General features: G+C 27.1%; 56 protein-coding genes, 1 pseudogene and 3 riboswitches. Of the genes and pseudogenes, 8 read left to right on the forward strand and 49 right to left on the reverse strand.

The window, feature by feature from the left end; translation table 11 throughout:
- The first annotated feature begins 14 nt into the window (after positions 1–14).
- Positions 15–1751 carry an ATP-dependent metallopeptidase FtsH/Yme1/Tma family protein gene (locus H9660_RS05610; protein ID WP_191749382.1) on the forward strand — a complete coding sequence of 579 codons (1737 nt, stop codon included), beginning with the start codon at positions 15–17 and terminating at the stop codon, positions 1749–1751.
- A 140-nt stretch (positions 1752–1891) separates the two neighbouring features.
- On the opposite strand, the gene H9660_RS05615 is transcribed toward H9660_RS05610, so the two are convergent.
- Positions 1892–2266: an HsmA family protein gene (locus tag H9660_RS05615; RefSeq protein ID WP_191749383.1), complete on the reverse strand. Its 375-nt coding sequence runs from the start codon at positions 2264–2266 to the stop codon at positions 1892–1894.
- Between the two features lie 221 nt (positions 2267–2487).
- Here H9660_RS05615 and H9660_RS05620 point away from each other — a divergent pair, with 221 nt between their 5' ends.
- Positions 2488–2907 (forward strand): hypothetical protein, encoded by a 420-nt coding sequence (locus H9660_RS05620; RefSeq protein WP_191749384.1) that lies wholly within the window; start codon positions 2488–2490, stop codon positions 2905–2907.
- A gap of 48 nt (positions 2908–2955) precedes the next feature.
- On the opposite strand, the gene H9660_RS16590 is transcribed toward H9660_RS05620, so the two are convergent.
- The 21 genes from H9660_RS16590 to H9660_RS05725 all read right to left on the reverse strand — a co-directional run bounded on the left by H9660_RS16590 (position 2956) and on the right by H9660_RS05725 (position 21869).
- Positions 2956–4668: a methyl-accepting chemotaxis protein gene (locus tag H9660_RS16590; RefSeq protein WP_191749385.1), complete on the reverse strand. Its 1713-nt coding sequence runs from the start codon at positions 4666–4668 to the stop codon at positions 2956–2958.
- 358 nt (positions 4669–5026) lie between these two features.
- Positions 5027–5710, reverse strand: a complete 684-nt coding sequence (locus H9660_RS05630) for a DUF4179 domain-containing protein (protein ID WP_191749386.1) — start codon at positions 5708–5710, stop codon at positions 5027–5029.
- Positions 5710–6228, reverse strand: a complete 519-nt coding sequence (locus tag H9660_RS05635) for an RNA polymerase sigma factor (RefSeq protein WP_191749387.1) — start codon at positions 6226–6228, stop codon at positions 5710–5712. Before H9660_RS05635 ends, H9660_RS05630 begins: the two co-directional genes overlap by 1 nt.
- Positions 6229–6451: 223 nt before the next feature.
- Positions 6452–7006 carry a hypothetical protein gene (locus H9660_RS05640; protein WP_191749388.1) on the reverse strand — a complete coding sequence of 185 codons (555 nt, stop codon included), beginning with the start codon at positions 7004–7006 and terminating at the stop codon, positions 6452–6454.
- Positions 7007–7178: 172 nt separating this feature from the next.
- A complete protein-coding gene (locus H9660_RS05645) occupies positions 7179–7442 on the reverse strand; it encodes a metal-sensing transcriptional repressor (RefSeq protein ID WP_191749389.1) in 264 nt (87 codons plus the stop codon).
- Positions 7443–7475: 33 nt separating this feature from the next.
- Positions 7476–10010 carry a heavy metal translocating P-type ATPase gene (locus H9660_RS05650; protein ID WP_191749390.1) on the reverse strand — a complete coding sequence of 845 codons (2535 nt, stop codon included), beginning with the start codon at positions 10008–10010 and terminating at the stop codon, positions 7476–7478.
- Between the two features lie 246 nt (positions 10011–10256).
- Positions 10257–10946 (reverse strand): N-acetylmuramoyl-L-alanine amidase, encoded by a 690-nt coding sequence (locus tag H9660_RS05655; protein ID WP_191749391.1) that lies wholly within the window; start codon positions 10944–10946, stop codon positions 10257–10259.
- A 115-nt stretch (positions 10947–11061) separates the two neighbouring features.
- Positions 11062–12252, reverse strand: a complete 1191-nt coding sequence (locus H9660_RS05660; protein WP_191749392.1) for an alanyl-tRNA editing protein — start codon at positions 12250–12252, stop codon at positions 11062–11064.
- A gap of 9 nt (positions 12253–12261) precedes the next feature.
- Entirely contained in the window at positions 12262–13239 is a 978-nt protein-coding gene (locus H9660_RS05665; protein WP_191749393.1) for a serine hydrolase, read from the reverse strand.
- A 131-nt stretch (positions 13240–13370) separates the two neighbouring features.
- Positions 13371–14207 carry a MetQ/NlpA family ABC transporter substrate-binding protein gene (locus H9660_RS05670; protein ID WP_191749394.1) on the reverse strand — a complete coding sequence of 279 codons (837 nt, stop codon included), beginning with the start codon at positions 14205–14207 and terminating at the stop codon, positions 13371–13373.
- Between the two features lie 214 nt (positions 14208–14421).
- On the reverse strand, positions 14422–15057 hold the full coding sequence (locus tag H9660_RS05675; protein WP_191749395.1) for a methionine ABC transporter permease: 636 nt from the start codon (positions 15055–15057) through the stop codon (positions 14422–14424).
- Positions 15057–16085, reverse strand: coding sequence for a methionine ABC transporter ATP-binding protein (locus tag H9660_RS05680; RefSeq protein WP_191749396.1), 1029 nt, complete (start codon positions 16083–16085; stop codon positions 15057–15059). The genes H9660_RS05675 and H9660_RS05680 overlap by 1 nt, the downstream gene beginning before the upstream one ends.
- A gap of 107 nt (positions 16086–16192) precedes the next feature.
- Positions 16193–16334: riboswitch (SAM riboswitch) on the reverse strand.
- A 70-nt stretch (positions 16335–16404) separates the two neighbouring features.
- Positions 16405–16698 (reverse strand): DUF503 domain-containing protein, encoded by a 294-nt coding sequence (locus H9660_RS05685; protein ID WP_191749397.1) that lies wholly within the window; start codon positions 16696–16698, stop codon positions 16405–16407.
- Positions 16699–16887: 189 nt separating this feature from the next.
- Entirely contained in the window at positions 16888–17544 is a 657-nt protein-coding gene (locus H9660_RS05690; RefSeq protein WP_191749398.1) for an HD domain-containing protein, read from the reverse strand.
- A gap of 280 nt (positions 17545–17824) precedes the next feature.
- Positions 17825–18049 carry a DUF6718 family protein gene (locus H9660_RS05695; protein WP_191749399.1) on the reverse strand — a complete coding sequence of 75 codons (225 nt, stop codon included), beginning with the start codon at positions 18047–18049 and terminating at the stop codon, positions 17825–17827.
- Positions 18050–18217: 168 nt separating this feature from the next.
- Positions 18218–18658 carry an ASCH domain-containing protein gene (locus tag H9660_RS05700; protein WP_191749400.1) on the reverse strand — a complete coding sequence of 147 codons (441 nt, stop codon included), beginning with the start codon at positions 18656–18658 and terminating at the stop codon, positions 18218–18220.
- Positions 18659–19119: 461 nt separating this feature from the next.
- Positions 19120–19542, reverse strand: a complete 423-nt coding sequence (locus H9660_RS05705) for a VOC family protein (RefSeq protein ID WP_191749401.1) — start codon at positions 19540–19542, stop codon at positions 19120–19122.
- Between the two features lie 209 nt (positions 19543–19751).
- Positions 19752–20093, reverse strand: a complete 342-nt coding sequence (locus H9660_RS05710) for a hypothetical protein (protein WP_191749402.1) — start codon at positions 20091–20093, stop codon at positions 19752–19754.
- Positions 20094–20479: 386 nt separating this feature from the next.
- Positions 20480–20806, reverse strand: a complete 327-nt coding sequence (locus tag H9660_RS05715) for a hypothetical protein (RefSeq protein WP_191749403.1) — start codon at positions 20804–20806, stop codon at positions 20480–20482.
- A gap of 202 nt (positions 20807–21008) precedes the next feature.
- A complete protein-coding gene (locus H9660_RS05720) occupies positions 21009–21509 on the reverse strand; it encodes a hypothetical protein (RefSeq protein WP_191749404.1) in 501 nt (166 codons plus the stop codon).
- Positions 21510–21572: 63 nt separating this feature from the next.
- On the reverse strand, positions 21573–21869 hold the full coding sequence (locus tag H9660_RS05725) for a hypothetical protein (RefSeq protein WP_191749405.1): 297 nt from the start codon (positions 21867–21869) through the stop codon (positions 21573–21575).
- 231 nt (positions 21870–22100) lie between these two features.
- Here H9660_RS05725 and H9660_RS05730 point away from each other — a divergent pair, with 231 nt between their 5' ends.
- Together H9660_RS05730 and H9660_RS05735 are read left to right on the forward strand one after the other, a co-directional pair.
- A complete protein-coding gene (locus H9660_RS05730) occupies positions 22101–22343 on the forward strand; it encodes a hypothetical protein (protein WP_191749406.1) in 243 nt (80 codons plus the stop codon).
- 538 nt (positions 22344–22881) lie between these two features.
- Positions 22882–23847 carry a dimethylarginine dimethylaminohydrolase family protein gene (locus tag H9660_RS05735; RefSeq protein ID WP_191749407.1) on the forward strand — a complete coding sequence of 322 codons (966 nt, stop codon included), beginning with the start codon at positions 22882–22884 and terminating at the stop codon, positions 23845–23847.
- Between the two features lie 94 nt (positions 23848–23941).
- Here the strand turns inward: H9660_RS05735 and fic are convergent, their stop codons facing one another.
- The 12 genes from fic to H9660_RS05795 all read right to left on the reverse strand — a co-directional run bounded on the left by fic (position 23942) and on the right by H9660_RS05795 (position 37091).
- The gene (fic, locus tag H9660_RS05740) at positions 23942–24547 is read right to left on the reverse strand and encodes a protein adenylyltransferase Fic (RefSeq protein WP_191749408.1); all 606 of its coding nucleotides are present in this window, start codon (positions 24545–24547) and stop codon (positions 23942–23944) included.
- Between the two features lie 213 nt (positions 24548–24760).
- Positions 24761–26239 carry a 4-alpha-glucanotransferase gene (gene malQ / locus H9660_RS05745; protein ID WP_191749409.1) on the reverse strand — a complete coding sequence of 493 codons (1479 nt, stop codon included), beginning with the start codon at positions 26237–26239 and terminating at the stop codon, positions 24761–24763.
- 35 nt (positions 26240–26274) lie between these two features.
- On the reverse strand, positions 26275–27294 hold the full coding sequence (locus H9660_RS05750; protein WP_191749442.1) for a substrate-binding domain-containing protein: 1020 nt from the start codon (positions 27292–27294) through the stop codon (positions 26275–26277).
- 80 nt (positions 27295–27374) lie between these two features.
- Positions 27375–28268 carry a sugar ABC transporter permease gene (locus H9660_RS05755; RefSeq protein ID WP_207729422.1) on the reverse strand — a complete coding sequence of 298 codons (894 nt, stop codon included), beginning with the start codon at positions 28266–28268 and terminating at the stop codon, positions 27375–27377.
- A gap of 1 nt (position 28269) precedes the next feature.
- The gene (locus H9660_RS05760; RefSeq protein WP_191749410.1) at positions 28270–29187 is read right to left on the reverse strand and encodes a carbohydrate ABC transporter permease; all 918 of its coding nucleotides are present in this window, start codon (positions 29185–29187) and stop codon (positions 28270–28272) included.
- Positions 29188–29253: 66 nt separating this feature from the next.
- Positions 29254–30462, reverse strand: a complete 1209-nt coding sequence (locus tag H9660_RS05765) for a sugar ABC transporter substrate-binding protein (RefSeq protein WP_191749411.1) — start codon at positions 30460–30462, stop codon at positions 29254–29256.
- 109 nt (positions 30463–30571) lie between these two features.
- Positions 30572–31525 (reverse strand): PucR family transcriptional regulator, encoded by a 954-nt coding sequence (locus H9660_RS05770; RefSeq protein WP_191749412.1) that lies wholly within the window; start codon positions 31523–31525, stop codon positions 30572–30574.
- Between the two features lie 395 nt (positions 31526–31920).
- Positions 31921–32112, reverse strand: coding sequence for a hypothetical protein (locus tag H9660_RS05775; RefSeq protein ID WP_191749413.1), 192 nt, complete (start codon positions 32110–32112; stop codon positions 31921–31923).
- An 80-nt stretch (positions 32113–32192) separates the two neighbouring features.
- Entirely contained in the window at positions 32193–32738 is a 546-nt protein-coding gene (locus H9660_RS05780; protein WP_191749414.1) for a phosphatase PAP2 family protein, read from the reverse strand.
- A 154-nt stretch (positions 32739–32892) separates the two neighbouring features.
- Positions 32893–33732: a PRD domain-containing protein gene (locus tag H9660_RS05785; protein WP_191749415.1), complete on the reverse strand. Its 840-nt coding sequence runs from the start codon at positions 33730–33732 to the stop codon at positions 32893–32895.
- Between the two features lie 37 nt (positions 33733–33769).
- A complete protein-coding gene (locus H9660_RS05790; RefSeq protein WP_191749416.1) occupies positions 33770–35239 on the reverse strand; it encodes a glycoside hydrolase family 1 protein in 1470 nt (489 codons plus the stop codon).
- Between the two features lie 4 nt (positions 35240–35243).
- Positions 35244–37091 carry a beta-glucoside-specific PTS transporter subunit IIABC gene (locus tag H9660_RS05795; RefSeq protein ID WP_191749417.1) on the reverse strand — a complete coding sequence of 616 codons (1848 nt, stop codon included), beginning with the start codon at positions 37089–37091 and terminating at the stop codon, positions 35244–35246.
- Between the two features lie 365 nt (positions 37092–37456).
- A riboswitch (PreQ1 riboswitch) is annotated at positions 37457–37501 on the forward strand.
- A gap of 245 nt (positions 37502–37746) precedes the next feature.
- On the opposite strand from H9660_RS05795, the gene H9660_RS05800 reads away from it, so the two are divergent.
- The 3 genes from H9660_RS05800 to H9660_RS05810 all read left to right on the forward strand — a co-directional run bounded on the left by H9660_RS05800 (position 37747) and on the right by H9660_RS05810 (position 40042).
- Positions 37747–38709: a nucleoside hydrolase gene (locus tag H9660_RS05800; protein ID WP_191749418.1), complete on the forward strand. Its 963-nt coding sequence runs from the start codon at positions 37747–37749 to the stop codon at positions 38707–38709.
- Positions 38710–38797: 88 nt separating this feature from the next.
- Positions 38798–39352 (forward strand): ECF transporter S component, encoded by a 555-nt coding sequence (locus H9660_RS05805; protein ID WP_191749419.1) that lies wholly within the window; start codon positions 38798–38800, stop codon positions 39350–39352.
- The gene (locus H9660_RS05810; RefSeq protein WP_191749420.1) at positions 39353–40042 is read left to right on the forward strand and encodes a radical SAM protein; all 690 of its coding nucleotides are present in this window, start codon (positions 39353–39355) and stop codon (positions 40040–40042) included.
- Positions 40043–40176: 134 nt separating this feature from the next.
- Here the strand turns inward: H9660_RS05810 and H9660_RS05815 are convergent, their stop codons facing one another.
- The 6 genes from H9660_RS05815 to H9660_RS05840 all read right to left on the reverse strand — a co-directional run bounded on the left by H9660_RS05815 (position 40177) and on the right by H9660_RS05840 (position 47918).
- Positions 40177–40560, reverse strand: a complete 384-nt coding sequence (locus H9660_RS05815) for a VOC family protein (protein ID WP_191749421.1) — start codon at positions 40558–40560, stop codon at positions 40177–40179.
- Positions 40561–40796: 236 nt separating this feature from the next.
- Entirely contained in the window at positions 40797–41603 is an 807-nt protein-coding gene (locus H9660_RS05820; RefSeq protein WP_191749422.1) for a MurR/RpiR family transcriptional regulator, read from the reverse strand.
- Between the two features lie 112 nt (positions 41604–41715).
- The gene (locus H9660_RS05825; protein WP_191749423.1) at positions 41716–43275 is read right to left on the reverse strand and encodes a PTS transporter subunit EIIC; all 1560 of its coding nucleotides are present in this window, start codon (positions 43273–43275) and stop codon (positions 41716–41718) included.
- Positions 43276–43303: 28 nt separating this feature from the next.
- Positions 43304–44632 carry a family 4 glycosyl hydrolase gene (locus H9660_RS05830; protein ID WP_191749424.1) on the reverse strand — a complete coding sequence of 443 codons (1329 nt, stop codon included), beginning with the start codon at positions 44630–44632 and terminating at the stop codon, positions 43304–43306.
- 258 nt (positions 44633–44890) lie between these two features.
- Positions 44891–46450, reverse strand: coding sequence for a PTS transporter subunit EIIC (locus tag H9660_RS05835; protein ID WP_191749425.1), 1560 nt, complete (start codon positions 46448–46450; stop codon positions 44891–44893).
- Positions 46451–46595: 145 nt separating this feature from the next.
- Entirely contained in the window at positions 46596–47918 is a 1323-nt protein-coding gene (locus H9660_RS05840) for a 6-phospho-alpha-glucosidase (RefSeq protein WP_191749426.1), read from the reverse strand.
- 185 nt (positions 47919–48103) lie between these two features.
- On the opposite strand from H9660_RS05840, the gene H9660_RS05845 reads away from it, so the two are divergent.
- A complete protein-coding gene (locus tag H9660_RS05845) occupies positions 48104–48856 on the forward strand; it encodes a MurR/RpiR family transcriptional regulator (protein ID WP_191749427.1) in 753 nt (250 codons plus the stop codon).
- A 393-nt stretch (positions 48857–49249) separates the two neighbouring features.
- Here the strand turns inward: H9660_RS05845 and H9660_RS05850 are convergent, their stop codons facing one another.
- The 9 genes and pseudogenes from H9660_RS05850 to H9660_RS16300 all read right to left on the reverse strand — a co-directional run bounded on the left by H9660_RS05850 (position 49250) and on the right by H9660_RS16300 (position 57312).
- Entirely contained in the window at positions 49250–49921 is a 672-nt protein-coding gene (locus tag H9660_RS05850) for a CPBP family intramembrane glutamic endopeptidase (RefSeq protein WP_341479575.1), read from the reverse strand.
- Positions 49922–49995: 74 nt separating this feature from the next.
- A complete protein-coding gene (locus H9660_RS05855) occupies positions 49996–50514 on the reverse strand; it encodes a GNAT family N-acetyltransferase (protein WP_191749429.1) in 519 nt (172 codons plus the stop codon).
- Positions 50515–50575: 61 nt separating this feature from the next.
- A riboswitch (guanidine-I (ykkC/yxkD leader) is annotated at positions 50576–50672 on the reverse strand.
- Positions 50673–50723: 51 nt separating this feature from the next.
- Positions 50724–54068 carry a DEAD/DEAH box helicase family protein gene (locus H9660_RS05860; protein ID WP_191749430.1) on the reverse strand — a complete coding sequence of 1115 codons (3345 nt, stop codon included), beginning with the start codon at positions 54066–54068 and terminating at the stop codon, positions 50724–50726.
- Between the two features lie 59 nt (positions 54069–54127).
- Positions 54128–54442 (reverse strand): hypothetical protein, encoded by a 315-nt coding sequence (locus H9660_RS05865; protein ID WP_191749431.1) that lies wholly within the window; start codon positions 54440–54442, stop codon positions 54128–54130.
- A gap of 210 nt (positions 54443–54652) precedes the next feature.
- A pseudogene (locus H9660_RS05870) lies at positions 54653–55292 on the reverse strand (tyrosine-type recombinase/integrase); the annotation flags it as partial.
- Between the two features lie 280 nt (positions 55293–55572).
- Entirely contained in the window at positions 55573–56454 is an 882-nt protein-coding gene (locus H9660_RS05875; protein ID WP_191749432.1) for an Rpn family recombination-promoting nuclease/putative transposase, read from the reverse strand.
- A gap of 86 nt (positions 56455–56540) precedes the next feature.
- Complete coding sequence (locus H9660_RS16290) at positions 56541–56855, reverse strand: hypothetical protein (RefSeq protein WP_243190603.1); 315 nt, start codon at positions 56853–56855, stop codon at positions 56541–56543.
- Positions 56856–56976: 121 nt separating this feature from the next.
- Positions 56977–57162, reverse strand: a complete 186-nt coding sequence (locus tag H9660_RS16295; protein ID WP_243190604.1) for a hypothetical protein — start codon at positions 57160–57162, stop codon at positions 56977–56979.
- On the reverse strand, positions 57163–57312 hold the full coding sequence (locus tag H9660_RS16300) for a hypothetical protein (RefSeq protein ID WP_243190606.1): 150 nt from the start codon (positions 57310–57312) through the stop codon (positions 57163–57165).
- Positions 57313–57671 lie beyond the last annotated feature (359 nt).

A 57671-nucleotide genomic window follows, 5' to 3' on the forward strand; every position in this document is an offset into this window, starting at 1 on the left:
TTTAGGAGGTAATGATGAATAAATTAAAGAAAAATATAATTTTTATTCCAATAGTAACTACTATTATTTCAACATTAGTTTTATTTTATTTAAACTTTGGACAAACAGCTAACTACAATAAAGAATATTCATCTTTTTTACAAGATATAACTAATAATAATGTATCTAAAGTAACTATTAATAATAGCTCAAAACTAACTGTAATTTTAAAAGATGGTAGTAAATATTCTACAGAAAATCCTAATAGTCCAACTTTAAAAGAAGAATTATTAAAGAATAATATAGAAATCTCTGATGAAAATATAAGTAGTCCATCAAAAACTTTAACTTCTATGGCACTTTTAATATCAGTTATATCTATTGTTTTTATAACAATAAATAAAAGAAGCTCTAGTACATCTAAAATTTCAAATTTAGATATTCAAGATTTTTCTAAAGGAGAGAATACCTTAAATTTTAATGATGTTGCTGGAAATGAAGAAGCTAAAGAAAGTCTTATGGATATAGTAGATTTTTTAAAAAACCCTGAAAAATACAAAGAATATGGAGCAAGAATGCCAAAGGGAGTTATACTTTATGGTTCTCCTGGTACTGGTAAAACTCTACTTGCAAAAGCAGTTGCTGGAGAAGCAAAGGTTCCATTTTACGCATTAAGTGGATCTGATTTCGTACAAGTATATGTAGGGGTTGGGGCTGCTAGAATTAGAAGTTTATTTAAAAAAGCAAAATCTCATGGCAGTGCAGTTATTTTTATAGATGAGATAGATGCTATAGGTAAAAAAAGAGGTGGCTCAAATTCATCAAATGGAAATGATGAAAGAGATCAAACTTTAAATGCCCTTTTAACTGAAATGTCAGGCTTTGGTGAAAAGGAAGGTATAGTAGTTATTGCTGCTACTAATAGATTAGATACCCTTGATTCAGCACTTTTAAGACCTGGAAGATTCGATAGACATATAGAGGTTTCATTACCTGATTTACCTGCAAGAGAAAAGATAATTTCTCTTCACTTAGAAAATAAGCCTCATAATGAAATAAACATAAAAGATATTGCTAGAAAAACTGCTTATTTTTCAGGAGCAAAAATAGAAAGCTTAATTAATGAAGCTGCTATAATAGCTGCTAAAGAAAACTCTGTTTCATTAACACAAACTCATATTAATAAAGCTTATTCAATTGTTCTTGCAGGCTATGAAAAAAAAGAAAGAAGTCATCATTTAGACGAAGATAGATTATTAACATCTTATCACGAAGCTGGACATGCTCTTCTTTCACTTATAAAGCTACCTGAAGATAAAGTTTCAAAAATAACTATTATTCCAACTACCAAAGGTGCTGGCGGATATACTCTAACTATCCCTAAAGACACTTCATACCAAAGATTAGATTATCTAAAAAATAGAATCATGGTATTACTAGGTGGTAGAGCTGCTGAAGAAATAATCTTTGGAAAAGAAAAAATATCAACAGGTGCAGAAGGAGATTTAAAACAAACAACTGAAATGGCTATGGCTATGATTTCAGAATACGGTATGGGAAACACCCTAGGACTATTAAAACTATCAAGCCTAGGACAACTTGCTACTACCTATGGAAATCCTGTAGTTGAAGAATGTAGAGAATTAGTTAATTCACTATATGAAGAAACAATAAATGTTTTAAAAGAAAATAAAGAAACATTAGATAAAATAGCTATGGAACTAATGGATAAAGAAACCTTAGACGAAAAAGAAATATACACACTTTTGTAATTAAAAATTAAAAATTAAGAATGAAGAATTAAGGAAAAAATCCTTTGGATTTTAACAAAAGGTGCTTCGCACAAACTTAAATTAAGTTTTGCTGTGCAAAACAACCTTAATTCTTCATTTTTCCTTCTTCATTCTTAATTTTAAGCCATTCCTATTATTAATCCTATTATATAAGGAACTAACCATATTAACCAAACTACAATACTGAATTTATGAAAGTTTTGTAGTTTTTTTGTATCTTTTTTAAAAAACACAATAGTAGCCCAAACTGCATGGAATAGCATTAAAACTATAGCTAATGCTCCAGTTATACCATGTGGACTTAATAAACTTCCTTCAGTTGCAAGTGTAGACATTATGGTTGTCCCAGTTGTATCAAATATTAATCCAATCCAAAAAATAATTACATGAAACTTTTTTAATGTTCCACTTTTTCTTTCTGAAAATACACCTATTGTATAAAAAATAAGTGCTAATGTTATGGTGATAATCGCCATAATTAATTTACTGCTCATATTATACCTCCAAAATTTAAATTTATTTCAGAAAAATTAACCCCTTTTAACTTTTCTGAACACTGTTCATTATAATTTTCTATATTTTATTTGTCAATGTTTTTTTACTTTATTTTCTATTTTTATACAGTTGACAAATTAATTTCTTAATTTTATAATGAACATTGTTCATATAGTTTTTTATATTATAAATATTAATTATTAAAAGAAGGTTGATTGGTATGGTAGATAAAAAATTACTATTATTTTTAGCTGGATTTGTATGGAGTATTGCTGGCTACAATGTATTACATATAGGCTGTCAATCATATATTGGCAATATATCATTAAAGCTTATTACTCTATCAATAATTATATTTTTATTTTTTAAATATTTAATTTTTAATAAAATGGTAAAAAAACATACTAAAAGAATTATTGAATACAAAAATTCAAAACAATGGTTTTGGAAATTTTTTGATATAAAATCTTTTATAATTATGGCATTTATGATGTCCTTTGGAATAATTGTGCGTGTAAATAATCTGGCTTCAGAATCATTTATTGCATTCTTTTATACAGGCTTAGGTTTTGCATTATTATTATCTGGATTTAAATTTTTTTATATTTATATAAAGGTTAACTTCATTAATAATCTCTAAAAAATAAACCCAGTAAGAGTTATATTTTCTTACTGGGTAATTCTAAATTTATATTTTAAAAATACTAATCATTTCATTTAATTTTTCTGCAATGTGAGCTTGATTTTCTGTTGCCTTTGATATATCTTCCATCGAAACTCCAACTTCGTCTAATCTTGTTAAAATTTCTTCTGAATTATATGATGTTTGCTCTACATTAGAAGCAATTGATTTTGTTACATTTGTTATTTCATTAGTTGACGCATTTAACTCTTCAGTCATTGCTGCAATACTTGTAGATAAATCACTTACATATTCAGAATCTTTTTCATAACTTAATCCTGTATCTATTAATAACTGATAATCTTCCTTTACATTACTATTGATAAATTTTAGTAAATCTTCTGAATGTAAAGTTAGATTATTAACTGATTTTCTAACATTCACTATAATATTTTGTATTTCCTTAACATCCTTAGATGATTTTTCTGCTAATTCTCTTATTTCATCTGCTACTACTGCAAATCCTTTTCCATGCTCTCCTGCTCTTGCTGCTTCAATAGCTGCATTAAGTGCAAGTAGATTTGTTTGTTGTGCAATAGATGCAATTGATTCTGCAAATTTCATAATTTCTCCAACAACTTTACTTTCTTCTATAGCTTCTAAAATTCTTTGATTTTTTTCTTCGCTTAATTTATCAGCTATTGATTTAGATTCATTACCTTTATTCCTTATCTCTATTGCTCTTTCCTTTATATTATTAGCTTCATTATTACTTTCCATAGAATCTGAAGATAATTGATTTATTCCTGAATCTACTTGTACTACTGTTGCTGATAATTCTTCAGTTGTAGCATTTATTTCTTGAATACTTGTTACAATTAAAGTTGTATTTTCTATAATTTGTGTAAAGTTATTTGTTATTTCTCCTATATTAGCTGATAACTCTTCACTAGAAGCTGATACTTCTTGACTTTGATCAATAATATCTTTTACTAAATTTCTTAACTTTTCTTTAGCATTATTAAGAGCAATAGAAAGTTTTGCAAATTCATCTTGTCCAGTTATTGAGGTTTCGTATGTAAAATCTCCTTCACCAAGAGCTTCTGCAAATAAAAGCATATTCTTGATTTTTCTAGCAATAGCAAGTGATATTATTCCACCTATTATTAATGAAATTACAGCTCCAATTAAACTCGTAACTATTATACTTTTTAATTTAAATTTATATGTATCTCTATTATTATTATTTTTAATTGTCAAACTATTTTGAGTATCCCCAATTAAATTATCTATAATTGTCCCTACTTCTGTTCTTACTTCAGTTATCTTAGGTAGAATTTTTTCTGCTTCTTCATATCTACCTTCCTTAGCTAAATATAAAGCTTTATCTCTAATAACTTCATACTCATTAAATGCTATTAATAATTTTTCATACTTTTCCTTAATTTCAGTTGGATGATCAAGCTTTGCATAATCTTCCAGTTCACTATCTATTTGATCATCTAATGTATTTATATTCTGTATAGAATTTTCAGTTTTTTTAGAATCCTTATAAAGAACACCATTATCAATTTCTGCTCTTATTAACAATAGTTTTTCTTTAATAACTCGTAGATTTTTTATGCTTGTAAAATCATAATTAAATATTTCCTTTGAATTATTATTAATAGTTTTCATTCCAGTAATACCAATAAATCCTACAATATTTAGCATGATTACACAAAGTAAAAAACTAAATAATAACTTTGCCTTAACAGACGTTTTTTCAAAAATTTTCACTTGTTCTTCCCCCTAATCGTAAAGAACACTACATAAGAAATCATAACTAAATATTGCAATTAGAAATAAATATTTTTTATGTACTTCTACACCTCAAAATTTAAATTCTCCATTCTTCGATAGTCCCTTTAAATAATATTATTTAATTTATAGTATAATAATTGTATTAATTACATATTACAACAATATTATAATAATATGCAATTAATATATATTAAGAACTCAAATTTATATAAATATAACTGATTTTTAATTATTATTTTATATAAATTCGAGTTATATTTTTAGGTTTATATAATTATTCAAATATATTTTTAAATTAACATAATATATATATAATTTTTTTACCTATACTTCTCTATCTATAATTTTTATTTTTTATTGTTAGGTTTATTTCTCGAGAATCATAAATTTCTTCTATAACTTCTTCATCATTTTTGAAATAGCTTATTGACTTTGGAAAAATACTCACAGTTAGTTCCTCCTTTTTATCTCTTCCTTTTTCAAAAATTAATTCTCTTATGGAATAACCATAATATACTCCATCTTCATCTGGTCCACCTGTATCTAATCCAATTCCTTCTTTATTTATAAAATCTTCTCCTCTTATATCTATACTAACTGAATACATAATTGGATCATCAATTTCAATTTTACTCTCAACTTTATATACTATTAATAAATTCTCTCCATTAAAATCTACAGCTTCAATATTAATAGTAAGATTTTCTGTATGAAACTCTTCTTTAACTGATAGTCCATTTTCTGTATACTTAATTCCTAATCCCCATTTGTTATTTAATACCTTAAGAACTGGACCAAATATAGGTAGTTCTTCTGCCAAGGAAGGCTTTACAAAGTTAGTTCCTATCAATATAGCAATAAATACTCCAGCAACCTTCAATATATTTTTTCTAACCTTCTTTTTATTCCCTGACTCTATATCTTCATATATTTTATTAACCTTTTCTCTTAAAGAATTTGGTATCTTAATGTCATCTTTATTAGAAAGACTCCTTAACTTTTTATCTAAATCCATCATTACACTATCTCCTTTCCATTCATACTTTCAGCAATTTTAGACTTTGCTCTAGATAATCTTGATTTAACTGTACCTTCTGGAATTCCTATAATATCTGAAATTTCACTTATTCTTAAATCTTCAAAATAGAACAAAGTAATAACTAGCTTAAGATCTTCTGGTAAGGAGTCAACAGCAATCTTTAAATCAAAATCTTCATATTTATCCTTGTACTGTTCTTCAACAACCTTATCTAAACTTATACATTTTTTATTAAAGTTATAAATTTTATTACATTCATTTATAAGAATTTTTATAAGCCAAGTTTTAAACAACTCATCATTCTTTAAACTTTTAATATTAGAATATGCCTTAAGTATGGTGTTTTGTATGGCATCTTCTATATCATCTTCTTCCTTTAATATTTCTTTCCCTACCCTGTACATACTTTTAAGATTTTCATCTATTAATTTAGTAAAAGCTTTTCCATTTCCCTTCTTAGCCTTATATACTAAATCCAACTTTTTTAATCTAAACATTTATTCCCCTCCCCTTCATTCTTACCTATTAGATATATCTACCCATTAAAAAGTTCACACCATATTAAAAATATTTTCCAAAGAATAAAAAAGAGATACACATTATATTCCTTGTTCCGTCGCATGCGCTCCAAGTCAACCTCATACAATGCTTATCTCTTTGCAAATTTAAGAAATTAAATTATAAAAATATTGTTCACAGAATAAAATTTTTATAGTTGATCTAAATAATATTTTTTAATTCATTATATAATTCTACTTTATTATCAATATCTATTTTATATAAATTATTATTTGGTATTCTAATATATCCAGAACTCCATACTTCTATTATTCCTGGCTTGCCATCTATACTTTCAAATAAAATAAATTCTACTTCTCCAGTAACATCACTAAAATTAAATATTCTTTTATATTTGTATTTTTCTAATAAATTAAATACATTTTCACCTTGTTCTGAGGATAAATTAATACTATCTTCATTAGTAATATTTCCATATATGTTTATGGTATCATAATTTATTTCACTCCTTATATCTATAGCTTTATATATATTTACTGGACTTGAATAATAAAAAATATAACCAATACAAATTACTAATACAATTGCAAAAATACCAAGATTATTTTTATATCCTCTTATTATATCTTCTTTTTTATTCTCATCTATACTATCAGCTTTTTTCTTTTTAACTAATAAAATAAAATTGTAAATTATAAATATTATAGTTACAAAAGCTATTCCTATAGAAAATAAGTATAAATAATTACTTATCATCCTATCCCTTCCCTTCTTATATTAATTAATAATTGCTAAGTATATATTCTCTCAATTTTAATATATTTTATAAAAATACTGATTAACCTTTCAAGTAAAAAGTTAGTCCAACACTTTTAATGGCGTTGGACTATAATTATCATTTATTTTTTATCTACTTGATACTAACAAATTACTTTGTTAACTTATCAATAATAGACATTATTTCCTTAATTTTTTCTTTCTGATCTCCTGTCTCGAAAGAGTCCTGTACACAACTTCCCAGATGAGCATAAAGTACATCTCTGTTAATATTTCTTAATATAGCTTGTGTTGCCATAAGTTGATTAGAAATATCTATACAATATCTATCATCCTCAACCATTTTTAAAATACCTTCGATTTGACCTCTTGCAGTTTTTAAAAGTCGGATTGCTTTTTCTTTATCTGATTTCATATCTATTCCTCTTTCTAAGATAAATTTACTTTTTTAGCCAAATAGCCCTTTCTTTTCTTTAATAGAAGTAACTTTAAAGCCAACTTCATTTAAAGCATCTACAAATACTTTATCATCAATATCCTTTGATAGAGTAACATTTGCAATTTTATTTTCAAGATCTACTTTAGCTTCTACACTATCAATTTTATTTAATGCTTTTGTAGCTTTAGCTACGCATTTTTGACAACTCATACCTTCAATTCCTATTATCTTTTTGGTTACTTTCGCATCTTTTTCAATGTATTTTTCTTTATCATGTTTTGGTTTAAATAGTTTCAATCTTAATGCATTTGATACAACAAATACAGAACTCATACTCATTGCTGCTGCTCCAAACATTGGATTAAGCTTCCATCCGAAAGCTGTGAAAAATACTCCAGCTGCTAATGGTATTCCTAAACTGTTATAGAAGAATGCCCAGAATAAGTTTTCTTTAATATTTTTAATTGTAGCCTTACTAAGTTGAACAGCTGTTACAGCATCTAATAAATCACTCTTCATTAAAACTATATCTGCTGATTCAATAGCAACATCTGTACCTGCTCCAATGGCAATACCTACATCTGCTCTTGCAAGTGCAGGTGCATCATTAATTCCATCACCAACCATTGCAACCTTTTTACCGCTTTCTTGTATAGTACGGATTTCTTTTTCTTTATCTTGTGGTAATACCTCTGCAACAACTCTATCAATGTGTAGTTGTTTTCTAATTGCTTCTGCAGTTTTCTTATTATCACCTGTAAGCATTACTACATCTATTCCCATAGCTTTAAACTGTTCTATAGCTTCACGACTTGTAGCTTTAACTACATCTGCCACAGCAATAATTCCTAAAAGTTTTTTATCATCTGCAAAGTATAGTGGTGTTTTACCATCCATAGCAAAAGCATCTGAAGTTTCCTTATAAGATCCTATATTAATTTTTTTATCTTGCATTAAAGCTAAATTACCTGCAATATATTGTTTTCCATCTATTTTAGCAACTATACCTCTACCTGAAATAGCATTAAATTCCTCAACCTCTTTAAAGCTTATTCCCTTCTCCTTTGCATTTTCAACAATAGCTTCTGCCAAAGGATGCTCTGAAGGTTTTTCTAGTGATGCAGCAATTTCTAAAAGATTTTCTTCACTTTCTCCATTTGCAATAATTATATCTGTAACTACTGGTTTTCCCTCTGTAATTGTACCAGTTTTATCTAGAACAACAGTATTAATTGTATGCAAACTTTCTAAAGCTTCTGCTGATTTAATTAATATTCCATTAGATGCACCCTTACCAGTTCCAACCATAATAGCAACTGGAGTAGCTAATCCTAATGCACAAGGACAAGAAATTACTAGTATTGCAATTCCTATAGATAGTGCAAATTCAAAAGGCTGACCTAATATTAACCATACAATTGTAGCTACTACTGCTATAGTAATTACAATAGGAACAAAGATTCCACTAATTTTATCTGCCATTTTAGCAATAGGTGCTTTAGATGAACTAGCATCTTCTACAAGCTGAATAATTTGTGCAAGAGTTGTATCATCTCCAACCTTCTCTGCTCTAAATTTAAAGAATCCTGTTTTATTTATTGTAGCTGCTATTACTTTATCACCTACATTTTTTTCAACTGGTATACTCTCACCTGTTAAAGCTGCTTGGTCAACGGATGAGCTTCCTTCAATAATAACTCCATCTACAGGTATGCTTTGCCCTGGTCTTACAATTATTATATCATCCTTAACTACATCCTCAACTGGGATTTCAATTTCCCCACCATCACGAAGAACTGATGCTGTTTTTGGTGCAAGATCCATTAATTTAGATATTGCCTCAGAAGTTCTACCTTTTGCTCTTGTTTCTAACATCTTACCAAATGTAATTAATGCTAAAATCATTGCTGCAGATTCAAAATATAAATCCTTTGAATATTGATTGACAATATTTAGATCATTATGACCTAACCCATATCCAATTCTAAAAATTGCAAATATCCCATATACTAAGGCTGCTGATGAACCTATAGCTATAAGCGAATCCATATTAGGTGAGCCATGGAATAAAGTTTTGAAACCAACTTCATAATACTTACGATTTACATAAATAATTGGTATCGTAAGTAATAATTGTATAAAAGCAAAGCTTATTGCATTTTCTGCTCCCATTAACCAACTTGGATGTGGAAGATTAAACATATGCCCCATTGATACATACATTAAAGGAATTAAGAATGCAAATGAAATTATTGTACGCTTCTTCATTTCCTTTATTTCTGTTTCTACTGGATTAACTTCCTTTTCTTTTGTACTATTAGCATTTGCTCCACGTACAAATTCAGATGCTCCATACCCTGCATCTACTACCGCCTTAATAATTTCTGATTTATCTATATTATTTTCGTCATAATCAACAGTCATACTATTTGAAAGTAAATTTACATTTACAGATTCAATACCTGATAGTTTTTTAACTGCCTTTTCAACGCTAGATGAACAAGCTGAACAAGTCATACCTGTTACATTAAACTTTTGATTCATACTATCACCTCACTATTATTATATCACTGCACCCCCTGGGGGGTGTCTAAATTAATATTATATCTTATTTTATTATTTGTCAATAGTTGTAATTTTATTTATAATATGAATACTAAAAATATCTAATACTACTAATACTACTGATTATATACTGGAGCTTTTCTTTATAAAAAAGAACCTATAGATAGACTCACTTTTATAAGTGTCTATCTTATAGGTTCCTTTTTTATTGAACAGTCCAAGCTTTTAATTATCCTCTGGATAAGGAATTACATATGCATCTTTAAGTCCTTCTTTTTGTAGTCTAAGTACTTCCTCTTCTGCTTCTTCGTAGTCTCTATAGTATCCTATACAAATTCTCCAGCCTTCTCTTGTAGGTGTTTTGGGTTTCTTAATTGGAGTATCTATTAAAACTTTATTTACCATTGTTAAGCAAGCTTTAGCAACCATGTGTCCATATTTTATACTATCAAAGCTTTTTTCTACCTCTTCATTGGATATAAATTCTGCTTCAATTATAACTGCTGACATTTTAGTTTGTCTTAAAATAGTATAACTTGCTTCCTTTATTCCTCTATCCTTAGATTTTAAATTAGCCAGTATTTCATCTTTTAAAAATCTCGCTAATTCTTCTGATTTATCTCCTTTTTCAAATACAACAATTTCAGTTCCAGTAACAGAATTATCTATAAAGGAGTTCATGTGGAAGCTAACAAAATAATCTGCACCCCAGTTATTTGCAATATCTACTCTATCCTTTACATCTAAATACACATCAGATGCTCTTGTAAGTAATACTATCTCGCCATTTCTTTCTAGTAATCTTTTAGTTTCATAAACAGCTTCTAATACAATATCAGCTTCTCTTCTACCATTTTTCCCTATAGCTCCTGAGTCACTTCCACCATGTCCTGCATCCAATACCCATTTTGCCAACTTTTTCCCTCCTGTTATTTATATAGTAATCATATAAATATTGTATTACTTTATAATTCATTATACTTTCAGGTTATCTAGTTGGTTACAAAATTTATTTTTATATGTTATATTTTTACATTCTATTACAACAGAATTCATATATTTTGTTTAAAAACTCTTCTATATTATTTTCTTTAGCAATTCCCTGTGCTAAATTTTTACTTCCTCCACCTTTTCCATTAACAATATTAGAAAACTCTCTAAATATTTCTCCCATATTTAAATTATCAATATTCTTTGATGAAGCAAGTATTATATTAGATTTTTCTTTATTATTTATTGCAAATAAACATACAATATTTTCTCTCTCGCATAATCTATTAGCAAGTTTTGTTACATACTCTACAGATTTATCCTTAAATATATTTTTTATAATTATTTTATTACTATTATTATTTTCTAATAATGACCTAGCTTCATAATTTAAAAGTTCCTCTTCTAACTTTTTCTTTTCTATCTTTACTTCTTCTAATAAGGCTTTTATATTCTTTATTCCACTTAAAGCTTCTTCTTCATTACTACTTAAATAACTACATATTTCTCTTAATATATTGTCTTTATTTAATGAATCCTTAATAGCTCTATTTCCTGCTAAAAATTCAATTCTAGTGTTTCCTTTATTTTTTTCAAACTTTTTTATCTTAATCATTTTTAAGTCTGAAGTTTTACTTGGATGCACACCACAACAAGCATTTATATCTAAATTTCCTATTTTAACAACTCTAATTTCATCTTCAGTATTAGGTAAATCTCTTCTTAAATTAATACTACTCAACTCTTCATTAGATGGAACTAGAAATTCCACATCAATATTATTTCTTATAACTTCATTTGCAAAGCTTTCAGCTTCTCTTATTTTTTCTTCATTTAATACTCCAACAATATCTACAGTGCTTATTTCTTTTCCTAAATGTATGCTTACAGTATTGGCATTAAATAATTTATAAAAACATCCTGATAAAATATGCTGTCCTAAATGTTGATGCATTCCATCTTCTCTTCTATCCCAATCTATACTGCATAAAACATTAGATCCAGTATTAACTTCACCATCTAAAACATGATATATTGTTTTATTATTTTCATATACCTTTAAAACTTTTTTATTATCTATGTATCCTAAATCACATAGTTGTCCTCCTCCCCCTGGGAAAAAGGCTGTTTTATCTAAAACTACATGATATTCATCATTAACTTTTTCTACTTTTAGCACCCTAGCACTAAACTCTTTTAAATATTGATTCTTATAATATAACTTTTCCATGTTGTTCACCTACTCTTTACTTATATCTACTAGCCTATAAATTTCTTTAGATACTTCTGCTATTAATTCACAAGCCTGTTCTCCCCAATCTAAGACAAATCTTTCATCTTCTCCACCATCTTCATAGGATTCATAACTTAATTCACCTACATCCTTAGTTAAAACAACTAATATATATGGATCATCACCATATATTATACCTACATCATGATAATATCTATAATAATTTCCAATCTTATGAGCAACCTTATCGTACTCTATATACTTATCTAGCCTATCATGATAATTTGTTTCAGTCATATAATTTATAAGATTATTATAATAAGGATTATTCTCTGGATTTTCATATAGTCTTTCTAAAACTTTTCCAAATTGATTTGCTGTAGTGTAATTCCCATATGGAATATTATTATCTCCTGAAATATTTCTCATATAATCTGTAATACTTAAAGTTGTTACTCTACTTAACATATTTTTAGCTATATTATCAGAATCAACAATAGATAAATATATAGCTTCATCTATAGTTAAATTCGGAATTTGATCTAAATAATATAAGGAGCCACTTCCCCCTTCTCTATCTGATTCTATAAAATAAAGTATATCATTTATTGATTTAGTACCATTATTAACATCATCTAATATAGACATACATAAAGGTACCTTTGTAGTACTTGCTGCAACATAATAGGTATCTCCATTTAAACTATACTCTTCATTTGTATTTAAGTTTTTAAAATAAATTGCAACATTATCTTTATATTCTCCTAATATTTCATTTACTTTTTCATCAATTAATTCTATTAAAGGCTTTTCATTTGTTTTATCTATTTCTTTTTTCTCATATAATTCTTTTATTTCATTCTCATTAATAACTAAATCTTTTTCATTTATTATATTATTATTTTCTTTATATACACTTTTATCTTTACATCCTACTGTTATTGATATTAATAATGAAAGAAGTATTACATATATTTTTTTCATGCCATTCCACCTTTGTAGTAATAATGATTTCATTATATCATATGAAGTCATTATAAAAAAAAGACAAAATATCTACTAATAAAGTAAGATATTTCATCTTTTATTTTAAGTATTTTTATTAAATTATCTTTCTAGAAAGTTGGAACTACTGAGCCATCAGAATATTTTTCTTCTATATACTTTCTAACTGTTTCTGATGTTAATGCTTCTGTTAAGTCTTTTATTTTTTGACTATCTTCATTTCCTTCTTTTACTGCTATTACATTTTGATATTTCTTTGAAGCTTCTGTTTTTGCGTCTTCTATATACACAGCATTTTCAGATGGTTTTAATCCTGCTTCAAGAGCATAATTACCAGGTATAACTGCTAAATCAACTTCATCTAAAACTCTTGGAAGTTGTGCCGCTTCTAGCTCTTCAATCTTTATATTCTTAGGATTATCTGTTATATCATTTGGAGTTACTAATTCTCCATCCTTTATTTTTATAATCCCTGCACTTTCTAAAACCCTTAAAGCTCTTGCTTCATTAGATGGATCATTTGAAACTGCAATAGTTGCTCCATCAGCTAAATCCTTTATGTCCTTAACCTTACTTGAGTAAACTGCTAATGGCTCTAAATGAATTGCCTTTGCATTAATTAAATGTAATCCCTTACCTTCATTGCTTTCCTCTAAATAAGCTATAGTTTGGAAATAGTTTGCATCTAATTCCCCTTCTTCTAAAGCTGTATTAGGTATTACATAATCAGCAAACTCTACTATTTTAACTGTATAACCCTTTGCTTCAAGTTCAGGTACAGCTTGCTCTACTATTTCCTTATGAGGAACTGGACTTACCCCTATTGTTATTGTCTTATCTTCAGCTGCAGAACCAGTATCTTCATTTGATTTACTTCCTCCACAACCTACTAAACTTATTGCTAAAGCCCCTGTTAATAAAATTGATAAAATTGATTTTCTTTTCATATTTAAACCCCCTGTTTAATTAAAAATTTAAAATTAAGAATTAAGAATTTTGGATGAAACTCCTACGGGAGTTTCTTTATTTTTTATAATTTAAAGTGATTAATGATAAATTAACTAATGTATTTATACCTTTGCTCTACTAATCAAATTTTAAGTTTTACGGAGTAAAACATCCTTAATTTTTCATTCTTCACTCTTCATTTTTCATTTATTTTTATGCTAGTTTTTTGTATAAGTAATTTCCTAGTGTTTGTAATGCTTGTACTATTATTATTAATATCACGACTGTAACTATCATTATATCTGTTTGATATCTTTGATATCCGTATCTTACAGCTAAATCTCCAAGGCCTCCAGCTCCTACAGTTCCTGCCATTGCTGAGTATCCTATTATACTTATTACTGTTAATGTTAATCCTGATGTTATTGCTGGTACTGCTTCTTTAAGCATAACCTTAAATATTATTTGTGTATTTGAGGCTCCAAAGGATTTTGCAGCTTCAATTACTCCTGGATCTACTTCCTTTAAAGCTGATTCTATAACTCTTGCTACAAATGGTGCTGCTGCTATAGTAAGTGGAACTATTGCTGCTGTTGTTCCTATAGATTTTCCAACTAACAATTTTGTAATTGGCATTATTGCCACCATCAATATTAAAAATGGAAAACCTCTTAGAATATTTATTATAGTATCTAATATTTTATAAACTACTCTATTTGGCTTTAATCCATTTGGAGCTGTAGTTATTGATATAATTGCTAAAATAAATCCTAGTATTACTGAAAATACTGTTGAAAAAAACACCATTATTATTGTTTTATTTAGTTCTGGTAGTAATAAATCTAACATTAATTAAGCACCTCCAATACTATATCTTTTTCTTTTAAGTAATTTATAACTTTTTCTTTATCTTCATCTTCAATATTAATAACTAAGTTTCCTAAGATTTCTTCTCTAAACTTTTCAAGCTTACCCCAAACTATTGAGAAGTCCACATTTAAATCTCTTGCCATCTTTGTAATAAGTGCATTTTCTGAAGATGTACTTGGGAAAAATAATTTAATATTAACTCCTTTTTCTGGTAAAAGTTCATCATCTTCTCCTAAGAACTTCTTTAATGATACCCCAGGTCTTAAGAATAGTTCTTCTGAGTTTCCTTCTGCCTTTAAAACTCCCCCTTCTATTAATGCTACCTTTTGACAAACCTCTTTAACAACTTCCATTTGATGAGTTACTATGACAATTGTAATTCCTAGTTCATTATTTATCTTAGATAAAAGAGATAGTATATCCTTTGTTATCTTAGGATCTAATGCTGAAGTTGCTTCATCACATAATAAAATCTTTGGTTCAAGAGCTAGTGCTCTTGCAATTGCTACTCTTTGTTTTTGTCCACCACTTAAACTTGATGGCTTTACATTTGCTTTTTCTGAAAGGCCAACTAAATCTAAAAGATAATTAACTCTATCATTTATTTTATTTTTTCTATATTTTCTATAGCTAATAGCCTTACTTCCCTTTAAATTTTCTTTGTAATTCTTATATTCCTCTTCAAGTCCCCATACTTCTAATGGTAAAGCTATATTTTCAAATACAGTTTTTCTATTTAATAAGTTAAAGCCTTGAAATATCATACCTAACTTTTTTCTAAACTCTCTTAGTTCATAGCCATTTAACTTATTAACTTCCTTTCCCATAACTGTTATAGAACCTTCATCATAACCTTCAAGACCATTTATACATCTTAGTAAAGTTGATTTACCTGCTCCACTATGTCCAATTATTCCATATATTTCTCCATCTTCTATTTTTAAAGAAACTCCTTTTATAACTTCAGTATTATTAAACTTTTTTCTTAAATTTTTAATTTCTATCATTTCTGTCCCCCCTAAGAACTTAATTTAGAAGTATATAATTTAAAAATAAAAAAACGCACTTGAGAATAAATCCTCTAGTGCGCGTAAAATTCACCTATTAATTTATTCTCTCATCTATCAGCTAAAAAGCTGCAGGATTTAGCACCAAACTTAATAAGATTATTTTTAAGCATATAAAATAAGCCTATATATCTTATTACAGGTTGCCGGGTTTCACAGGGCCAGTCCCTCCACCACTCTTGATAAGAAGTTTAAAATTTATTAAATTTTCTATTGATATTAATATACAGTTGTTAGATAAATTTGTCAATAAGTATTTTTAAAATTTGTAAGATATAACTTCTTTTTCTATATTTATTAGTACTGCATCAGTATTTCCTTCAACAAAATTTATTATATTCTCAGCTGTAGAATCAACCTGAGCATTATTTGCACATATACAACTTATCCCAATTGTAATACTTTGGTGTATATCTTGATTATTAACTTCATTTACAGATATATTAAACTTATTCTTAAGCTTTTGAGTAATACTTCTAACAACCATCCTTTTTTCTTTCAAAGAATGAACCCATTCAGCTCTTAAATCTATAGTCATAACTAATACCTTCATAATATCACCCTTTTTAATTATATTATAATACTAAAAGCAATAAAAAACAGGGGGGGATTTATAATTAAGAATGAAAAATTAAAAATGAAGAATTAAGGAAAAAAATCCTTCGGATTTTATAATTTAATGTGCTTCGCACTAATTTAAGTTTTGCTGTGCAAAACATCCTTAATTATGCATTATGCATTATCAATTATCCATTATATTGTTCCATTCACTGTAGAATTCTTCTAAGAACTCTTCCATAAATTTATGTCTTTTTTCTGCTATTTTCTTTGCTGTTTCTGTATTCATTAAGTCCTTTAATTTTAATAGTTTTTCATAGAAGTGGTTTATTGTGTGGTTTTCTGCATTCTTAACTTCTTCTAGAGAAGTAAAATCCATTGGTTTTATAGCTGGATCGTACATTAGTCTATTTTTACTACCACCATATGCAAAAGTTCTTGCTATTCCAATTGCTCCTATGGCATCTAATCTATCTGCATCTTGAACAATTTTACCTTCAATTGTATGTTGTGTTGAATCTACTACTCCACCTTTGTAAGACATAGTTTTTATTATTTTTATTATTGCTTCTAAGGAATTTTCATCTACTTCTATTGATTTTAAAAAGTTTTCTGTAACTTTCGTATTAGTGTCATTACCTTTTGAGAACTTCCAATCATCAATATCATGTAATAATGCAGTCATTTCAACTATGAAAAAATCTGCATTTTCTTTTTCTGCTATATACTTAGCTAAATTATAAACTCTTTCTATATGAAACCAATCATGGCCACTGCCTTCTCCATATAACTTATTCTTAACAAACTCTTTAGTTTTTTCTATCATTAACGCTTTATCCATTTTCTCTCCTTTAGTTATTAAAGTATGTTTTTATTATATTTCTAATTTAAATTAATATAGATAATCTCCAAATATATTCACTTAATTTTACCACTTTTTTCTTATGTATATTATATAACTAAATATGGTATAATTTCAAAGTCATATTTTGAAATACTGTAGAGGATGGCTACGGTGGTTGTACGTATTAAATGTTTTAAATTAAGTTTTAAAACATATGAAAAAAGCACCCTATCCAACCAAGATTAGTAGTGCTTTTTCATAAGATTTCATTTATTTTTTAATTTAACATTGCTTTATCAATAAATTCACCAACACTATTTACAATATTAAATGGTTCATATTCTTTCCACATCTCTAAATTAGATAGTAGTACAACTTGCTTATCCTTACCATCTAATTTATAGTTTAGCAACTCATCTATTATATCTACTTCTTTAGAATCATTTGATCCATATACAACTGATCCTACTGAGTTAAAATTCTTAACTAATATATAATACACTCCTCTAATTCCTCCTTAAAATTATCTTCACTCTTTATTATTCCATTATCATATAACGCCTTTAATTTAATACCTAAGTATTATCTTTATATCTATAAACATATTTATGTAACCAATTATTAAAAATATATTCCTTATTTATAATCAAATCAACATCATCACAATTATTTAAACTTTATATACTACTTTAAATTCTTCACATACAACTTTCATATCTTCATTAAACTCCTTTCCAACTTCATTCATGCACATTCTAAAAAATTCTTCATGACATTTTCTCCAATAAGATAGGGACTTATCTCCCTCCCCTTCCTTAAAGGCATGTTCCTTACTTATTTTTTTAAATTCTTCTATATAAACTTTTGTTGTTTGAATAATACAAATAGCTTCATTTTTTGAATTTAAAATAATACTGTATTCTTCTACCTTAGGCAATGGTTCATTTTCTATTTCATATAATGGATAAGCAGAAGCTGTTGCTGTTTTTTCCCCTCTTACAACTAAGTCTGCCAATAGATCTGCTTCAACACCAAATGCCCAAGCTTCATATTTATCTTTAATATTTTTATTTATCTTTTTATATTCATTCCACATCTGTTCTGCGTTCATATAAACCTCTCCCCCTATAATTCAATTACTAATTAATAAAAAAGTGTTAAAGTATCATATCCTGGTTCCGTCGCAAGCTCCAAGTCACCTTGCTATGATATTTTAACACTTCCAAACTGAAAGAATGAAATTATAATAACTCTAATTCTTACACTACGCATTTTACTATTCTGATAAAATTATCTACAATTTGTACATAGATATAATTTCCTAAGTAATAAAAAATTTTCAATATACAAATTGTACCATATTAACCTACTTTAATATTTACTTTTTTAAATAAATCTTTCTTTAGCATATAAAAAATCAATTATATTAATTTTTCAATTTATCTCTGTTTTAAATTTATATTGATAATGAAAATATAAAAGTATTCAATCAACATATTGAATATTTTGATTGAATACTTCTAAATTTTAAATATATAACATATTGTAAAAAGCTCAGCTCAAAATTTGAATTTATTTAACCATCTTGAACATTGGATGATTTTCATTGAACTCTATTAAGTCCCATAAGTTACCATACAAATCCTTAAATACAGCAACAGTCCCATAATCCTGCTTTTTAGGTTCTCTAACAAATTCTATTCCTATCTCTTTCATTTCATTATAATCACGCCAAAAATCATCAGTTCCAAGGAAAAGAAAAACTCTCCCCCCCGTTTGATTCCCTATAAAGTCCTCTTGTTTTGGCTTAGATGCCCTTGCAAGCAATATTGCTGTTCCATTTGAGCCAGGTGGAGATACTATTACCCATCTTTTATCTTGCTCTGGTTGATATGTATCTTCTATTAATTCAAAATGAAGTTTATTTGTATAGAAGTCAATTGCTTCATCATAATCTTTTACTACTAAAGAAATATATACAACTGATTGAATCATAAAATTTCTTCCTTTCTGTTATTCTAGTTTACTAATATCTAGTTTCTACTTAACAATATTATATCAAAAGTATCATTATTTCACATTTTAATACACTTACTCACTTTCTATAAATTAATTCCTAATATATTTTAATTTCGAACTAAAAAATACCGCATACTCTTTTGAATAATACGGTATTATCATTAATTTATAATCAAATTTGATATTTAATTTATTTTAGTAAAACTTAATTCTACTTCTCCATCGGTTATTATTACTATAGTATCTTTATTAGTTATTATACCAGCATTACATTTTCTGTTACAGTTTATATTTTTATAAAGTATGTCAGCATTTTCATCTAGCACAATAATTGCTGAATCAATATCTTTATTAATAAATTGGAATTGTAATTGATATTCCCCTGTATCATTTTTATTAAGCTTATAAATGCCTTCTTTATAAACATTATTAATTGGATTAATAGGTGTATTTGCATATACATTATCCGTTGTAGCAATTAAAACTATTATAACTAATATTGCTATACTGATTAATTTTTTCCTCATAATTTTCACCTCATAAATAGTGTTTCCTATATATAATATTTAATACCGTACTATTCAATTTTCCAAAAACAAATTCTCTTACTTAGTTTAAAATAATTTTAAACTAGGCCTTAAATTAATACAGATTAAAATGATTTAATAAAAGTCGAAATAAATTTGAACATACATAAATCATCGCAAATATTTTTGCCTTTACATAGTTTTTACTTTTTAAACCAATCAAAAAATAAACAATCATTAAAATAAATGTAACGAGGATAACAATAGCAAGTGAGTATCTAAATAACCCATGAATACTAACAATCATTTTATTATAGCTCCCTTCCCAAATTGTAAATTACTAACTTCCTATAAATTAATAATAGATTAAAATTAGAATTTGTTTTTTAGTTGTCCACTCTTTTATAAATTGTGCCATCCCACACAGAATAAACTGCTATATATTCATGATTGGGATATTCCTTTATCTCATATATTTTTTTACCATTATCCGTCTTACAAATTAAAGTGCTTGAAATAGTATACTTCTCATCAAGACTACCATAGCAATACTCTTTTCCATTTAAATAAATCGATTCTCCTCGTTCTACGGCCTCATTTTTATAACTTTTATTATTTAAAAATTTATATCCAAATAAAGTTATAATGAAAACTATAACAATGCCTCCCAAAAGTAACATCCTTATTGTCTTTCTTTTCTCTTCTCTATCCAAAGTAATCCCCCTACAACTTCTAATTTATTGAGAAGTTTATTAATAAACCAACTCCTTAAAAATACAATTATTAATTTAATATCGAAAGATTATAATTTTCTATCCAAGTTATTTTCCATAATAAGCTAAAATACCAAGAGTTCCTCCAATAATAAGTGAAATCAAACCAGCCCATAAAATAACAATAGGATTACTACAAACTTTATTGATTTTTTCTTTCATACAAATTAAATATTTTTTCTTTATTTTCACCGTTATTTGTTTTCCAAGAAATCTTTACTTCTAAGGATTTTAAAACTTCTTTAATTTCTTCTTCATTTAGCCCCTTTGAATAAAATATAATTTTTTCACTATACTCTGCAAAATTTTCTCCTTCATTATCTTGAGCACTTCCTTCTCCAAACCAATATCTCTCTTCATATTTTGAATTAATAACTTCTTTAATATTAGGTACTATAATTTTTCTATTTGATATTTTATTTGAATGTTCTACATCTAATTTAAATTCAACTTTTTTAAAATCATCCTTTTTAGGATTTTCTAATTCTTTAGTTCCCACTAATTTAAACTCTTCTTCTGTTAAATCAGAAACATTAAATTTCAAACTAATTTCAGGTTCTCCTTTATCTTTTTCGGTAGCACAAGCAGTTAAAATTAAAGATATAACTAATATGAATACAATAGTTTTAATAAACTTTTTCATAATACTTACCTCCATAATATTATAAATTATTAATTCCTTCATAAAAGATTAAAATTATTCACTTTAAGTTAAATAGATTATTCTTGGAATAATATAAAATATTAAAGATATTGATAATAAAATAATTGCACTTATAATTTGATATTTATAATATTCAGGATATCTATTTTTCATGTGAATTCCACCTAAGATAAGTAAAATGCAAGTTATACTAAACAATATTGTTCTAAAAAAACTACCATTGCTTAAATTTGATATGAAATTTCCATTTCTAAAACTTAAAAATATTACAATTGCTGAACTTATAATTGAGAAAGCCAAAAGAAATTTCCCTAAATTCTTATAAGATTTCTGTTCCATATATTCTCACCCCATTTTATAATAATTAACCAATATGAATTATACATTTGCATAACAAATTACACTTTTATTATACACTTATTCGGAATCAAATTCCACAAACTGGTATATACTTAATTAAAAATAACTTTCTTATCTTTACTTTATGGTATATTTAATACAGTATAAAATATTGAACTATTTTAATAAGATTAAACAATTAAATTATTTATAATATGAAAGGTTTATATTATGAGAATTTCAACTAAAGTAATCTTTTCTATACTAATTTATATTTCAGCAGCACTCCTTAGCACATTTGAGGTTATACCAGATAGTATTGCTATGTTTTTAATATTTTTTACTCAAGCTATATTTTTCTTTTATGATTCTTATACTTTCTATAATAAAGATAAGATTTTATTTAAAAAAAGCATAATTTCAGGATTTATCATGACACTACTTTCATTTACAGGATTCGTATTAAATAATTAAGAACATAAAAAAGTGTTAAAGTATCGTATCCAATTTTTCGTTGGAATAAGCCTTTTAATGAGCATTCTTTTTCAGTCATTAGGTAACATTGTTGGTTCATTTATTTTATCAATAAGTAAATAAGGAGTTATATTTTTAATAGTTCTTATAATTGCCTATTATACTAGTGGGTATATGGGAATTATAGTATCTCAGGCTATTTCAGATATTATAATAGCTTTTATTTTTATTGTTTTATTTTATAAATATTTATATAAGGAATTTAATATAAATACAGTTCCTTTAACTGAGAATTAAAATAATGATAAAAAATATTATTCTCTATTAAATTTAATTATTAAATTATATAATTAAACTTAATAGAAATTCTTATTATATATTTATATATACTTTCTTTATACGAAGATAAAATAAATAATAATTATTATAAGCCCTGAATATAATTATGATTCTTCAAGTAATTACTTTGAGATAAGATGTACTTTATAAATCTAATTACTTGGCAATATATAGTTTTATACTTTAAGGAGTGTTTTTAATGAAAGAAAATAATATTTATGTAGAAAGTGAATTTGCACCTTTAAGAAGAGTAGTACTTACTCAATCTCAATTTGCTTTTCCTAAAAATATGAAGGATTCTAATTTCTTACTTGAAGAATATTTGATAGATATTATAGAAAATGAAGGTAAGGATTTTGCTGATGCTTTTCCTAAAGAGCAGCTTAAATGGGAAGAAGAAAGAGAAAATCTAAAAAAAGTATTAGAAAAATACAATGTAGAAATTTGCCGACCTAGATTATTAACTGATTACGAAAAAGAAGTTGGTGGAGATGATGGTTATAGTAATTTCTTTTCTAGAGACCCCTTCTTTACTATTGGTAATATAATTATAGAAGGTTCTCTAAGATTTCCTCATAGAAGAAATGAAATTCTCCCTATAAGAGATATTTTGGTAAATGAATCAAATAAGAATAATTGTTTTTATCTTTCAATTCCTTCTGTGGATTTTTCCAAGGGAATAGATTCAGAAGTTGGTCCATTTTTAGAAGGTGGAGATATACTTGTTTTAGGTAAAACTATATTTGTAGGAAATTCAGGTTTAGCTTCAAATAAAAACGGTATAAATTGGCTTAGAAATTTATTGTCTAATTTTGATTATACTTTAATAGAAGTTCCTCTTGCAAATGATGTACTTCACTTAGATTGTGCATTAAGTATTGTAAGAGAGGATTTAATAATTGTTTGCGAAGAAGCCTTATTGAATGGTATACCTAAAGAATTAGAAAACTTTGATAAAATAAGAGTATCTAAAGAAGATGTAAGTAGACTTGCAGTAAATGGTCTTCAAATAGATAGAAATACCTATATTACAGACCCTGAATTCGAATTTATAGGAAAACAATTAGAGCAAAGAGGAATAACGGTTGAATACATAGACTTTAAGATTTCTAGAAGCTTTGGTGGATCATTTAGATGTAGCACTCAACCACTTTTAAGAAAATAAAAAAAGAGATAAACATTATATTTCTGGCTCAATCACATCCGCCAAATGAACCTCATATAATGTTTATCTCTTTGCAAAGTAAATAAAGGAAAGTCTATAGATCCTCTGCCCTATACACTGTATATCCTTCATAATAATAACTTGTATCAATACCCTTCATATATATTTCTCTATCATCTATTTTAGAAGTTAGTGCTTCTTTTAAAATATATTTTATTTCGATATCTTTTATTGGACTACGCTCCATTGCAAGAAGATAATCATTTTTATCTACTTGACTCCAATCAACTACTTTATTCAATTCTTTCTTTAACATTAAATCAAGCCATATTCTCATACTACGTCCATTTCCCTCTCTAAATGGATGGGCAATGTTCATTTCAACGTACTTTTCAATAATTTCTTCAAATGTTGATTGTGGCATTTTATCAATGTTTTCTAAAGCAGCATCTAAATACATAACAGGAGCAAATCTAAAATTCCCTTTTGAAATATTTACATCACGTACTAAACCAGCAAAATCATATATCTCACCAAATATATATTTATGAATTTTAGATAATGAATTAAATTTACCTGCTTCTAGACTATTTAAATATCCACTTTCAAATAATTCAATAGCCTTTTTCTTACTTAATTTTTCTTCAACTCTTGCTAGCTCAACAGAATTATTAATTTGTAATTTATTTTTTAAAACCATCTCCATTTTCTCCTTATTTATATATTTTAACCGTACTTCAATATATGCTTATATTTATATTATACTCTATTCTAAATTTTCAATAAAGCTATTTAAACCAGTATACTTAGAAGAAAAAAGGGCTGCACAGCAGCCCTTAATTAATCTTATTAAAAACTACGCCAGTAGTTTTCACCTCAATTCTTCATTTTTAATTCTTAATTTTACATTTCCCTAGCATCTGTTATATAACTTTGTTATTTCATAAAGTTCTTTAGCTAGTTTATCATTAATATCACTTTCTTTAGCTCTCCATGTCCAATTACCACCTAATGTTGATGGAAAGTTCATTCTAGCTTCTTTTCCAAGACATAATAAATCTTGCATAGTTGTAATTGCTAAGGATGCTGTGCTTCCCCATATTCCTCTTATAAATCCTCTAGTAATACCCTCTTCATAAGTTAAATTTAGATATTTTTTAGCTTTATTTAATTCTTTTGATCCTTCTAAAGAGTTATACCATCCCATAACAGTATCATTATCATGAGTACCTGTATAAGCTATAGAATTTACAGGGTAGTTATGTGGTAAATCTCCACTATCTTCTCCTCCAAAGGCAAATTGTAATATTTTCATTCCTGGGAAACCTGTAGAATCTCTAAGATCTATTACTTCCTTTGTCATAAATCCTAAATCTTCTGCTATAATTTCTACATCTCCAAGCTTATCTTTTATAGCCTTAAAAAGATCTATTCCAGGTCCTTTAGTCCATTTACCATTTTCAGCTGTTTTATCTCCATATGGTACTTCCCAATATGATTCAAATCCTCTAAAATGATCTATTCTAACAACATCATATATCTTGAAACTTTCTCTAACTCTATCTATCCACCACGAATAATTATCTTCTTTTATGCTTTTCCAATTATAAATAGGATTTCCCCATAATTGACCTGTAGTTGAAAATGCATCTGGCGGACAACCAGCTACAGTTATAGGTTTCATACTTTTATCTAAATTGAAATATCTTGGATTTCCCCAAACATCTGCACTATCTTCTGCTACATAAATAGGGATATCACCAATTATTCTTATATTATTTTCATTGCAATAATCCTTTAAATTATTCCATTGTTTAAAAAATAAATATTGTATGAATACATAGTATTCAATTTCATCTTTAAGAGTTTCTTTATAGTATTTCATAGCATCTGGTTTTCTTAATCTAATGTCTTCATCCCAATCATACCAACTAACTAGATTGAAATGTTTCTTTACAGACATATATAAAGCGTAGTCTTCTAACCAAAAACTATTTTTCACTCTAAATTCTTCTATTTCCTCTTTATATTTTCCTATTGAATTTTTATAGGCAATTCTCAAAACTTTATTTTTGTTTATAAACAACTTATAATAATCAACTTTTTCATCATCTAAACCATAATCTAGATTTGTATAATCTTCTTTTTTTAATAATCCTTCTTCTTCTAATAATTCGAAATCTATGAAATATGGATTACCAGCAAAAGCTGAAAAACATTGATATGGTGAATCTCCATATCCAGTTTGTCCTAGGGGTAGTATTTGCCAATATTTTTGTCCACTTTTCTTCAAAAAATCTGCAAAGGCAAAGGCTTGTCTTCCAAAAGTTCCTATTCCATACCTTCCTGGTAGTGATGAAACATGCATTAATATTCCACTACTTCTTTCCATGAACTTTACCTCATTTCCTATAAAGCTACATATTTTTATTTTTCTATTTTAAAGCTTGTTGATTCTCTTTTAACTAATTCTGTATTTAAAATTACATGTTTATTATCTGTTTTATTTGCTATTAAATCTAATAATAAATCAACACTTATTTTTGCCATTTCTAATTTAGGTTGTATTATTGTTGATATAGTAGGGCTATAAAATTCACTTATATCCATACCATCAAATCCAATTATATCTACATCTTTTCCTACAACTAATCCATTATCTTTTATTGCTTTCGCACATCCAACAGCCATTATATCTGATATTGCAAATATAGCTGTAACCTCTCTATGATTTTTTATTAATTTATCTGTCTCTTCATAAGCTCCTCTGTAATCATAATTCCCCAAAAGTCTATACTCTTTATTAAATTTAATATTATTATCATTTAAAGCTTTTAAATAACCTGCTTCTCTTAAGTGTCCAATTCCAGTATCATATTCATCTCCTAGCATTAATGCTATATTTTTATGACCACAATCTATTAGATATTTGGTGGCTGAATAAGCCGATTCTTCATTATCTATTGATACCGATGAAAAATTCGAAAATTCTTTTCCATACTTATGATTTATAGAAGTTAATACTACTGGTACATTTATCTCTTCAAAATCATCATTTTTAATCTCTGTAAAGTTTCCTCCAAGGCATATCACACCTTGCAATCTTTTTTCTTTTATCATAGATATTAAATTATTCATTTCATCATCACTTAAGTAATCATGATGCTCTAATATCATAGAATATCCAGCCTTAGATATTCTTTTGCTTATTGAATCTAGCATTTCAGAGAAAAAAGGATTAAATACTCCCTTTATAAGCACTCCAATGTTATTTGTGTTATTCTTTTTTAAGTTTCTTGCACTATTATTAGGTATATAGTTATTTTCTTTAATAGCTTCTAATACTCTTTCTCTAGTTTGCTCCTTAACATCTGGATGATTATTAATTACTCTTGAGACTGTACTAACTCCAACCCCTGCTATTCTTGCAATATCTCTTATGTTTATCATAACTACCTCCAAGATTCGACAAAATATTCGGTATCGTTTCCATATATTTTTATAATAAAATTATAATCTTCTTTGCATTACTCTTTAACTGATCCTGAAACTAATCCAGTTGCTATATATTTTTGGAATAACATAAATATTACTACTATTGGTAAAGCTGCCATTACTGCTGCTGCTGAGTATTGAGTCCAATTGGCAGAAAAATTATTAGTAATAAATTTTTGTAATCCTGTTGTTATAGTTTGAACATTTGCATTTTTAAGTATAGCAGAAGTAAACATAAATTCACTGTATGCTCCTATAAAAGCAAATAAGAATATTACTATTAACATATTTCTTAATAAAGGTAATATTATTGATGAAAATACCTTAAGCTTTGAAGCTCCGTCTATATATGCTGCTTCAACTAATTCATCTGGAATTCCATCTACTGCTCCCTTTAATAGCCATATATTATAAGCACTTCCACCAGCTAGTATTAATATTAATACCCATGGTTTATTAGTTAAGTTATATGTGAATACTATACCCATTATTGCTGGCAGAGCCATTGTTGTTGGGAACATTTGAAGTATTAATAAACTCATTAATCCATTCTTTCTTCCCCAAAATCTAAGCTTAGAAAAAGCAAAGGCTGCTGGTACTGATAAAACTAATTGTACTATTGCTACTACAGTACTTATCATTAATGAATTTCTAACCCATAATAAAAATTGTGTTTTTTCTATAACTTTCACATAATTTTCTAAAGTCCACTTAGCTGGGAAAAATGTTGTTTGAGTAAAGGCACTTCCCTTTGCCATAGAGGCTGAAATTACAGCTACTATTGGAAATAATGTTATTAGTATCATAAACCATAAGAATATTCTTCCGAACCAAGCTGTTCTTATTTCATCAGGTCTTAATTTCTTTTTATAAACTACCTTTTCTTTACTAGATACTTTTTTATTTAAATTCATACTTACTTGCATTTTATTCTACCTCCTCAAATTGACCAGATGCCTTCATTTGTACAAAGGAAATTGATGCAATTATTACAAATATAATAATACTTAATGCTGAAGCAATTTCAAATCTACCAAATTGCATTGAAAGCTTATAATTTACTGATGCTAATATATCTGTATAGCCCGCAAATTGAGTAGTTAATCTAGGTGGATTACCTTGAGTTATTAAGTATGCTGATCCAAAGTTATTAAAGTTAAATGCAAAAGAAGAAATAACTAATGGATATGCTGTCTTAGCTATTGATGGTAATGTTATGCTAGTGAATTGTTTCCACTTACTTGCTCCATCTACCATTGCTGCTTCATAATAAACTTCTGGTATTGCTGATAATGATCCTAAAGCTACATTCATCATATATGGGAATCCAAGCCATATATTAACAATAACTATTGTTAATCTAGCTAGATTAGGATCTGTTAGCCATTTTATAGGTTCTTCTATTAAATGTAATTGCATTAAAAGTGAATTTATTTGTCCATAACTTCCATTAAATAAACCTTGGAATGAAAGTATAGCAACTGTTGCTGGTAGTGCCCACGGTAATATTAGTATTCCTTTATAGAACCCTCTTTCTTTTATATTTGGATTATTCAAAATTAGTGCTAAAAATAATCCTAACAAGAAACAACCAAGAGTTGAAAGCAATGCAAAAATTAACGTCCATCCAAATACCGGTAGGAAAGTTACTTTAAATGGTCCTGTTAATACATCCTTAAAGTTTGCTAAACCTACAAAATTTATCTCACCTTTAGAGAATTGAGTGTAATCTGTAAAAGCATAATATATTGTTGAAATTATTGGTATCACGGTGAATATAAGTATTGAAATAAGTGCTGGTGCTAAGAAATAATAGGCTTTATGGCTTTTACTCTTCATGCCCATATAAAATCCTCCCTTATTTTACATTAGAGATAGGTAAAATCACCTATCTCTAATTTTTTAGTTAAATTATTTTATTTGCTTTATACCTTCTGCAGTTTGTTCAAGCATATTTTTTCCTGCTGTAGCAGCATCAATTTGTCCAGAAGTTAATAATTGTAAGTTATTCTTTGCTGGTGTCCATATAGCTTGAACTTCATTTATATTAGGCATTGGATAAGCAACTTTAGCTTGTTCCATAAATACCTTTGTATATTCATCTTCAACTACATAATCCTTAGCTACTGGTATTCTAGCACCGTTTTTATAAACTATATCTTGTCCCTTATCAGCAAATTCTTTCATAAGTTCCCAAGCTAAATCTTTATTTTTAGAATTTTCATTAACAATTGAAGTTTGAACTCCTAAGAATGTTTGTGGATTTTTTCCATCTAATGTTGGCATTGTCATTACACCAAAGTTAAGACCTGCTTCTTTAGCTCCTGAAACATCCCATGGACCTGAGAAATAGAATCCAGCTTTACCTGAAGTAAATTCACCCTTAGCTATATCTCCAGTAATATCAGCTGCCATTAACTTGTCCTTATTTACTAAATCAGAAATAAATTGAAGCCCTTTTATAGCTCCTTCATTTCCAAGACCTATATCATTTGGATCTAATGTACCATTATTATTCTTAAATACATATCCTCCATTAGCTGCTAAGAAAGCATATGAGAAGTAGAAATCATTAATATTATAAACAAATCCAACTTCCTTTGCCATTTCAACTAATTCTTCCATAGTCTTTGGAGTTTCTTTAACTAAATCTTTATTATAAAACATTGATGTTGTTTCTTGAGCAAATGGTACTGCATATATTTTTCCACCTATAGTAACTGCATCAACTACAGCTTGAGATGTATATTTATCTGCTGAAACCATACCACTTGGAACTTCTGCTGCAACTCCAGCTTTTTGGAATGTTCCTAAGTTATCATGTGGAACTCCTAACATTATATCTGGACCATTATTACTTTGAGCAGCTTGCATCATTTCTTGGTATTCTCCTTGGTCTTCAACAACAGTAACTTCTACGTTGTTTTCTTCTCCCCAAGCCTTAGCAACCTTTTCAAATTCTTGAACTTCATTAGTTGTAAAGTGAGACCAAACTGTTAATGTCTTCTTTTCTTCTGAAGCAGTATTTCCATCTCCACCCTTACTTCCACAACCAACAAATGCAGTTGTTGTAATTACACCAGCAATTAAAATTGCTAATAATTTTGAACGTTTAACCATAATAAATTCCTCCCAAAACTCAATTTTTTGAATTTTATATTATAAACCTTTTTAGGCTTATTAACTTTTTGATAACATTTTCAGGTAACCTTTCCGGTACCGTTTCCAATTAATTCGAAACTCTATTATTATATAAAGCTTCCTTCCAAAGTAAAAATAAAATCTTAAATTCTATTGCTTCATTAAAATTAGATATATCATAATTTATTAATTTTTTGACCTTATCTATCCTATAAAACAATGTATTTCTATGAATATACAATTTATCAGCAGATTCACTAACTTTAAGACCTTCACTAAAAAATATTTCTATAGTTCTTATTAATTCTGGCTCTAATTTAGAAAATAAATCATTGTATTGCTTGTACACTTTACTAACTTCTTCATCACTAATAGTATTAATTATTTTTTCAAGTAATAAGGAGTTTTCACTATAAACTTTAGAAGTTAAATTATATTTCTTACAAATTTCAATATTATCTTTTAAATGTGAAAATTTTTCTTTAAGTTGTTTATATTCATTTATTTTGCAATAAGAAATATATAACCGCTCTACTCCATTGTTTCTTAGTAATTTGAATAGCATATTTATCTTTTCATTACTAATATCATTTTTACTTATAATTAATATATATTCATCTTGTACAACTATTATATTCTCTTCTTCTATATATTTTTCTTTTATTAAATTTAATACATTGGAATGATTTTCCTCTAAGTAAAGTAAAATTAATTTAAAAGGCTTGTACTTAATAATCTCTTTTAAAATATCATCTGAAAATTCTCTTCCCTTTGTAATATCTAATATTATTTCCTCCTTAGATTTTACTACATTGCTCAATTCCTGCTCTAAAAAGCATTTTAATAAATTTATACAATTACTATAATCCTCATAAGTTTCTAATATTAATTCCTCTGTAGAAATATTTATTAAGCTACTTATTAATCTTGAATTATTTTCTTGAAGAAAATTAGCTACTATTGTTCCGTCTTTTTCAGTTAATTTGAAGGGAATTTGAATTTCCTCACTTATTTTTTTAAAGGAGTTTTTTAATCCATACATACTCTCCCCCATAAAATTATTTTTTTGAAACAGGTAACGTTTCCAAAAATACATTTAAGAATTTTCTTTATTTTTTGAATATTATTTCTATGCTTCTATTATATTCCTGCAATCGTTTTTATTCAATAGTATTTTTATACAATTTAAATGCTTATTTTTGTTCACTTATACAAATAGAAAAAGAGATAAACATTATATTCCTTGCTCCGTCGCATGCGCTCCAAGTCGACGTCATACAATGTTTATCTCTTTGCAAAGTAAAGGAAGGAAATTATTAAAACTCTAATTCTTACACTACGAATTTTACTCTTCTGATAAAATTATCTACAATTTTTCCATAGATATAATTTCCTAAAGAATAGAAAAAGCTAGTATTCCTAGCTTTTCTATTATACTTATTTCATTTTTTTAATAGCATTTTTCATATCATCAATCATTGAGGATAAATTATCTTTAATATCTCCACCAATATCTTCAACTTTATCTATTAGATCTGACATTTCATCTGCTATTTCCTTTGTTAATTTTCCTGATGTAACATTTTTATATAGCTTTTTCATTTTCTTTTCTATATCTTCCATGTCCATGTTTAACACCTCCTAACTAGTTATACTATTATGTTTTGCCTTTAATTAATATTTATACTAGTAAGAGATATTTTAATATTTTATTTAAGTAATTTTTTAAATTTATTTTCTTCTGCAAATTTAATTGTAATTAAAGCAGATATAGTACCTAATAATATCCCACAAATAATATCTGTTGGGTAATGAACAAATAAATATAATCTTGAAAAAGCAATTAAAGAAGCTAAAATATAAGCTCCATATCTCCATTTCTTTAAATAATACCCTATAAGCATTGCAGCTGTAAATGATGATGCTGTATGCCCTGATGGAAAAGAATATGAATCTGGTGGGTTAATTATAATACTTATATCTGGATATGTATTAAATACTCTTGGTCTTTGTACTATATTTTTTATTATAACTTCTCCTAATATTGCATTTAATAATAATCCTAATAACAATACTAATCCTATCTTTCTATATTTTCTTTGAATTATTAATATAATTCCTATAGCTATCCATATTGCACCATTATCTCCTAAGTAAGTTATAAAAGTCATGAATTTATCCATAAACGGACTTGATAAATTATCTCTTATAAAATTTAAAATACCAATATCAAAATTATTTAATAAAGTTTCCATATTTCCCTCTTCTAACTTATCATTTATTTTATAATTATATATTTATTATATTATTAATACAATAATCATATAACCCAAAGACTATTTGCATGATACTATTTTTATAATTTTATATACATTAAAAAAGACCTAAAAATCTAGGTCTTTTCATAATTTAATCTATAGATATTAATCTTTGTATATGAACTGCTAAATATGCTATTTCTTCTTTAGGTAATTTTTTGTTATATGTTTTATAAATATATTGAGCAACCTTTTCTGCATATTTCACTGAAGAAGCATGCTTATGCTTCATTTGTTCATATAAAAAGTCATCCGAGCTATCTATTAATTTTTCAGCAAAAAATCTTTCTGCAAAAAATTGCATATGAGAAATAAATCTTGAATAATGAAAACTTTCTTTATCAAAATCTTGATTTGTTGAATACTTAACTAAATTAACTACAGCTGAAATAAGTTTTGCTGCTCTCATAGCATCATGTTGATAACTTTTCCCATTCTGTGCATTAACTAAGTGAAAGGCGATATTAGCAGCTTCTTCTTCAGGAAGATTAACATTAAATTTTTTATTAAGTAATTCTAATGCATAAACTCCAACACTAAATTCCTTTGGATAAAAGTTTTTAATTTCCCAATAAACTCTATTAAAAACCATAATACCATTATTATATCTTTCTACTGCAAAACTTAAGTGATCTGTAAGAAGTAAGTATATATTATCAGTAAATGTAGTTTCTAATTTTTCAGTAGCATAATTAATAATTTCTTGAGTTAATTCAAAATATTTTGCAGGAATTGAATTAATCATCTCAATTAATCTTTTAGCTGTTGGATTTTCAACTGGCATAAATATTTGATTTTCATCACTATCATCTATCTTTTCTCCAGCTTTACGTCCATAACCTATGCCTTTTCCTAATATAATAAATTCTTGTTTCTTATCATCTTCAACCAATAATACACTGGAATTCAAAGCCTTCTTTATTATTAGCATAATATCCCTCTCAACATTAATGTATTTTAATTAATCCTTAGTTCATATCTTCTCCGTTTGTTTCAATAACTTTCTTGTACCAATAGAATGATTTCTTACGTCTTCTTTCTAATGTTCCATTTCCAAAGTCATCTTGATCAACATAAATAAATCCATATCTCTTTGACATTTGAGATGTTCCTGCACTAATTAAGTCTATTGGGGCCCAGCTTGTATATCCCATAAGCTCAACTCCCTCTTCTACTGCCTTTTTCATCTCTATCATATGACTTCTGAAATATTCAATTCTATAATCATCATTTATTGAACCATCTTCTTCAATTTTATCAACAGCTCCCATTCCATTTTCAACTATGAATAGTGGTAATTGATAACGATCATATAACTCAATTAATGATATACGTAATCCAACTGGATCAATTTGCCATCCCCAATCTGTTTGTGGAAGATATGGATTTTTAACTCCCATAATTGTATTTCCTGCTGTCTTTTCCATTTCTTCTTCATTTTCACATGCAGCTAATGACATATAATAGCTGAAGGATACAAAATCAACAGTATTCTCTTCTAATATTCTATCATCCTCTTCATGCTTTTCAATAATAATACCTTTTTCAGCAAACATTCTTTTTATACGTTCTGGATATTTACCACGAACTTGTACATCTGAATAAAAGTAATTATTAAGATTTTCATTTAATGCCTTTAAAATATCCTCTGGCTTACATGTTAGTGGATATGTTGTAAGCTTAGTTAACATACATCCCACTTTACTTCCTTCTATTATTCTATGACATTCACCTGTTACAATAGCCGATGCTACAAACTGATGGTGTAATGCTTGGTATATATCTTGTTCTTCTTTTCCTTCTTCACAACGATCTGTTACTATACCTGCTGTAGTAAATGGATGACGATATATACTATCTATTTCATTGAAAGTTAACCATAATTTTACTAAATCTTTATATCTTTCAAAACATACAGTACAGAACTTTACAAAGTAATCTACAACTTTACGTTCAACCCAACCATTATATTTTTGACTTAATGCTAAAGGCATTTCATAATGAGATAAAGTTACTAATGGTTCTATTCCTAACCTTCTCATTTCAGTAAATAAATTTTCATAAAATTTTAAGCCTTCTTCGTTTGGTTCATTTTCTTCTCCTGTTGGGAATATTCTACTCCATGCAATAGAAACTCTTAAAACTTTAAATCCCATTTCTGCAAATAATGCTAAATCTTCTTTATAATGATGATAAAAATCTATCCCTCTACGCTTTGGATATAATTCATCACTTTTATCTTCTATTGCTTTTTGTATTTGTTCACTAGTTATACCAACGTGTCCATTATAATCTGTAACACTTATATTAGATCTAAACATTGCAACATCTGCAACTGATAAACCTTTTCCTCCTACATTCCATGCTCCTTCAACTTGGTTTGCAGCAACTGCTCCTCCCCATAAAAATCCTTCTGGAAATCCTTTTTTAATACTCATTATTCTATACCTCCATCGTTCTAACTAAAACTAAATCTTTTCCTACTTTTGTATTACCTTGAATTTTAGATTGAATATTAATATTTTCCATATTAGTAATTACCATTGGAATTACTGTATTATATCCCTCTCTTTTAATTGCTTCTATATCAAAGTTTAAAAGTAAATCTCCTGCTTTTACTCTATCTCCCTCTTTTACTTTTGCCTCAAAATATTTTCCTTCTAATTTAACTGTATCTATCCCTACATGAAGAAGAATTTCTTTTCCACAATTTGATTTAATTGCAATTGCATGATTTGTATGAAATACAGTTTCTATTGTTCCATCACAAGGGGCATATAGAGCTCCATCTTCAGGTATTATGGCAATTCCATTACCTAATATTTTTTGAGAAAACATATCATCTTTTACATTTTCAATATTAACAACTTCCCCATTTGCATAACTTACTAAAGTAATTTCTTTATTTAAATCATTAGATTCAACTCTTTCTTCTATAACTTCTTCTTTTTGTTCTTTCCAAAGTATAAAACCTACAAGAAAAGCAACTATAAAAGATATTAGTGCCCCAATTATTGCATAAAGTATATTTTTAGGTAACTCTTCTGAAATAAACATTGAAACACTTGCAAGTCCAGGTCCTACTGCTGCAAATGCTCTAACAGCAAATATACCTATAAATATTGCTCCTGCAAAGCTACCTGTCATAACACTTGATAATACCTTCTTATTTTGAATAGTTAAACTATAAAGTGCAGGTTCTGTAATACCAAATAATGCTGATACTCCAGATGATATAGCTGTTGATTTAGTCTTATCATCCTTCGATTTAACTGCTACTGCAAAACATGCACCAGCTTCAGAAATATTATGAGCTAATGATGCTGGTAAATATAAAAGTTCATATCCCATTTCTGTAATAGATGATACTGCATATGGTACTAAAGCTTTATGCATTCCTGTTGAAATTAAAAATGGTAATACTGGTGCTAAAATAGCAATTGCTACCCATCCTAATTTGCTATATAGGAATAATATACATGTTGTAAATCCTTGTCCTAAGAAATATCCTAATGGTCCTATTGCAACTAAAGTAACTGGTACTGTAATTAATAATGTCATAAGTGGTACAAAAAATATACGAATTGCTTTTGGTGATATCTTAGTAAATAATTTTTCTATTTGAGCTAAAAATAACACACAAAGTATCGCTGGGAATACTTGAGAAGTATAATTAATATTTGTAATAGGTAGTCCAAATATTGAAGCTCCCTCTGCCATTATACTTGTCATTGATGGTAAAATTAAAGCTGCAACTGCTGAAATTGAAACTAATTTATTTGATTTTAATTTAGAAGCAGTAGTACTTGCTACGAATATAGGTAAGAAATAAAATCCTGCTTCTCCAATATTATTTAATATACTATATAACTGACTTGATTTATCTAATACTCCAAGCATGGATAAAAGTAATAATAAAGATTTTAATATACCTGATCCTGCAATTACTGGAACTAATGGTTGGAAAACACCAACTATAAAATCAAGTATAGTTGCTCCTATTTTCTTATTGCTTTCTGAAGCATTCTTTCCTTCTCCTTGTCCAATATTCGCAATTTTCATTATTTCATCATAAACTTCTATAACTTCATTTCCAATAATAACTTGACATTGTGCCGAAGTAACTACTCCAACTACACCATCAATTTTCTTTAATTCACTAATATTTGCCTTTTTATCATCAACTAATGTAAATCTTAAACGAGTAGAACAATGCTCTAAGTATGCTACATTCTTTTCTCCACCAACATTTTTCAAAATATTTATAGCTGTTTCTCTATAACTTTTCATAATAATTTCTCCTTTTATAATTTGAAATTTAGGTTAACTCCTGGAATTTACTAATTGAATTTTGGCCAATATCAATTTAAAAAAGCAAAAAAGGACCCAATAAAAGTAACACGTAAAAATAGTGTTATTTTTATTAGATCCTGCCTGCATTACCAGTCACATGTCTAAACATTAACTGATATTATAATACTACATACTACACAATTAGTCAATGTAAATATTTACTTTTTTTAAAAATTTATTTTGCAAAAGTAACCTCACTTTCTTATGATATAAAATTTTCTATATAATTTCTTTTAAATATTGAAAAATCTTATAATTTTATTACATACTAATACTGTAAAATTTATATACTCAGAATAATTCTGAGAGAGGTTCGTAACCATCCCTCTATAAAAAACTAGGACCCTAATTTAATTTATTTTAAATTAGTTTATTTTTATTTTGAAAATTCAAATAAAAACTAGATTTTTATTAAGGGCTATTTATAACTAATAGCTCTTTTTTATTTCTAGTAATTAATAAAAAGTTATGTATCCAATAACTTCTATTAATTATGTCCGCTTTTTTGTGATGGAATGAACTATATGGTTTATTCCTTTTTTTATTTTTCTGAATATAAATTTTCCATATATTTTAAAAAGGAGAAATGTAAATGAAAAGAAAAGTAATAATTGATTGTGATCCAGGAATCGATGATTCACTAGCTCTACTTTTAGCTTTAAATTCACCTGAATTAGAAATTATGGGAATAACTATTGTTTCAGGAAATGTTCCTGCAAAACAAGGTGCCAAAAATGCTCTAAAGGTTTTAAAGCTTATGAAAAGAGAAGATATTAAAGTCTATATTGGTGAAAGTCTTCCCTTAGTTAGAGAATTAGTTACAGCTCAGGATACTCACGGTGAAGATGGTCTTGGTGAAACTAACTATGAAGAAGCTGATATTGAAATTAATTATAACGGTGTTGATTTTATATTAGATAGTGCTAAAGAAGGTGATGTTAGTATTATTGCCTTAGGACCTTTAACTAACCTTGCAAAAGCTTTAGAAAAAGATGAAGCTTCCTTTAATAAACTTCAAGAAATAGTTTCTATGGGTGGTGCTTTTAAATCTCATGGTAACTGTTCTCAAGTTGCTGAATTTAATTACTGGGTTGATCCTCATAGTGTAAAAAATGTGTTTGATAAAAGTAAAGTTCCTTTTTCAATGGTAGGCTTAGATGTTACTCGTGAAATAGTATTAACTCCTAACCTTATAGAACTTATAAATCAAATTGGTGGAAATCTTGGTAAATTTATTGTGGATATAACTAGATTCTATGTGGATTTTCATTGGAAGCAAGAAAGAACTCTTGGCTGTGTTATAAATGATCCTTTAGCTGTAGCCTATTTCATAGATAGAAGTCTTTGTGAAGGCTTTACTTCCTATTTAGATATGGTTGTTGATGGAATTGCTATGGGACAAACTTTAGTAGATGTTGGTGAATTCTATAGAAAAGAACATAATGGATTAGTTTTAACTAAGGTTAATTCAAAAAAATTTATGGAGATGTTCTTGTATAGATTATTCCCAGATAATAAAAAAGATATAGATTTAGTATTAAAATATTATAACTAACCTCTATATTACTAATTAAAGTAATTTATCCATTATATTTTAATTCCCAAAAATTAAATTCAAAATAATTGATATTTAGGAGATATTCATGAGAAATAATAATATTTTTAAAATAACTTGTATGGCTATTGGAATTGTTATAAACATAGTTGGAGCTTTTATTGCAATTGCTCTTAAACTTCCAATATTTATAGATACAATAGGAACTTTTTTAATTGCATTTCTATTTGGGCCAATAAGTGGTGCAATAACAGGTTTAGCTACATCATTAATTAATGGATTTACTTTTGATCCATATTCTTTATACTTTTCGCCAGTTCAAATTACAATTGGCTTAATTGCTGGACTATGTTATAAAAAAGGACTTTTCAAAGGTAAACTTATAGTTTTAGGTATTTTAATTTCAACTATTTTAGGCTCATTAGTTTCATCCTTAATTGCAGCCTATGTTTTTTCAGGGGTAACCTCTTCTGGAACTTCTATAATAGTTGCATACTTAAATAATGTTGGTGTAAATATAGTAACTAGTGTTTTTTCAACACAAATAGTATTTGATATATTAGATAAAACTGCTACTGTATTTATAGTATTAACACTAATTAAAGCCTTACCAATTAATATGAAAGAAAAGATAGGTGTTTAAATGGATAGATATAATAAAATAACTAATAAAAATAATAGAGAAATTGTATTACTAAAATCCTTTCCTTGCGTATGGGGAAAATGTAGCTTCTGTGACTATATAGATGATAATAGTTTAAATGAAGAAGAAATAGTAAAACTAAATAAAGAAGTACTAAAAAATATTACTGGGGAATTTAAAGTATTAGAAGTTATAAACTCAGGTAGCTGCTTTGAAATTCCTAAAGAAACCCTAAATGATATAAAGAAAATTATCCAAGAAAAAAACATAGAAAAATTATTTTTAGAAAGCCATTGGTGTTATAAAAATAGATTAGATGAAATGAGAGAATTCTTTGGAATCCCTATTATATTTAAAATAGGTGTAGAAACCTTTGATAATAACTTTAGAAACTTAGTTTTAAATAAAAATGCAAACTTTAAAACTCCAGAAGAAGTTAAAGAAAACTTTCAGTCTGTTTGCTTACTAATTGGAGTAAAAGGACAAACTAAAGAAATGATAAAAAGAGATATAGACATAGTCCTTAAAAACTTCGATTATGCAACATTAAATGTTTTTGTAAATAATACAACAGATGTGAAAAGAGACGAAGAACTAGTACAGTGGTTTGTTGAAGAATATAAATACTTAAATTCCTACGATAATATCGAAGTATTATATAACAATACTGACTTTGGAGTTGGAGATTAATAAAAAAAGAGGTAAACATTATATTCCTAATTCCGTCGCAGGTGCTCCAAGTCAACAGCATACAAGGTTTATCTCTTTATAAACTGAAGCTTTAAAATTAAAAGGTGCTACCTCTTTTGGCAGCACCTTTTAATTTAAATTGTTATTTCTATTTGATTACCTTCAATTCCAACAATACAACTTTCATAGTAACCATCTCCTGTTGTTCTTGGTCCACTAATAACATTGTAACCATCCTTTTTAAGCTCCATGGTTAATTCATCAACCTTTTCTTTACTTCCAACACTAAAAGCTATATGAATAAATCCAGTTTGAACTAAGTTTTTTTCAGAATCATTCATTTCAGGCTTATTCATTATTTCTAATCTTGCTCCATCATCAAATGTTAGAAAATATGATTTAAAATTAGTATTTTTATTATGATATAACTCATTTGATTTTGCATCAAAATATTTTTCAAAAAACTTCTTTGCTTTCTCTAAGTCATTTACGTACATTGCAATATGTTCTATTCTCATAATTACTCCTAATTCTCTTTATTTCATAACTCAATTTTTATTATTTATTTAATATCATACTATCATAATTTAGTGCTTCATTCCATTACTCTTGTTATATTCTTAATTTCCTTAGACCTACTATTTATATTCTAAAAAGTATAATCCTCTAAAAAAGTTCTTCTATTAATAAATAAGAATATTATTTTCTTTAAATATTACCCTATTTCACAATAATAAATTAAATATTATTAATATTATTTATTATGTAAATATATATAATAAATATAAAGTATATCAATTATACTATTTAATGCATGATCTTGAATAATTGATGTTTGAAATTGATCAATTTTTAATGAACTTACTAATAATTTAATTTCATTAAATGAATTAATTGTTTCACAATTTGATGTAATCCATAATATTCTTAAGTTTTTCTTTTTTAATAATTTATATATTCTCTTTATATGTCTTGTAGTACCTGAAAATGATATAAGTATCACTAAATCGTCTTTATTAATGCTATCTATTGCTAATACTTGACTATTTATTGTTGGAAAAGAATATGCCACTTTATCTAATCTCGTAAACTTTTCACTAAAACTTTTGGCTATAATATTTGAAAAAGAACTTCCAAAAACATAAATAGATTTAGCTTTATAAATCCATTCAACAGCTCTAATCAAATTATTTTCATCAATCAATTTTCTAGTCTCATTAAATGATTTATAAACTGACTTAAAATAATTTTCTAAAATATTATCACTACTTATATTTATTTTATAATTATCTATACTTTTCTTACTGATTTCTTCTTCTAAGAATTCATTATAAACTATAACATCTTCTTTCATATCTTTAAAACTAGAATTATTAACACGTTTACAAAACCTTGTTATTGTAGCTGGTGATGTATTACATTCTTTTGCAATATCAAATATAGTCATTTTAGGTATTTTATTATGGTTATTTAAAATATATTGTGCTATATAACTATCCGTAGATGAATATTCTGTTATTTCTTCTATGCATTTTTTTAAATTAGAAAAAAATGAATACATAATTTCCTCCACTTTATTAAATGTATACACTTATATTATACATGGTTATAATATAAAAATATAGGATAGTAAAAACTAACCTATATTTTTATATTTTTATATTTATATATTTTTATTCTATTCCTAAAAATTCTCTCATTTCAGTTTTATATACAGAAGCCTTATTTCCATAAATTATCTGTACTCCTTCTGAAACCTTCACAATTCCATTAGCAGATAATTCATTCTTAAAATATTCATTTGGTTTTACTATCTCTGTATCTTCTAATGTTAAACGTAATCTTGTGAAACATGCTTCAACCTTTAATATATTTTCTTTACCACCAACTGCTTCTACTATCATAGGAATTAGATTATCAGTACTATTCTTATTTACTTTTTCATCTTTATTCTCTTCAGCTTCTCTACCTGGAGTTTTTAAGTTAAACTTAATTATTGTAAATTTGAAAACATAATAGTAGATAATAAAGTAAATAGGTCCAAGAATAAGTAACCAATACCAATTTGAACCCTTATCAGCATTTAATATTCCATTAAATATCCATGATAATAATGGCCCTCCAAAAGCTGATGGTCCTGCTACATTAAATGAAACTATATAAGTAAGAATATAAGCTATTCCTGATAATAATGCATGTACTCCAAAAAGTATAGGGGCTACGAATAAGAAACTATATTCTAGTGGCTCTGTAATTCCCATTAATGCGCAAGGTATAACTGCTGCTATCATAAGAGATGCTACTTTTTTTCTATTATCTTTATGTGCTGTTTTATATATAGCAAGAGCTGCTCCTGTCAAACCAAACATTGCAAATAATACCTTCCCATTCATTACATAACGACTTATGTTTATATCAAACATAGATCCAGGAGTATTTAATATAGCATTATATATGTTTACTGCACCTTCAACTGTTTGTCCTCCAATCTCCATAACTCCACCAAGTGATGTAAAGAAGAATGGTAAATATATAAAATGATGTAACCCAAAAGGTAATAAAATACGTTCTGAAAATCCGTATACAAATGCTCCAAATACACCTGTTGAATTAATAAATTCAGAAGATAGCTGTAAAGCATTTTGTATAGGTGGAAAAATAAATGATAAACCTATTCCTACAAAGCTTGCTACAATTATAGTAATTGCTGGTATAAAACGAGTTCCATTAAATATTCCTAATACTGGTGGTAATTGAATTTTATAATATTTATTATGAAGATAACTTACCACAATTCCAATTATTATTCCTCCAAAAACCCCTGTATCTAATGTTACTACACCTAAAATTGATTTCTGACCTGTTATTAAATTACTTGTATCAATAATTCCCCTAGCAATTAGAAAACTCCCCATAACAGTATTCATTGTCATATAGCCTAAAAACCCTGACAAAGCTGCTGTAGCTTTCTCTGACTTAGCATATCCATAAGCAATACATATAGCAAATATTATTGAAATATTATTATTTACAACATTTCCTGCCTCTTTCATAAGTTGAAAAAGTAAAGAGAAAAAACTATTATCCAAAAATGGTGCTACTTTAATTAAACTCGCATTAGTGAATGCACTACCTATTCCAACAAGTATCCCTGAAATAGGAAGTAATAAAACTGGTGCCATTAGGACTTTACCTAGCTTTTGAAATGAGCTAAATATTTTATTTTTATCCATAAAACTCTCTCCTTATCTAAAGTTATTACTATTTTAACTTTGGCCAGTACTCACCATTTGCTTCTATCAAGTCATCTAATATTTGTCTTGCAACTGTTGTAGATGGTACTGTTTTATTTATTGCTATAGCTTGTAATGCTTTATCATAAGATTTCTCAAAATATGCATCAACAGCTAATTTTTCTGATGCTACTTGATTTTCTATCATTCCTTTATAGAAAGTTGGTATTGCGGGAATTGATATAGGCTCAGGTCCCCAAGAACGTATATATGCAGGTACTTCTACCATCGCATCCGCCGGAATATTAGGAATAGCTCCATTATTCTCTACAATTACTAGGAAACGTTCTCCCTTATTGTATGCAATAGAGGCTGCTGCATCAACTATAAAATCTCCAAATACTGTAAAATCTTGTAATGGACTCTTATAAGTTTCTGGCGATTCCAAATATTTCTTATGTTCTTCAAACATTTCTTTTTCTCGCCCTTCTATAACCATATCTGCTCTTGTACGTCCTATATCCATTTTATCTACCATATCTGACGAATATAAATAGTATTGAAGATAGCTGTTTGGTAAATAATCAGGATAATCTTTTACTATCTTAGCATACTGTTTCCATGTTTTTTGCCAATCTGGATCTTTATGATGTTTATCACTTGAAGCTGTCATTCCAGAAGTTAATATCATTTCTCTTAATTCTGGTAATCGATCTTTTCCATCTTTATCAAATAAAGCTGTAAACCATCCAAAATGATTTAAACCAAAATAACATGGATCTAATGATTGCCAGCTCTCTAATCCTAACATTTTAGAATATGATAAAAGAATAGCTGTAGGCATATCGCATATATTCAGCACTCTTTCATTATTAAATTCTCTTCTTGTGGCTTCTGCAACAACTGCAGCTGGATTAGAATAATTTAATATCCAACAATTTGGAGAATATTTTTTTGCCATCTTTATCATATGAATTATAGCTGGAATTGAACGAATACCATAAGAAATTGATCCTCCTGGTCCACAAGTTTCTTGACCTACTACTCCATATTTTAATGGAATTTTTTCATCTGAACTTCTTAATTTTAATCCACCTTGTCTAATTTGAGCAAAGACAAAATCAACATCTGTGTAAGCTTCTTCTTCATCTGTCGTTACAATTACTTCAAGATTAGGATAAGTTTCTTTAATGAATTGCTTCATAATATCATATACTAAATTTAACCTTTTTTCGTCAATATCAAATAAAGTTAGTTTTCTTAAAGGAAAATCCTCTTTTTTTTGCAATAAACTTTGTATTATACCTGGTGTATGTGTACTTCCTGCCCCAACAATAACTACTGAATTTTTTTTCATTGTAATAATCTCTCCTTTGTAAATGTTTTCTGATAATATATACTATATCACTTGATATAAATGAAAATTTAAAAATTTCATATTATGAAATTTTTATTTATAAAACACACTACTAATATCTAAGTTTATTTCAAAATTTATTAATTAATAAAAAATCTCCCAATCTTAAATTGAGAGATTTTTTATACAATTTATTTTATAATATTTATTAATTTTATAATAATTACAATTGAATATATACTTTAAAAGTAATATCTTTTAATCTAATCCTAATACTTCTCTAATTTGAGTTTTATATACATCCGCTTTAGATCCATAGATAACTTGTACACCATCGCTTACTTGAACAACACCATTGGCACCAAGTTTTTTCCAAAGATTAGTATCTCCTACAATTTCTTTATTTTTAACTTTTACTCTTAGTCTTGTAAAGCATGCATCAACATGTATTATATTATCTTTTCCACCTAGTCCCTCTATAATATCATATAGTATATCTGTTTTAGATAAATTATTATTTTCTGATGTTTCATTTATTATTTCATCTTCTCTTCCCGGAGTTTTATAGTTAAACTTTAATATCATGAACTTAAATGTAAAATAGTATAAGAAGAAGAAAATCACCCCTAATATAGGTATCCAAATCCAGTTTGATCCTTTATCAGCTTGCATTACTCCATTAAATATTGTACTTAAGAATGGTCCTCCAAATGCTGATGTTCCTGGAACATTTACTTGTAAAATATAAGTTAAAAAGTATGCAAGTCCTGAGTAAAGTGAATGAACTACAAATAACATCGGTGCTACAAAAAGGAATGAATATTCAATTGGTTCTGTAATCCCCGTAAAAAAAGCTGGTATTGCTGCTGCAATTATTAAACCTCTAACTATATTTTTCTTTTCTGGCTTTGCAGTCTTATACATTGCTAAAGCTCCACCAGTTAAACCAAATGCAGCCACAATTATTTTACCATTCATTATAAATCTTGTTACATCAATATTAAACATTGCTGAAGGAGAAGCTAATTGAGCTTGATATATATTAACTGCTCCCTCTACTACATTTCCATCAATTACTGCTGATCCCCCTAAATTAGTAAAGAAAAACGGTAAATAAACAAAATGATGTAATCCAAAAGGTAAAAGAGCACGTTCAGATAAACCGTAAATAACTGTTCCAAATGCACCTGTAGAATTAATTAAATTACTTAATGAAGTTAATCCCCCTTGAATTGCAGGCCAAATTCCAGACATTATAAATCCTAAAACTACTGAACATAATATTGAAATCATTGGTACAAATTTTGTTCCACTGAAAATTCCCAATACTGGTGGCAATGAAATATTATAAAATTTATTATGTAGAAAAGCCACCATAAACCCTACTATAATTCCACCAAATACTCCCACATCTAATGAAGGTATTCCTAAAACTAATGATTGCCCTGTAGTTAAATTACTTGGATCAAGTTTTCCTAAATGTATTAATAATGTGCTCATAACATTATGCATGGTTACAAATGATATGACTGAAGCTAATGCTGCTATACCCTTTTCTTTTTTAGCATATCCAATTGCTATAGAAATAGCAAATATTATTGGTAAAAAATTAAATACTGAATTTCCTGCTGATTTACATAAATTAAAGAATAATTTCAAGTAATCGTTTGCAAGGATTGGAAATGTACTTACTAAATTTGTACTTGTAAATGCCGCTCCAATACCAAGTAAAATACCCGCTATTGGTAATAACATAACTGGTGTCATTAGAACCTTTCCTAATTGTTGAAAGGCTGCAAAATACCTTGAATCTTTCATAAATAATATCTCTCCCTCTTCATAATATTTATATGACCTGAATAAGATATTATAACTTCTCTTCCTATCCCTCATATATCTCAATCAGGTCAATATTGTCATTGTATTATTTATTCAAGTTATAAAATACATCTTCTTTTAATTATTACTTGAACTCTGGCCAATATTCTTTATTAGCTTCAATTAACTCATCTAAAACTTTTCTTGCTTTATATGCATCTACGATTGTTCTATTTAAAGTTAATGCTTGTAGAGCCTTTTCATAAGATTTTTCAAAATAAGCATCTACAGCTAATTTTTCATAAGCTAGCTGTGCTTCTATTAATCCCTTATAGAAAGTTCCAATCTTACCTACTCTAAGAGCTCTTGGTCCGTTAGCAGTTAATACCGCAGCAACTTCTACCATTGCATCATCTTGAATATTTGATATTGCTCCATTATTTTCTACTATCACAATAAATATTTTTCCTTGATTATATGCTATAGATTCTGCAACTTGAATCATGAATTCGCTATGTGCATCATTATGAACCATTTCACATCCTTCCATAGTTCCACGCTCAATTACTTTCTTACACTCTTCAAATACTCTTTTTTCTCTACCATCCATAACTTCATTTGCTCTTGTATAATCTGGATTTAACTTTTTTACCTTGTAATCTGGATATAAATAATATTGAAGATAAGTATTTGGTAAATAATCACTAAAGTCATCACACATATTCTTAACCATACCATATGTATCTAACCAAGACTGATCTCTTTGTTCAGCATCAACTGGTAAAAATCCTCTTTCTTTTATTAAACTTTTTAACTCTGGTACTAAGTCATTACCTTCCGAATCATAAAGGTTAGTAAACCATCCAAAGTGATTTAATCCAAAATAAACAGGCTCAAAATCTTTTGAATCTCGTCCTAATATTCTTCCATAAGATCTTAAAAGATTTACAGGTTGATCACAAATATTAAGTATTCTCTTATCTTCTGGAAATTCCCTTCTAAGTGCTTCAGCTACTATTGCTGCCGGATTAGTATAATTTAATATCCATGCATCTTTTGAATAATATCTGATATCATTAACTGTATCTATCATATCCCTAATCGATCTTAACCCGTAAGCAAATCCACCTGCTCCACAAGTTTCTTGTCCAATTAGCCCCATACTTAATGGTATCTTTTCATCCTTTTCTCTCATTTCATATCCACCAGTTCTCATTTGCATAAACACAAAATCGACCTCATTATATGCTTCTTCAATCTTAGTTGTATATTTAAAATCTAATTCTGGGTATTCTTCTTTAAATAATACCTTAGCAAATTCTCCTATTACAGCTTGTCTTTCTTCATTTATATCAAATAGAACTAATTTATTTAATGGAAATCTTTCCTTTAACTTACATAGTGTTTGTAATAAACCTGGTGTCCAAGTACTTCCCCCACCAACTAGTGTCACATTAAATTTCTTCATCTCTAGCAACTCCTTAAATTAAATTATTGTTTGTAGTTCCGACTACATGTATAATTATATTAGTCATGAAAATGTTTTTAAAGACCTTTGAGGCTTTTATCAATTTTATTCAAAAGTTGAAATTTTTTCATTTAATGAAATAATTTTCACTTTAAGACTATTACTAAGTTAAAAGGGGATAATCAATGGATTTCTATAAGATGATAAGTACAAATACAGATAAACTAAATAAAAATGAATTAGATATTTTAAATTTTTGTATGAAGCATGCTGATGATATTAAATCAATTAGGATTAATGATTTAGCTGAAAACACATATACATCTCCAGCTTCTATAGTTCGCTTCTGCAAAAAATTAGGTTTTGCAGGCTTTTCAGAATTTAAAGCTTCTTTTTCATTAAATATAAAAAACACTGAAGAAACTTTTAATAATAACTTTAATGAAAATTCACCCAACCTTTTTAAAGATATAAATAAATCTATTGAACTCATTAATGAAGATATTTTAGAAGAAATATTAGAACTTTTACATAATGCAAATAGAATAGAATTTTTTGGAGAAGGCTCATCTAGAATAGTTTGTTCTGAAGTAGCAAAAAAGTTTAGAACTATAGGAAAAACAGCTTTTAATTATGATGATAGTAGCATGATGTATATAGCTGCTACATCTTTAACATCTAATGATCTTATATTTGCTATATCCGTATCTGGTGAAACTATACAAGTATTAAAAGCATTAAATATTGCCAAAAGTAGAGGTGCTAAAATAATCTCTCTTACAGATTTAAGCAATAATTCTCAATCAAAACTTGCTGATAAATCTATTTATGTTACTTCTACATCTTTTGTTAGAGAGAAATATAACATAGTTTCTCGTACACAAGCTTTAATAATTGCAGAATATATATTTTTTAGATATCTTGAAAAATACTTATAATAGAACTTAATATTCTTCCTATATAGAATTAGCATACTCAGAATTTTATACTGCCATCAATTAATTTATTAACAAAACCCGCAAAATAAAACAGTATTTAGCTTTATATTTATAAAAACTAAATACTGTTCTATTTTTATATCTATTAATTGTTTATTATTAAATCAAAATTATATTTATTACTGATATTCTTTGTTCATATTTTGTATACATACTCACGACTTTGAATATATATTTATAAGTAAATTGACTAATATTTTTATTACAGTAATTATGATTTTATTAAATTTTAATCAACATCCATTATTGACCTAAAATAATTATAGGATAAAAAAGCTTATTTTCTTCTAACATCATTCTTATTATATTAGCTAGTTGCCTTAGCCCTACTATTTATATTCTAAAAAGTATAAAACCAATATAATTAATAGCAAAATTTGCAAACATGTGTATTAACCAAGTAACGTATATATTCTTATATTTTTCATTAAAATAATTAAAAATTAATCCTCCAATAAATAACCCTAATATAGTTAAAAGAAATAACCCTATATCAAACCAGCCTATCATCATGGCAACATGATAAAGTGCAAAGGCTAAAGAACTAAAAATATAAGAGAACTTTCTACTTGTAACTTCTTTTAATTTTAAGAATGCAAATCCTCTAAAAAAGAATTCTTCAAGTAATGAATTAATAAAAGAAATATATACTGCAACAAATATAAAATTATTAATAGTAACACCTGCATTTTTAGATAATGAGGATACTACATTTGAAAAATCAAAGAACTTTCCTATTCCTAAATAAGCTCCAAAAATAATTGTAAATATCAAAATTCCAGAAAAAATAGAAATAAAAATTTCTTTTTTACTATCTACTTTAAATAAAGATATCAAATTCAAATCTTTATTATACTTCGAATATATAATTGGAATTGCAGAAAAAAGTGTAATCTTTATAAAAGACTTCATAAGATATCCCGGTCTTATAACTGCATCTATAAATCCCATTACTAAACAACCTAACAATACAATTAAAACAATACTTTTCTTTTTGCTTAACATATAAATCTCCAAAACCTTTTTTTAACTATTATAACATAAATCACTTAATACATTATTTTAAAGCCTTCAAAAATTTATAATACTAATTTCATTAAATGATCTATTTGTTCATCATCTCCTAATTTAAAAATATGTGTATCAAACTTTTTAAATCCTAATTTTTCATAAAAGGCTATAGCTTTTATATTATGTTCCCATACACCTAACCAAATATAATCAACTTTATTAGTTTCACCAACTTCTATAGCTCTTTGAATTAATGTTTTACCAATTCTTTTTCCTTTAAAGCTTTCTAAAACATAAATCCTTTGAACTTCTATTGTATTGTTATGTCCCTCTTCTATTTGAGCTTTATCAAAATTAATTTTCATATATGCAACTACATCATCATTATTTTCAACTATATAAAATTTTGAATAAGAATTATTTATTTCATAAGTCATTTTCTCATAAGAAAAATTTTCTTTTAAATATTTGTTCATATCTTCTTCTGTATTTTGATCTGCAAATGTTTCATAGAAAGTTTTTTCACTTATGTATTTAACCTTTTCTATATCTTCTAAACTACATTCTTTAATTTTAAAATTATCCATAAATAATCCCTCCAATAAATTTTAGTAAAAAATAAAAAGCCTATAAGAAATATTATTAAATATCTCCCAGGCTTTTATCCCTCCGTGTACACATTATAAATGTGCGTTTTCTCTTGGACCTGCCAGCTTTAACCTGCGGAACCCTAGAAAACTTTCTTTAATTTACTCAAAAAGTTTAGCACATCATAAAAACTTTATCAATAAGGGATTTAAATATTTATAGCATTATCTTTTATTTCTTTAATAACACTTAATAATTTCCCTCTAATATCAATATGATTCTCAAATAATTCAACTATATTTCCAATAGTTCTAAATGGGTCTTCTGTTAATATTCTATTATCATCTATCATTCCATTTTTTACTATGTAATCTACTATTAATTTAATAAAATGTATTTGATTTGAGTTTAAGTTTTCATTATTTAAAAACTCTGAAAAAGCTTTATTGGCTGCTTCTATATCTAAACCAACTAAATTTCTTACAAGCTTTGTTACTGGAGTATCTCCAAATTCTTTTTCATAATCTGACTTACTTCCGAGCTCTTCAAACATTATACCTTCTAAATGCTTTATCTCTTCTTTAGTTAATTTTTTATTATTTCTAAGCTTATATATTACCATTTCGTCCTTATGTTCATTTAAATAATGCTCAACCTTTTTTCTGTAATTTTTAAGATCATTAACATTATACATAGATTCATTTTTCTCTTCTGCTATTATTAAATCTTTAAAGTTTGTATAGTAAATTATTTGTCCTTCTCTTTGTATATATTTAAGAAGATCTCTTAAAGCTTCTCTTACTTCATCTACTTCAAATATATCTGCACTTTCCCAAAAGCTTTCTGTCATTACTTTTTCAATAACATATTTTTGCTCTTGAATTTGTGGTATTGTTCCAAGCTTTGATAATTGTTCTGCAGTATCTATAACTGATTTAATTCCTCTTTTAGCACTTGTTCCTTGTAAATATGAAAGCTGTATATTATACATAACTAACTCAAATCTTTTTGCAAGCTCATCATCATTTAATGGCGTAATTAACATTGCCACATGTTCTTTTAACTCATTAGCTGCTACTTCTCCTAAAGCTTCCCATTCTTTTTCATTTTTATATTTTTTAACGTATTTTAAATTCATTCTAACTAAAAAGTTATCTTCATTTAAAGCATTTATATTATTTAAAAGTTCTTCTATTAATTTTTTTCTAATCTCTCTATACTCTTCATTTTCAGAGTACTTTAAAGCCTGAAGCTCCTTAATTATTTGAACCTTTGTATTAAACAATTTCTCTGTTATTGTTTCTACTTTTCCTCCTTCAAAGCCTTTTGGATTAACTCTAAAGAATTCAAAGTTATTACAAAAATCAAAAATTAAGAACTTTTCCTTATCTTGACCTAAACCTAAAAGATCAGGACATAATCTTGTGCCCCTACCTATCATTTGCCAAAATTTAGTTTTACTTCTTACCTTCTTAAAGAATACAAGATTTAAAATTTCAGGTATATCTATTCCTGTATCAAGCATATCAACAGATACAGCTATTTGCGGCATCTTATTCTTATCTGAAAAATCATCTATTAAAGTTTCAACATAGTTTGTACTATAATCTATTACCTTAGCAAAATTCCCACCATACTCTGGATAAATTTTATTAAATCTTTCTACTATAGCTCTAGCATGTTTACTGTTTTTAGCAAATATTATAGTCTTCCCAAGCTTTTCGTTACCTTCAATTCTTAATCCTTCATTCATAAGTTTATTTAATACTAGATCAATAGTATCAGAATTAAATAACCACTCATTAACTGCTGTACTTCCTATTTCTTTATCTATCTTTTCATCATCTTCAAAGGTTGCTTCAAATTCTTCCTTTTCCTCTTCAGAAAGATCATCATATTTTATACCATCTTTCATAATCTTAGACTTTACTTCTATAGTTGTATAATCAACTAAAAAGCCATCTTCAACAGCCTTTTCATATTCATAAGCATAGGTTGGAACTCCATTTTCAAGATCAAAAATACTATAAGTATTTTTATCTATTTCATTTCTTGGAGTTGCTGTAAGTCCTATTAAATAAGCATCATAATAATCAAATATGGCTTTAAACTTCTTATAAATACTTCTATGTGATTCATCTACAATTATTAAATCAAAGTGTCCTGGTGTAAATAACCTTTTACCATCCTTTGATTTAGTTTCATCTATAGCATTCATCATAGTTGGATAAGTTGAAAATATCATTCTTGATTCTTCTGGGTTATCTCTGTTATCAAGAAGATTACATAAAGGTAAGTTTGGAAGCAACTTAGAAAAGTTTTTCTTTGCTTGTTTTACAAGAGCTTTTCTATCTGCTAAGAATAATATATTTTTAACCCAATTATGTCTTGTAAGAACATCTACAACTGAAATAGCAGTTCTTGTTTTACCTGTTCCAGTTGCACATACTAAAAGTGTTTTTCTCTGTTTCTTCTCAAAAGCTTCACATACGTTTATTATTGCTTCCTTTTGATAATATCTATTTGATATTTCATCTTTTATATTTATATTCTTTAAGGAAATTCTATTATTTCTTCTATCTACCATTAATTGTAGTTCTGATTTTTTATAAAAGCCATATACTCTTCTTTCAGAATAATTATTATAATCATCCCATATATATGTTTCAAAACCATTAGTAAAGAAAATAATAGGTCTTTGTCCATATTCTTTTTCTAAACAATCTGCATAAAGTTTAGCTTGTTGTTGACCTATCTTTGGATCCTTTGAAGTCCTTTTTGCTTCTATTACTGCTAATGGTCTTCCATTATCTCCATATAGAATATAATCAGCATATCCAATCCCTTCATTATTAGGCATGCCAATAAGCTTAATTTCTTCTCCTACATCTTTACCTATATTCCATCCAGAAAGCTTAAGCTCAACATCAATATATCTTTTTCTTGTTTCAAACTCACTTATTTCATCTATATTAAAATCATAATTCTCTTTATTTTCTTTTCTCTTTTTAGTTAATTCCTTTATTAACTCTTCATTTTGTCTTCTTATTTCTTCAATTCTCTTATCCTTAGAGCTAAGCTTATTATATAAATCTTTTAACTCTTCAGGTCTTGTTCTTTTTTCTTCACCTTCAAGTAGAATATCTTCATCAAATTCTCCTGCTGTAAATTCATCTGCATAGCAATAATCTATCCAACTTACAAACTTATGAAGATTATTTAATGATAAAATAGCTTCGCCCCTTTTAATATTAGCATTAGTATGAACAGCAACATTACCTAATTGAACAATATATTTTATTATAGGTAACATTTCATAATCTATAAGTTCTACAAAGCTATTATTATGTATTAAAGAACTTATATTATCTTGATATGGTAATACTAAATCAGAATCAAAACTATATACCCATTTAACAGCAAGTTCTAAAGCCCTTCTTGATAAAATAGCAGTTGTAGCTGGGCTAACTAATATACTTTTTTCTGCTTCTAAACAAGCATTGCTAAAGCCCTCGAAATTCTTTTTCCCCTTTAAAAATTCAAAGTTACTCAATCTCCCACTCCCCACATTAATATCAATATAACTACGTTTTTAATATATTTTTAAATCTATTATTTTAAAATTTCTTTATATCCATGTTTTTTTAGTCTATTTATACATATTTTTCTCTCTTTTGGAGTAAATAACTCCTTATACTTATCTTGAATTACTAAAGCTTCTAAAGATAAATCTAATCTATTACACTCTGCTAGCTTTATGAATCCTTCTGTAACTTCTGAATTATTTATAATTTCCTTTGCAGTTGTAATTGCACCTTCAGTTTGTATCATTTGAAAAAATCCTGCTGCTTTAAAATTGCATTGTGCATCTGTCTCTCTATATATTTTCATCATATCTGTAAATAAATCTAATTCTATTTCTCTCATAATTTCTCCTTCTAAAGCTTATTTATACTTAATTATTATAAACCTTTATTTAAAATTTCTCTTTCATTTATATATATTATACCATATATACCCAACCAAATTAATTAAAATTTAACTGACACTCCAAATTTTATATTTAGTCAGTGGAATATCCCCCCTACGCACTAATATGATTAGTTAATTTCCTTTATAATTTTTATTTACCCAAAATTATCCAATAAATTTTCTATGATAGTTTTTCATATTATTTTTATTAACCATTGCATATTGAAGAGTAGTATCTATTTTTTCATGTCCTAATAACTCTTATACCTGCTCTATAGGCATTCCCTTATCAATAGCTCTAGTTGCTAATGTTCTTCTAAACTTATGTGGATGGACTTTATCAATATTGAGCTTTCTTCCTAGTTCTCTTAATCTAATTTCTACTCCACTTATTTGCAATCTTCTATATGGCTTTAATAAAGTTACAAAAAGTGCTTCATTATCATCTATTCTCTTTCTTAAATATTCTTGTAAATGTATTTTAGCTTTAGCATCAAAATAAACAACTCTTTGTTTATCTCCCTTTCCCCATACTACACATTCTCTTTCATTAAAATTAATATTTCTTATATTTAACTTAACTAACTCTCCTACACACATACCTGTTGAATTCAATAAATCAACTATAGCTAAATCTCTTATGCCCTTGCAATTATCTCTTATTATTTCTATATTTTCATCACTACAAGTTCCCTTAATAACTTTCGTTGTTTTATTTTTATGAATACGCCTTACTGGACTTTTGACAATATAATTTTCTTCTTCAAGCCATGAAAAAAAAGCTAGATAGTATTCTTCTTATGTTAATTTCACTATAGTCATTTTTCATTATATCTACTTCAATTAAATTGTTTATTAACTCATTATGAAGAGCCTTCATTTGAAAAGGATCAAGCCCCCTACTCATACTTTCTTCGATTTTTAAAATAATATCTCTAACCATACCCCCTACTCCTTTTATCTCATAAATGTTATAGTATAATGCTTATTTCTTTTTATCTAATCACAATTTATAAATTTTTTCTCTAATTAAAAAAATATAAAAGCTCTAAGCAAAAAATACCTAGAGCTTCTACATTTCTTATTTAGTTTTCTTCTCTTAATTTTTTTATTATTTCTATATCCAATCCTGTCTTTTCAGAAATAGTTCTATCATCCAATATATCAAGTAACTTTATAGCAACTTCATATATTCCTTCTGTTCTTCCTTGCTCTATTCCTTTTTCTATTCCTTTCTCTATCCCCTTATTAAATGCTGAATTAACCATATTAGCTCTTTCATGTAAAGATCTTTCTCTTTCCCAGTAAGTATTCATTGTTTCTTCATCACTACTTAAGTATTCTATTCTTTTTTCAGCTTTCTCAATGGCAGGTTCCAAATCCATCAACTCCTTTAAGGTTGCTTCTGGTATATCCTTTTCTAAAAATGCTAACCATCTTTCAATAGCATTATCCTTATAATTTTTATTTTCTTTACGTCTAAATTTAGGAAGTTCTAAAAAATGTATTTCAACCATATCTGTTAGCATATAATCCTTCTCTATGTCCTCCCAAAGATGAAATGATGATTGATAGCTTTTAGTTTTTAAATAATCAAAGTCTAAAATATTTATAGTTATTACCTTTTCAAGAGAAGTATAATCTTCACCTTGCTTAATATTCTCTAAATACATTTTTCCCCAATAAAATAAAGTTCTTTTATCCATATTTCCTTGGTCAGTCAACTGTACTTCTATGTCGATATTTTCACCTTTGATAGTTCTTGCTCTTACATCTATTATACCAGTCTTATCATTTATAATATCTTTTGTTAATTGTTTATTATCAATAATTTCAATTTCTTCTATCAGTTCTTCATTAGTTCTTTTTAGAACTGCATTAATAAATGATATTAAAATATCTTCATTTCCTTTTTCGCCAAAAATCTTTTTAAAAATAAAATCGTTAAGTGGCTTGATTTTTCTCATTATTTTCATCTCCTGATATTTTTATCTTTAGTTTAATTATTTACCTATACTCTTTTAATATTCAATTATATTTTGTTCAAAGAAATCTATTTCTCGTTCAAAACTTCATACCACATTTTTTCTGATTTTATTCTCTTTCTATTTCTATCTACAGGTATTATACGTATTCCATTACAATTGTCTAATCTTAATCTTTCCTGATAATATGATTTGACTATTTTCTCTCTATATTCTTGTCCATCAGAAAAATGTAATATTACTATTTCTTTACCATAATCCTCTATAAGTTCTCTAAACATACCATTTATATGTCCATCATCAGCATTAAATCCAAATCCAGAAACACATATTATATCTGATTCCCTAAACTTATTAAACAGATCAACATATCTTTCTGACATTTTTACTGAGGTTAATGGTTTTATTCCACTTTGAGTAAATAAAAATGGTACTATTATATGTTTTTTATAATTATTTTCTTCTAATGATACAATCTTATTTAAATATGGATCATAATAATCATTAACTGAACCATTTAAATAATGTACATCTTCTCCAATTGCTATCTATTAAGGTTTGATAATCTAGAGCCTTAGAGTCTATATCCTCCAAAATTAATATTCCAAAGTAGTTTATTATTTCTTCATCAGTATATATATTTTTAATATCTATATCCTCTGAATCTATAAGTAATTCTAAAACTTTCATTCAAGTATTTTTATAATCTAATGTAAATATAGCTCCTAAATCATAAAATAAATCTATTGAATCTGGGCTCTTTTCAAATATACCATCATTTAATCTATGAGTTAACTCTTCTCCTAAAGATCCTATTAAAAGCTCTAAATATTGTATCATATTGTCCTTTTGTAAATGCAGTTAATTTCTTACTTGTATAATCATCTGGTAGCCATTTAGAATATCTTGATGTTGAATCTATATTATTCAATTGATTCTTAAATGCTTCCTTATCTTTGACTGTACTCATTCTAATATATCTAATGCAAACTTACCACCTGAAGGTAATCCATATGAACATTCAGCCCCTGCAACAAAAAAATAACGATATTTTTTCATTCCCCTCGTCTCCTCAATATTACTTATATTTAACTAAAAACAGTATACTATTTTCTTTCTATGTTAATTAACAAATTCTATTCAACTAATTTTTCCATCAATAAATTTAAATTATCCTTTATTTATTTTAAATTCTTCTC

The sequence above is a fragment of the Clostridium gallinarum genome (genome assembly GCF_014836325.1).
Classification (GTDB): Bacteria; Bacillota; Clostridia; order Clostridiales; family Clostridiaceae; genus Clostridium; species Clostridium gallinarum.

What these genes read in the sequence shown, in the direction of transcription:
- H9660_RS05635 (WP_191749387.1), bottom strand. Translation starts at nt 6,228, where the DNA reads ATGTTTAGATTAAAAAAGTTGGATTTAGTATATAAGGCTAAGAAGGGA.
- H9660_RS05865 (WP_191749431.1), bottom strand. Translation starts at nt 54,442, where the DNA reads ATGAGAGAAATAGAATTAGATTTATTTACAGATATGATGAAAATATAT.
- H9660_RS05690 (WP_191749398.1), bottom strand. Translation starts at nt 17,544, where the DNA reads ATGGATAAAGCGTTAATGATAGAAAAAACTAAAGAGTTTGTTAAGAAT.
- H9660_RS05710 (WP_191749402.1), bottom strand. Translation starts at nt 20,093, where the DNA reads ATGAGGAAAAAATTAATCAGTATAGCAATATTAGTTATAATAGTTTTA.
- H9660_RS05725 (WP_191749405.1), bottom strand. Translation starts at nt 21,869, where the DNA reads ATGGAACAGAAATCTTATAAGAATTTAGGGAAATTTCTTTTGGCTTTC.
- H9660_RS05660 (WP_191749392.1), bottom strand. Translation starts at nt 12,252, where the DNA reads ATGGAAAAGTTATATTATAAGAATCAATATTTAAAAGAGTTTAGTGCT.
- H9660_RS05830 (WP_191749424.1), bottom strand. Translation starts at nt 44,632, where the DNA reads ATGAAAAAAAATTCAGTAGTTATTGTTGGGGCAGGAAGTACACATACA.
- H9660_RS05855 (WP_191749429.1), bottom strand. Translation starts at nt 50,514, where the DNA reads ATGGATAATTTTAAAATTAAAGAATGTAGTTTAGAAGATATAGAAAAG.
- H9660_RS05770 (WP_191749412.1), bottom strand. Translation starts at nt 31,525, where the DNA reads ATGTATGGATTAAAAAACTCCTTTAAAAAAATAAGTGAGGAAATTCAA.
- H9660_RS05685 (WP_191749397.1), bottom strand. Translation starts at nt 16,698, where the DNA reads ATGAAGGTATTAGTTATGACTATAGATTTAAGAGCTGAATGGGTTCAT.
- H9660_RS05815 (WP_191749421.1), bottom strand. Translation starts at nt 40,560, where the DNA reads ATGAGAATAGAACATATTGCAATGTACGTAAATGACTTAGAGAAAGCA.
- H9660_RS05675 (WP_191749395.1), bottom strand. Translation starts at nt 15,057, where the DNA reads ATGTTAGATTTATTACTACCAGAACTAAATAAAACAATAATAATGGTG.
- H9660_RS05755 (WP_207729422.1), bottom strand. Translation starts at nt 28,268, where the DNA reads ATGCAAGTAAGTATGAATTTAAATAAAAAAGTATCTAGTAAAGAAAAG.
- H9660_RS05845 (WP_191749427.1), top strand. Translation starts at nt 48,104, where the DNA reads ATGGATTTCTATAAGATGATAAGTACAAATACAGATAAACTAAATAAA.
- H9660_RS05760 (WP_191749410.1), bottom strand. Translation starts at nt 29,187, where the DNA reads ATGGGCATGAAGAGTAAAAGCCATAAAGCCTATTATTTCTTAGCACCA.
- H9660_RS16295 (WP_243190604.1), bottom strand. Translation starts at nt 57,162, where the DNA reads ATGAAAGTTTTAGAATTACTTATAGATTCAGAGGATATAGATATTAAA.
- H9660_RS05630 (WP_191749386.1), bottom strand. Translation starts at nt 5,710, where the DNA reads ATGATGGATTTAGATAAAAAGTTAAGGAGTCTTTCTAATAAAGATGAC.
- H9660_RS05665 (WP_191749393.1), bottom strand. Translation starts at nt 13,239, where the DNA reads ATGAAAAAAATATATGTAATACTTCTTTCATTATTAATATCAATAACA.
- H9660_RS05800 (WP_191749418.1), top strand. Translation starts at nt 37,747, where the DNA reads ATGAAAAGAAAAGTAATAATTGATTGTGATCCAGGAATCGATGATTCA.
- H9660_RS05645 (WP_191749389.1), bottom strand. Translation starts at nt 7,442, where the DNA reads ATGAAATCAGATAAAGAAAAAGCAATCCGACTTTTAAAAACTGCAAGA.
- H9660_RS05790 (WP_191749416.1), bottom strand. Translation starts at nt 35,239, where the DNA reads ATGAGTATTAAAAAAGGATTTCCAGAAGGATTTTTATGGGGAGGAGCA.
- H9660_RS05795 (WP_191749417.1), bottom strand. Translation starts at nt 37,091, where the DNA reads ATGAAAAGTTATAGAGAAACAGCTATAAATATTTTGAAAAATGTTGGT.
- H9660_RS05670 (WP_191749394.1), bottom strand. Translation starts at nt 14,207, where the DNA reads ATGAAAAGAAAATCAATTTTATCAATTTTATTAACAGGGGCTTTAGCA.
- H9660_RS05765 (WP_191749411.1), bottom strand. Translation starts at nt 30,462, where the DNA reads ATGGTTAAACGTTCAAAATTATTAGCAATTTTAATTGCTGGTGTAATT.
- H9660_RS05720 (WP_191749404.1), bottom strand. Translation starts at nt 21,509, where the DNA reads ATGAAAAAGTTTATTAAAACTATTGTATTCATATTAGTTATATCTTTA.
- H9660_RS05785 (WP_191749415.1), bottom strand. Translation starts at nt 33,732, where the DNA reads ATGCTAATAATAAAGAAGGCTTTGAATTCCAGTGTATTATTGGTTGAA.
- H9660_RS05875 (WP_191749432.1), bottom strand. Translation starts at nt 56,454, where the DNA reads ATGAGAAAAATCAAGCCACTTAACGATTTTATTTTTAAAAAGATTTTT.
- H9660_RS05840 (WP_191749426.1), bottom strand. Translation starts at nt 47,918, where the DNA reads ATGAAGAAATTTAATGTGACACTAGTTGGTGGGGGAAGTACTTGGACA.
- H9660_RS05825 (WP_191749423.1), bottom strand. Translation starts at nt 43,275, where the DNA reads ATGGATAAAAATAAAATATTTAGCTCATTTCAAAAGCTAGGTAAAGTC.
- H9660_RS05615 (WP_191749383.1), bottom strand. Translation starts at nt 2,266, where the DNA reads ATGAGCAGTAAATTAATTATGGCGATTATCACCATAACATTAGCACTT.
- H9660_RS05650 (WP_191749390.1), bottom strand. Translation starts at nt 10,010, where the DNA reads ATGAATCAAAAGTTTAATGTAACAGGTATGACTTGTTCAGCTTGTTCA.
- H9660_RS05810 (WP_191749420.1), top strand. Translation starts at nt 39,353, where the DNA reads ATGGATAGATATAATAAAATAACTAATAAAAATAATAGAGAAATTGTA.
- H9660_RS05775 (WP_191749413.1), bottom strand. Translation starts at nt 32,112, where the DNA reads ATGGACATGGAAGATATAGAAAAGAAAATGAAAAAGCTATATAAAAAT.
- malQ (WP_191749409.1), bottom strand. Translation starts at nt 26,239, where the DNA reads ATGGAAAGAAGTAGTGGAATATTAATGCATGTTTCATCACTACCAGGA.
- H9660_RS05620 (WP_191749384.1), top strand. Translation starts at nt 2,488, where the DNA reads ATGGTAGATAAAAAATTACTATTATTTTTAGCTGGATTTGTATGGAGT.
- H9660_RS05680 (WP_191749396.1), bottom strand. Translation starts at nt 16,085, where the DNA reads ATGATAGAAATTAAAAATTTAAGAAAAAAGTTTAATAATACTGAAGTT.
- H9660_RS05730 (WP_191749406.1), top strand. Translation starts at nt 22,101, where the DNA reads ATGAGAATTTCAACTAAAGTAATCTTTTCTATACTAATTTATATTTCA.
- H9660_RS05820 (WP_191749422.1), bottom strand. Translation starts at nt 41,603, where the DNA reads ATGTATTCATTTTTTTCTAATTTAAAAAAATGCATAGAAGAAATAACA.
- H9660_RS05805 (WP_191749419.1), top strand. Translation starts at nt 38,798, where the DNA reads ATGAGAAATAATAATATTTTTAAAATAACTTGTATGGCTATTGGAATT.
- H9660_RS05610 (WP_191749382.1), top strand. Translation starts at nt 15, where the DNA reads ATGAATAAATTAAAGAAAAATATAATTTTTATTCCAATAGTAACTACT.
- H9660_RS16300 (WP_243190606.1), bottom strand. Translation starts at nt 57,312, where the DNA reads ATGATACAATATTTAGAGCTTTTAATAGGATCTTTAGGAGAAGAGTTA.
- H9660_RS05780 (WP_191749414.1), bottom strand. Translation starts at nt 32,738, where the DNA reads ATGGAAACTTTATTAAATAATTTTGATATTGGTATTTTAAATTTTATA.
- H9660_RS05640 (WP_191749388.1), bottom strand. Translation starts at nt 7,006, where the DNA reads ATGATAAGTAATTATTTATACTTATTTTCTATAGGAATAGCTTTTGTA.
- H9660_RS05735 (WP_191749407.1), top strand. Translation starts at nt 22,882, where the DNA reads ATGAAAGAAAATAATATTTATGTAGAAAGTGAATTTGCACCTTTAAGA.
- H9660_RS05700 (WP_191749400.1), bottom strand. Translation starts at nt 18,658, where the DNA reads ATGAACGCAGAACAGATGTGGAATGAATATAAAAAGATAAATAAAAAT.
- H9660_RS05850 (WP_341479575.1), bottom strand. Translation starts at nt 49,921, where the DNA reads ATGTTAAGCAAAAAGAAAAGTATTGTTTTAATTGTATTGTTAGGTTGT.
- fic (WP_191749408.1), bottom strand. Translation starts at nt 24,547, where the DNA reads ATGGTTTTAAAAAATAAATTACAAATTAATAATTCTGTTGAGCTAGCA.
- H9660_RS05705 (WP_191749401.1), bottom strand. Translation starts at nt 19,542, where the DNA reads ATGATTCAATCAGTTGTATATATTTCTTTAGTAGTAAAAGATTATGAT.
- H9660_RS16290 (WP_243190603.1), bottom strand. Translation starts at nt 56,855, where the DNA reads ATGTCAGAAAGATATGTTGATCTGTTTAATAAGTTTAGGGAATCAGAT.
- H9660_RS05835 (WP_191749425.1), bottom strand. Translation starts at nt 46,450, where the DNA reads ATGAAAGATTCAAGGTATTTTGCAGCCTTTCAACAATTAGGAAAGGTT.